Origin of the sequence: Delftia sp. WSY_10 (assembly GCF_043104705.1) — a bacterium.
Classification (GTDB): domain Bacteria; phylum Pseudomonadota; class Gammaproteobacteria; order Burkholderiales; family Burkholderiaceae_C; genus Comamonas; species Comamonas tsuruhatensis.
This window is the reverse complement of sequence record NZ_JBICKY010000032.1, coordinates 283,600-334,672: the sequence shown is the minus strand read 5'-3', so window position 1 is coordinate 334,672 and position 51,073 is coordinate 283,600. Positions and strand designations below refer to the sequence as shown.

At 65.4% G+C, this 51,073-nt stretch carries 51 protein-coding genes (1 of these 51 cut by a window edge); 28 read left to right on the top strand and 23 right to left on the bottom strand.

Annotation, left to right across the window (positions count from 1 at the left end):
• Positions 1–178 precede the first annotated feature (178 nt).
• The 17 genes from ACF8ML_RS15320 to ACF8ML_RS15240 all read right to left on the bottom strand — a co-directional run bounded on the left by ACF8ML_RS15320 (position 179) and on the right by ACF8ML_RS15240 (position 19,958).
• Positions 179–1,111, bottom strand: coding sequence for a TadE/TadG family type IV pilus assembly protein (locus tag ACF8ML_RS15320; protein WP_392407331.1), 933 nt, complete (start codon positions 1,109–1,111; stop codon positions 179–181).
• A gap of 59 nt (positions 1,112–1,170) precedes the next feature.
• Positions 1,171–2,382 carry a hypothetical protein gene (locus tag ACF8ML_RS15315; RefSeq protein ID WP_392407330.1) on the bottom strand — a complete coding sequence of 404 codons (1,212 nt, stop codon included), beginning with the start codon at positions 2,380–2,382 and terminating at the stop codon, positions 1,171–1,173.
• A 109-nt stretch (positions 2,383–2,491) separates the two neighbouring features.
• Positions 2,492–2,872: a DUF192 domain-containing protein gene (locus ACF8ML_RS15310; protein WP_238002002.1), complete on the bottom strand. Its 381-nt coding sequence runs from the start codon at positions 2,870–2,872 to the stop codon at positions 2,492–2,494.
• Positions 2,873–2,877: 5 nt separating this feature from the next.
• Positions 2,878–3,810, bottom strand: a complete 933-nt coding sequence (locus ACF8ML_RS15305) for a type II secretion system F family protein (protein WP_061287407.1) — start codon at positions 3,808–3,810, stop codon at positions 2,878–2,880.
• Between the two features lie 10 nt (positions 3,811–3,820).
• Positions 3,821–4,690 (bottom strand): type II secretion system F family protein, encoded by an 870-nt coding sequence (locus ACF8ML_RS15300; protein ID WP_016451158.1) that lies wholly within the window; start codon positions 4,688–4,690, stop codon positions 3,821–3,823.
• The gene (locus ACF8ML_RS15295) at positions 4,687–6,444 is read right to left on the bottom strand and encodes an ATPase, T2SS/T4P/T4SS family (RefSeq protein ID WP_017407673.1); all 1,758 of its coding nucleotides are present in this window, start codon (positions 6,442–6,444) and stop codon (positions 4,687–4,689) included. Before ACF8ML_RS15295 ends, ACF8ML_RS15300 begins: the two co-directional genes overlap by 4 nt.
• On the bottom strand, positions 6,441–8,669 hold the full coding sequence (locus ACF8ML_RS15290; RefSeq protein ID WP_343739400.1) for a pilus assembly protein N-terminal domain-containing protein: 2,229 nt from the start codon (positions 8,667–8,669) through the stop codon (positions 6,441–6,443). Before ACF8ML_RS15290 ends, ACF8ML_RS15295 begins: the two co-directional genes overlap by 4 nt.
• A 51-nt stretch (positions 8,670–8,720) precedes the next feature.
• On the bottom strand, positions 8,721–9,737 hold the full coding sequence (gene cpaB / locus ACF8ML_RS15285) for a Flp pilus assembly protein CpaB (RefSeq protein WP_061287410.1): 1,017 nt from the start codon (positions 9,735–9,737) through the stop codon (positions 8,721–8,723).
• A gap of 10 nt (positions 9,738–9,747) precedes the next feature.
• Complete coding sequence (locus tag ACF8ML_RS15280) at positions 9,748–9,927, bottom strand: hypothetical protein (protein ID WP_016447814.1); 180 nt, start codon at positions 9,925–9,927, stop codon at positions 9,748–9,750.
• Positions 9,924–10,655, bottom strand: coding sequence for a hypothetical protein (locus ACF8ML_RS15275; protein WP_017406514.1), 732 nt, complete (start codon positions 10,653–10,655; stop codon positions 9,924–9,926). The genes ACF8ML_RS15280 and ACF8ML_RS15275 overlap by 4 nt, the downstream gene beginning before the upstream one ends.
• A gap of 14 nt (positions 10,656–10,669) precedes the next feature.
• Positions 10,670–11,482 (bottom strand): TadE/TadG family type IV pilus assembly protein, encoded by an 813-nt coding sequence (locus ACF8ML_RS15270; protein ID WP_017406513.1) that lies wholly within the window; start codon positions 11,480–11,482, stop codon positions 10,670–10,672.
• The gene (locus ACF8ML_RS15265) at positions 11,479–12,966 is read right to left on the bottom strand and encodes a pilus assembly protein TadG-related protein (protein ID WP_209672513.1); all 1,488 of its coding nucleotides are present in this window, start codon (positions 12,964–12,966) and stop codon (positions 11,479–11,481) included. The genes ACF8ML_RS15270 and ACF8ML_RS15265 overlap by 4 nt, the downstream gene beginning before the upstream one ends.
• Before the next feature lie 12 nt (positions 12,967–12,978).
• Entirely contained in the window at positions 12,979–13,245 is a 267-nt protein-coding gene (locus tag ACF8ML_RS15260) for a Flp family type IVb pilin (RefSeq protein WP_016447810.1), read from the bottom strand.
• A 748-nt stretch (positions 13,246–13,993) separates the two neighbouring features.
• Positions 13,994–14,842 (bottom strand): NADPH-dependent 7-cyano-7-deazaguanine reductase QueF, encoded by an 849-nt coding sequence (gene queF, locus ACF8ML_RS15255; protein WP_392407328.1) that lies wholly within the window; start codon positions 14,840–14,842, stop codon positions 13,994–13,996.
• Between the two features lie 156 nt (positions 14,843–14,998).
• The gene (locus tag ACF8ML_RS15250) at positions 14,999–15,883 is read right to left on the bottom strand and encodes a 2OG-Fe(II) oxygenase (protein WP_016447807.1); all 885 of its coding nucleotides are present in this window, start codon (positions 15,881–15,883) and stop codon (positions 14,999–15,001) included.
• Positions 15,884–15,961: 78 nt separating this feature from the next.
• The gene (yaaA, locus tag ACF8ML_RS15245) at positions 15,962–16,747 is read right to left on the bottom strand and encodes a peroxide stress protein YaaA (RefSeq protein WP_043791426.1); all 786 of its coding nucleotides are present in this window, start codon (positions 16,745–16,747) and stop codon (positions 15,962–15,964) included.
• A 106-nt stretch (positions 16,748–16,853) separates the two neighbouring features.
• Positions 16,854–19,958, bottom strand: a complete 3,105-nt coding sequence (locus ACF8ML_RS15240) for an Rne/Rng family ribonuclease (protein WP_392407327.1) — start codon at positions 19,956–19,958, stop codon at positions 16,854–16,856.
• A gap of 535 nt (positions 19,959–20,493) precedes the next feature.
• Here ACF8ML_RS15240 and ACF8ML_RS15235 point away from each other — a divergent pair.
• Genes ACF8ML_RS15235 through ACF8ML_RS15220 form a run of 4 tightly spaced genes read left to right on the top strand, consistent with a single transcriptional unit; the run spans position 20,494 to position 23,732 of the window.
• Positions 20,494–21,555 (top strand): RluA family pseudouridine synthase, encoded by a 1,062-nt coding sequence (locus ACF8ML_RS15235; protein ID WP_392407334.1) that lies wholly within the window; start codon positions 20,494–20,496, stop codon positions 21,553–21,555.
• Positions 21,556–21,579: 24 nt separating this feature from the next.
• A complete protein-coding gene (locus tag ACF8ML_RS15230; RefSeq protein WP_016451169.1) occupies positions 21,580–22,266 on the top strand; it encodes an HAD family hydrolase in 687 nt (228 codons plus the stop codon).
• A 49-nt stretch (positions 22,267–22,315) separates the two neighbouring features.
• Complete coding sequence (locus ACF8ML_RS15225; protein ID WP_016451170.1) at positions 22,316–22,684, top strand: Rieske 2Fe-2S domain-containing protein; 369 nt, start codon at positions 22,316–22,318, stop codon at positions 22,682–22,684.
• A gap of 1 nt (position 22,685) precedes the next feature.
• A complete protein-coding gene (locus ACF8ML_RS15220) occupies positions 22,686–23,732 on the top strand; it encodes a S49 family peptidase (RefSeq protein WP_392407326.1) in 1,047 nt (348 codons plus the stop codon).
• An 81-nt stretch (positions 23,733–23,813) separates the two neighbouring features.
• Here ACF8ML_RS15220 and ACF8ML_RS15215 read toward each other — a convergent pair whose 3' ends face one another.
• Entirely contained in the window at positions 23,814–24,605 is a 792-nt protein-coding gene (locus ACF8ML_RS15215; RefSeq protein ID WP_034363822.1) for an SAM-dependent methyltransferase, read from the bottom strand.
• Positions 24,602–25,222: a Maf family nucleotide pyrophosphatase gene (locus ACF8ML_RS15210; RefSeq protein WP_016447799.1), complete on the bottom strand. Its 621-nt coding sequence runs from the start codon at positions 25,220–25,222 to the stop codon at positions 24,602–24,604. The genes ACF8ML_RS15215 and ACF8ML_RS15210 overlap by 4 nt, the downstream gene beginning before the upstream one ends.
• A gap of 25 nt (positions 25,223–25,247) precedes the next feature.
• Here ACF8ML_RS15210 and ACF8ML_RS15205 point away from each other — a divergent pair, with 25 nt between their 5' ends.
• The 24 genes from ACF8ML_RS15205 to purT all read left to right on the top strand — a co-directional run bounded on the left by ACF8ML_RS15205 (position 25,248) and on the right by purT (position 47,899).
• Entirely contained in the window at positions 25,248–25,817 is a 570-nt protein-coding gene (locus ACF8ML_RS15205) for a YceD family protein (protein ID WP_392407325.1), read from the top strand.
• A gap of 137 nt (positions 25,818–25,954) precedes the next feature.
• Entirely contained in the window at positions 25,955–26,137 is a 183-nt protein-coding gene (rpmF, locus tag ACF8ML_RS15200) for a 50S ribosomal protein L32 (protein ID WP_012207072.1), read from the top strand.
• Positions 26,138–26,250: 113 nt separating this feature from the next.
• Entirely contained in the window at positions 26,251–27,291 is a 1,041-nt protein-coding gene (gene plsX / locus ACF8ML_RS15195; RefSeq protein ID WP_016451174.1) for a phosphate acyltransferase PlsX, read from the top strand.
• A gap of 5 nt (positions 27,292–27,296) precedes the next feature.
• Positions 27,297–28,274 (top strand): beta-ketoacyl-ACP synthase III, encoded by a 978-nt coding sequence (locus ACF8ML_RS15190; protein WP_016447796.1) that lies wholly within the window; start codon positions 27,297–27,299, stop codon positions 28,272–28,274.
• Positions 28,275–28,331: 57 nt separating this feature from the next.
• Complete coding sequence (fabD, locus tag ACF8ML_RS15185) at positions 28,332–29,276, top strand: ACP S-malonyltransferase (RefSeq protein ID WP_026062373.1); 945 nt, start codon at positions 28,332–28,334, stop codon at positions 29,274–29,276.
• Positions 29,273–30,019 carry a 3-oxoacyl-ACP reductase FabG gene (gene fabG / locus ACF8ML_RS15180; protein ID WP_016447794.1) on the top strand — a complete coding sequence of 249 codons (747 nt, stop codon included), beginning with the start codon at positions 29,273–29,275 and terminating at the stop codon, positions 30,017–30,019. Before fabD ends, fabG begins: the two co-directional genes overlap by 4 nt.
• Before the next feature lie 149 nt (positions 30,020–30,168).
• Positions 30,169–30,408, top strand: coding sequence for an acyl carrier protein (gene acpP, locus ACF8ML_RS15175; RefSeq protein WP_003058049.1), 240 nt, complete (start codon positions 30,169–30,171; stop codon positions 30,406–30,408).
• Between the two features lie 39 nt (positions 30,409–30,447).
• Complete coding sequence (gene fabF / locus ACF8ML_RS15170) at positions 30,448–31,692, top strand: beta-ketoacyl-ACP synthase II (protein ID WP_016447793.1); 1,245 nt, start codon at positions 30,448–30,450, stop codon at positions 31,690–31,692.
• Positions 31,693–32,336: 644 nt separating this feature from the next.
• The gene (gene rpoE, locus ACF8ML_RS15165; RefSeq protein WP_016447792.1) at positions 32,337–32,966 is read left to right on the top strand and encodes an RNA polymerase sigma factor RpoE; all 630 of its coding nucleotides are present in this window, start codon (positions 32,337–32,339) and stop codon (positions 32,964–32,966) included.
• 73 nt (positions 32,967–33,039) lie between these two features.
• Complete coding sequence (locus ACF8ML_RS15160) at positions 33,040–33,753, top strand: sigma-E factor negative regulatory protein (RefSeq protein WP_392407324.1); 714 nt, start codon at positions 33,040–33,042, stop codon at positions 33,751–33,753.
• A 305-nt stretch (positions 33,754–34,058) separates the two neighbouring features.
• Positions 34,059–35,528, top strand: coding sequence for a DegQ family serine endoprotease (locus tag ACF8ML_RS15155; RefSeq protein ID WP_016447790.1), 1,470 nt, complete (start codon positions 34,059–34,061; stop codon positions 35,526–35,528).
• Positions 35,529–35,957: 429 nt separating this feature from the next.
• The gene (gene lepA / locus ACF8ML_RS15150; RefSeq protein WP_016447789.1) at positions 35,958–37,766 is read left to right on the top strand and encodes a translation elongation factor 4; all 1,809 of its coding nucleotides are present in this window, start codon (positions 35,958–35,960) and stop codon (positions 37,764–37,766) included.
• The gene (lepB, locus tag ACF8ML_RS15145; RefSeq protein ID WP_016451178.1) at positions 37,766–38,743 is read left to right on the top strand and encodes a signal peptidase I; all 978 of its coding nucleotides are present in this window, start codon (positions 37,766–37,768) and stop codon (positions 38,741–38,743) included. Before lepA ends, lepB begins: the two co-directional genes overlap by 1 nt.
• Before the next feature lie 70 nt (positions 38,744–38,813).
• Positions 38,814–39,176 (top strand): DUF4845 domain-containing protein, encoded by a 363-nt coding sequence (locus ACF8ML_RS15140; protein ID WP_392407323.1) that lies wholly within the window; start codon positions 38,814–38,816, stop codon positions 39,174–39,176.
• Positions 39,177–39,860: a ribonuclease III gene (gene rnc, locus ACF8ML_RS15135; RefSeq protein WP_012207060.1), complete on the top strand. Its 684-nt coding sequence runs from the start codon at positions 39,177–39,179 to the stop codon at positions 39,858–39,860.
• Positions 39,857–40,891 (top strand): GTPase Era, encoded by a 1,035-nt coding sequence (era, locus tag ACF8ML_RS15130; protein WP_047326616.1) that lies wholly within the window; start codon positions 39,857–39,859, stop codon positions 40,889–40,891. Before rnc ends, era begins: the two co-directional genes overlap by 4 nt.
• A 27-nt stretch (positions 40,892–40,918) precedes the next feature.
• Positions 40,919–41,689: a DNA repair protein RecO gene (gene recO, locus ACF8ML_RS15125; RefSeq protein ID WP_016451180.1), complete on the top strand. Its 771-nt coding sequence runs from the start codon at positions 40,919–40,921 to the stop codon at positions 41,687–41,689.
• Positions 41,686–42,459, top strand: coding sequence for a pyridoxine 5'-phosphate synthase (locus ACF8ML_RS15120; protein ID WP_016447784.1), 774 nt, complete (start codon positions 41,686–41,688; stop codon positions 42,457–42,459). Before recO ends, ACF8ML_RS15120 begins: the two co-directional genes overlap by 4 nt.
• Positions 42,460–42,479: 20 nt before the next feature.
• Positions 42,480–42,875 (top strand): holo-ACP synthase, encoded by a 396-nt coding sequence (acpS, locus tag ACF8ML_RS15115; RefSeq protein WP_016447783.1) that lies wholly within the window; start codon positions 42,480–42,482, stop codon positions 42,873–42,875.
• A gap of 49 nt (positions 42,876–42,924) precedes the next feature.
• On the top strand, positions 42,925–44,016 hold the full coding sequence (gene nagZ / locus ACF8ML_RS15110) for a beta-N-acetylhexosaminidase (RefSeq protein ID WP_016447782.1): 1,092 nt from the start codon (positions 42,925–42,927) through the stop codon (positions 44,014–44,016).
• Between the two features lie 109 nt (positions 44,017–44,125).
• Positions 44,126–45,223 carry a 6-phosphofructokinase gene (locus tag ACF8ML_RS15105; protein ID WP_016447781.1) on the top strand — a complete coding sequence of 366 codons (1,098 nt, stop codon included), beginning with the start codon at positions 44,126–44,128 and terminating at the stop codon, positions 45,221–45,223.
• A gap of 7 nt (positions 45,224–45,230) precedes the next feature.
• Entirely contained in the window at positions 45,231–45,890 is a 660-nt protein-coding gene (locus tag ACF8ML_RS15100; RefSeq protein ID WP_392407322.1) for a DUF1294 domain-containing protein, read from the top strand.
• 18 nt (positions 45,891–45,908) lie between these two features.
• Complete coding sequence (locus ACF8ML_RS15095) at positions 45,909–46,571, top strand: N-methyl-D-aspartate receptor NMDAR2C subunit (protein ID WP_074921055.1); 663 nt, start codon at positions 45,909–45,911, stop codon at positions 46,569–46,571.
• A gap of 110 nt (positions 46,572–46,681) precedes the next feature.
• Positions 46,682–47,899, top strand: a complete 1,218-nt coding sequence (gene purT / locus ACF8ML_RS15090; protein WP_016451185.1) for a formate-dependent phosphoribosylglycinamide formyltransferase — start codon at positions 46,682–46,684, stop codon at positions 47,897–47,899.
• A gap of 67 nt (positions 47,900–47,966) precedes the next feature.
• Here purT and ACF8ML_RS15085 read toward each other — a convergent pair whose 3' ends face one another.
• The 4 genes from ACF8ML_RS15085 to lysS all read right to left on the bottom strand — a co-directional run.
• A complete protein-coding gene (locus tag ACF8ML_RS15085; RefSeq protein ID WP_174538860.1) occupies positions 47,967–48,635 on the bottom strand; it encodes a mechanosensitive ion channel family protein in 669 nt (222 codons plus the stop codon).
• 108 nt (positions 48,636–48,743) lie between these two features.
• Positions 48,744–49,817 (bottom strand): diguanylate cyclase domain-containing protein, encoded by a 1,074-nt coding sequence (locus tag ACF8ML_RS15080; protein ID WP_016447776.1) that lies wholly within the window; start codon positions 49,815–49,817, stop codon positions 48,744–48,746.
• A gap of 119 nt (positions 49,818–49,936) precedes the next feature.
• Positions 49,937–50,953, bottom strand: coding sequence for a hypothetical protein (locus tag ACF8ML_RS15075; protein ID WP_046239858.1), 1,017 nt, complete (start codon positions 50,951–50,953; stop codon positions 49,937–49,939).
• Positions 50,954–51,044: 91 nt separating this feature from the next.
• Positions 51,045–51,073, bottom strand: the final stretch of a protein-coding gene (gene lysS / locus ACF8ML_RS15070; RefSeq protein ID WP_016447774.1) for a lysine--tRNA ligase. The gene runs 1,531 nt beyond the window's last position; the window shows 29 of its 1,560 coding nt (coding positions 1,532–1,560); the start codon falls outside the window, past its right edge; the stop codon is at positions 51,045–51,047.

Here is a 51,073-nt window from a genome sequence, read left to right as displayed (position 1 = left end):
CCGCCGAGGTCGATGCCGCCGCCCGCGCCGGGGGCGCAGCTTTGCACGGTGGGGTCGCATTTGCTGGTGCCGCCGCCCAGGTTGGGGGCGGCGGCTGCGGGGGAGGCCTGGGCCAGCAGTGAGGCGATGCACAGCAGGGCGCTGCCCAGCAGGGGGGTGAGATGGGGTCTATTCAACATCATGCGTCTCCCGTGCAGTTGGGGCAGTCAGCCCCTTTACAGTCGTTGTCGTTTCCATCTCCATTGCCTCCATCTCCATTTCCATCTCCTCCATCTCCGGTGCCATCGCCGCCGTCGTCTTCATCGCCCTCATCGCCCGGCCCCGGCGGCCCGACCGTGGTGCAGCCCACGGTTTCGCAATCGGGCGGTTCACCGGGTTCCGATGTATCGGGCTGGCCTGGGTCCTGCGGATTGCCCTTGTTGCCTGTGTCGGGGATGGATACCGTGGCATCGCTTTCCATAGCGTCGCTTTGCATGTGCAAGGTGGCCTGCGCGACGATGGGCAGTCGACCGTGCTGGATGAGTTCGGTGTGGAAGGGGTCGCTGCCGTCGTCCAGCCAGCGCAGGTAGTGCTGGTAGATGCCGCGCACCAGCGGGATCTTGAGTTCGTAGCCGTGGGTGACGCGGATCTTGAGCAGGTTGGCGTCCTGCACGCTCTGGCCCGACTTGCTGCCAATGTCTTTTTTGTCCCGGTGCGCCAGGCCGGCGTTGGGGATGGCGGGCACGCCATATTTCTCTTTCAGGTGGGGCTCGCTCCAGTCCTCGAAGCTCTCGCGCGTGGGGTTGATGAGGTCTATGCGCAGGTGGCCTTCAAGGTCGAGCTTGGCCTTTGTCTTGGCATCCGCCAGTTCGGTGCTGTTGCTGCCACCGCCATACAGCGGAACCATGGCGCGCAGATAGGCGTCACGGATATCGTCCATGCGCGCATGGGCCATGGTGCCCGCGCGGGCGGCCATGAAGCTGGCGTGATTGATCTGGTTCTTGTTGAAGAAAACCAGGCCGTACTGCAGCAGGGCCAGCCCCAGCAGGGTGATGATGGGGCCGACCACGGTGAACTCGACCATGGCGCTGCCGCGCTGGCGCGGCCTGCGGAATGAGGTGCTCTGGCGCATGAGGATGCCTGCAGGTTTGCGGCCGGCGGACGGGCTTGTATCCACCCGCTGGCCATGCTTCAGGGCCTGTTTGGGTGTGGCAGGGGGATGTGGATGGGCACGTCCGGTCCGGCCTTGTCCTTGCGCATCAGCATCAATTGCATGGTGCCCTGGGGGCCAGCGCCGAGGATGTGGATGATCTCGGCCTGCTTGCCGGTGATTTCGCCTTCGAGGCCATCGAGGGTGTAGTCCTGCCGGGTGAGGGGTGTGTCGGGCCGTGGAGCATCTGCGCGGACGTCGCTCGCAGGGCCTTCCAGCACGACGTTGATGCGTTGGCTGCGCGAGTCAGGGATCAACTGCGAGTTCACAAACGTCAGCTCTGGCACTTCCATCACTGTGCGCCTCTGGCTTTTGGGGTCTGTGTAGTCGATCTTTACGCCGGTGAGCTTGCCCGTGGCCGTATTGAATTCCGCCTCGTAGTTGACGCCGGTGTCCAGTATGTCGGTGGTGTACGGGTCCAGCCGCTGTGCCGTGCCGGCCAGCGTGCTGACACTGCCGATATAGGTCACGGTCGGCTCGCTCGGCGCCTGGCTCTGGTCGGTGAGCAGTCTGATGGCGGAAATCCAGTTGGTGTTTTCGCTGCGCATGTTGGGCATGCGGCCGACCATGCTGAGGTTCTGGCCTTCCGAGAAGGTGGTGCCCCAGATGCCTTCCTCGTGCTGGTCCGGTGGTCCTACGAGGAAGATGACGCCTGCATCGCCGCTGATGTTCTTGTAGTGGCTCTGGCCCGCCTCCGGGTAGTGCGTGACTTGCGGGTACTGCCTGCCCTGCACGATGAAGGTGTTGCGCCCTACCTGGAAGTCGCGCCTTGCCATGCCGTAGGAGCTGTAGATGAAACTGCTTTCGATGGCCTTGCCCGGCTGCTGGCTATAGGTGAGTGTGGTGTTGTGGATCACACCCATGCCGCTGAAATCGATCAACGACGTTTGTGCATCGGGATCGGTGATGAGTTTGATCAGGTCAGACTCCTCAATGGCCGATGAGGTGGGTTGCAGACAGCTGCCCGTGCTGCTGAGTTTGGTGCACAGCGGGCCTGAGGGGGCGATGAAGACGCCGGAACTGGCGGTGCCTCCGGGGCCTGGGTCTCCCGCGCCGCCTTCGTTGCCGGAGCCGCCACCGCAGGCGGTCAGGGCCAGGCCAGCGGCGCAGGCCAGTAGCCAGGATGAAGGGTGTGTCAGCCGCATGTGCGTGGCACCGTGGTCTGTGGGAGAGGTGATGGATGGATGGTGCATGTCCGTCGGTTTTTCAATGCGTAGTGGAGGAAGGCCGGCAGGGCCGGCTGGCAATTCACTTTGGTGTGTTCTGGGCAATGCGTTGTGTGGGCACCTCCGCGGCGTTGCATTAAGAGTTGGACCCGTCAGGGGTGAAGGCGCAGACGTTCAGCGCAGCCCCGGCACCTTCGATGGGCCAGGGCTGCAACTGCATGCCCGGCACCAGGCCCTGGCAGGCGATGGCACCTGCACGCATCTCCAGCACATGGGCGCTGCCGCGTCCGCCCCGGCTGAAGCGCCAGGGGACAACGCCAGGGCGCAGGCCGGTGATGCGGCCCTGCCGGTCGAGGTAGACGATGTCGATGGCCTGCCGCATGAAGCAGGTGTGCACGCTGGTGCAGCGCGCGATGAGCAATGCGCAGCGGGCGGCGGGTTGGGCCTGGCCCATGAGGCCGGCAAGGCGCTGCCAGAAGCCGCAGGCCTGGCGCACCAGGAAGGGGGAGGGCGGCATCTGCATCACAGTCCCGAGTTCAGCAGCTTCATCGCTATGGGGAACAGCAAGACGATGAAGGTGCAGGGAAAGATGAAGGCGATCAGCGGAAAGAGCATCTTCACGGGCGCTTCCATCGCGAGTTTTTCCGCGCGCATGAAGCGTTCGGAGCGGCGCTGATCGGCCTGTGCCCGCAGCACGGGGCCGAGGTTCATGCCCATGCTCTCTGCCTGGATCACGGCGGAGGTGAAGTTGGCGACGCTCGGCTCGTTCAGGCGCTCGGCCATGCCGCGCAGTGCTTCGGCACGCGCCTTGCCGGCGCGTATATCGCGCAGCACGCGCTGGAATTCGTCGCGCACCAGTCCCTGGGGGCCTTTGGCCACGGCCTGGGTCATGGCGCCCTGCATGTTCAGGCCGGCTTCCACGCACAGCGTGATGATGTCCAGGAAGAAGGGCAGCATGCGCAGCAGTTCGCGCCGGCGCACGGCGATGCGATCCCTGAGCCAGATGGCGGGGTAGGCCCAGCCCAGCAGTGCGCCTGCGGCCATGGCCTGCAGATAGATGGGCAGGGCGATGTGGCGCGCACCGCCATCGGCGCCCCGGGACAGGCCGTCGAAGCTGGAGACCAGCCACCAGGCCGCCAGCGCGGCCACCCCGGCGCCGACGATGCGGCTGGCGATGAACTGCGCAGGACTGAGCGCGTAGTCCAGTCCCGCCTGGCGCAGCCGCAGTTGCACGGCTTGCGCGGTTCTGCCCGTTCCGAGCCGGGGCGACAGGTGGTGGCTGATCCACTGGATGGGCCACCAGACCATGCGCAGGGCCAGTGGCGGCGGATCCTTGTAGCTGCGGTCCTCGGCGGGAACGCTGCTCATCGAGTGGCCCAGGAGCCAGGCCACCAGGGCAGCACTGAGTCCGGCTGCCACAGCGATCAGGGCGAGTATCACGGTGTTGGAGTCCATGGCGCGGCCTTCAGACGTCGATGGCGACGATCTTTCGGATGACATAGATGCCCATGGCCTCGAAGCAGGCGATCACGGCCAGCGCCCCCCAGCCCACGCGGGAGTGCCAGAGCATGGACATGGCTTCAGGCTCCATCCGGTCGAGGATGAGCATGAGGACGAGGGGCAGGGCGCCGACGACCCAGGCCTGCAGTTTTCCCTGGGCGGTGAGGGAGCCGATCTTGGCTTCCATTTGCAGCCGGCTGCGCACGGTGGAGGCCGTGCGTTCCATGGTCTCGGCCAGGCCGCCTCCGGTTTCGCTGGCGATGCGCATGGCCGAGGTGATGAGCACGGTGCTCTGGGTGGGCACGCGCAGGCTCAGGTGATTGAGTGCCTGTTCCAGGGATACGCCCAGGCGCTGCTCGCGCAGCATCAGCGAGAACTCCTGGCTCAGCGGCGGGCGGGACTCGGCCACAAGCTGGGCGATGGCGCTGCTCAGGCCAATGCCGGCGCGCAGGCCGCCGCTGAGCATCATCAGCGCATCGGGCAACTGCTCTTCAAACTTGCGCAGCCGGCGCTTGCGCATGTGCCGGTACAGCAGCCGGGGCAGCAGCCCCAGCGCGAAGAAGGCGGGCACAGCCAGCAGATGGCTGCCGCTGACCAGCCACACCAGGACGCCGCCCAGCGACATGACTGCCAGGTTGGCCAGGAAGAGTTTGCGCGGGTCGATGAAGAGGAAGAATTCCGCGGCCTGAAAGCCGGCGCGCTCCGTGAAGCCGGCCCGGTAGCGCCTGAGCGTGGAGCCTCCCAGGTCCAAGGCCAGCCATGTCAGCAGACCGACGCAGAGGGCGACCACGGCCGTGATCAGGGCCAGGACGGTGTCTGGCGAGAGCCCGCTCATGGCCGCTCTCCGGCATGCAGGTCCGCGCTCTCGGAGCCCGGACGGAAGATATCCAGGTCCAGCGCATGGCCGCTGGCGCGCAGTTCGTCGTAGAAGTGGGGAACGACGTCGCAGCCGGTGAACAGGCCCTGCACCTTGGCCAGGCCGTTGGCCTGGGCGGCGTAGCCTTTGTTGGCAAAGCGGAACAGCTCCTGCAGCTGGATCTTTCCGCTTTCCATGCCGCTGACTTCGCAGATGTGGGTGACCAGGCGTGTGCCGCAGGCAAAGCGGGTCTGCTGCACGATGATGTCCACGGCGCTGGCGATCTGCTCGCGTATGGCCGCCAAGGGCAGTTCCATGCCGGCCATCAGCACCATGGTCTCCAGCCGGGCGAGCCCGTCTCGCGGGGTGTTGGCGTGCAGCGTGGTCAGAGATCCCTCATGGCCCGTGTTCATGGCCTGGAGCATGTCCAGCGCCTCGGCGCCGCGGCATTCGCCGACCACGATGCGGTCCGGGCGCATGCGCAGGGTGTTGCGCACCAGTTCTCGGATGGGCACGCCGCCCTTGCCTTCGACATTCGCGGGGCGCGACTCCAGGCTGATCAAATGCTCGTGGGCCAGCTTGAGTTCGGCGGCGTCCTCGACGGTGATCACGCGTTCGCCGGACGGGATGAAGTTGGACAGGATGTTGAGCAGCGTGGTCTTGCCAGACCCCGTGCCGCCCGAGACGATGATGTTCTTGCGGGCCTCCACGCAGATGCGCAGGAAGTCGGCCATGGCCGGGCTGAGCGCGCCGAACTGCACAAGGTCGGCGGCATTGAGCTTGCGCCTGGCGAACTTGCGGATGGTCAGCGTGGAGCCCTTGAGCGCCAGCGGCGCGATGATGGCGTTGACGCGCGAGCCGTCCTTGAGCCGTGCATCGACCATGGGCGAGGATTCGTCGATGCGCCGGCCCAGCGGTGCCACGATGCGCTCGATCACGCCCATGACGGCGCGATCGCTGGTGAAGCTCAGGGCATGCTTTTGCAGGCGCCCCGCGCGCTCGACATAGATTTCGTCGAAGCGGTTGACCATGATTTCGCTGACCGTTTCGTCGGCCAGCAATTCCTCCAGCGGCCCCAGCCCCACGGCCTCGTCCAGAACCTGCCTGCGCAGCGCGTTGCGGTCCAGCTGGGCCGGTATCTCGTCGTCCATGTCCTGCAGCGTTCTGGCGATGAGCCGGTCCGCCTCGGCGCGCAGGTGTTCGTCGGACATGCTGGAGACGTCATGGCGGCGCAGGTCCATGGTGTCGATGAGCTTGGTGTGCAGGCGCTTGCGCCATTCGAATTGCAGCGCCTGAAAGTGGGCTTCCCCGGGCTCGGCTGCCGCAGGCTCGGGCGCGTCGGCAGGCACTGCCAGCGCCGTGTCCTGTGTGCTCTGCATGGGCGCTGTGGTGGCGGCATGCGCTGCGGCCGGTACAGGAAAAGGCGCGGCTTGCGGCTCTTCACCGCTGTTCAGGATGCGCAACTGGAACGGGCCAATGCCGATGAGGTCGCCGTTTTGCAGCGGGCCGTATTGGGCGGTGATGCGCTGACCGTTGACCAGCACGCCGCCGAAGCTGCCTGCGTCGTCGATCAGCACGCCCGAGGGGCTGGTGAAAAGGCGTGCATGCTCCTTGGCAAGGCGCCAGTTGTCCAGGCGGACTTCGCACTGGGAGCCTTTGCCGATGGAGCACATATCGGGCACGCTCAACGGCTGGTGCCGGCCGTCGGGGTGGATGATTTCAAGGTCGATCATGGGGGGCTGCCGGTTGCGGAGGTCAGGGGAGAAAGCCACTGGGTCTCGGCCCAGCCCAGCCGGTCATTGATGCGCACGGCCGAGAACTGGGCCTGCGGGGCCTGGGGCAGCACTTGCACAAGGCTGCCCACGGGCAGGTTCTGGAGGACGGGGGCGTTGATGTCGGGGGACACGCGAAGGGCAAGCCCATCAAGGCCCACGCGGTAGATGCCTGGTGCGGAGTGGCCCGTGGTGGTGCCGGATTCATGGGGCGTGAGAGCCCGGCCTTGCCGCGCCTGGCGCGCATGGGGTCCGTCGGGTGCGGGCTTCATGCCGGGAACGTGCGCGACGGGCTGCAGGCTTTCATCGCGCACCCAGCCCGTCAGGGCTGCGACCGCCACCGCGCGCCAGCCGGAGTGCGGGTTGTGGGCGGCAGATGAACCGGGTGCGGCACGCACGAAACTGCCTTGGCCCAGTTGCAGCAGGGTGTCGCTTTGCGCCCGAGGTTCGGCATGCAAGGCCAGCCCGTCATGCACCACGCGCCAGTGGTTGACCAGCGGCTGGTCCGCTGCTGCCGCGGAGGCCAGCGGGTTGCCGGTGTGCGGCAGGGCGGGCCAGTGTTCGGGCAGGGTCGCGGTGGCCGGTGCGGGCAGGGGCCGCACTGGCGCGGGGAGTTCCTGCACAGGCGCCGCGATGCTGGCGCTTGCGCTGGCCACAGGCAGGGGCGCCAGCCGGGGAGGATGCTCGGGCGCAGGGCCGGGTTCGGTCAGGTAGGGCTGGGGACCGTAGCGCTGGCCCAGGCGCGCACCGGCGTCTTCCACGCGCTGCAGCAGGCCCGGCGATCGGCTGTTGATCACCGTGGGCGTGACGAAGACCACCAATTCGGTCTCTTCGTTCTGGAATCGCTGGGACCGGAACAGGGCACCCAGCACGGGCAGGTCTCCCAGGAAGGGAACCTTGTCGACGTTGTCGCCACCCTTGCGCGACAGCAAGCCGGCCAGCACCATGGTCTCGCCGTCCTGGACGTTGAATTCGGTGAAGGTGCGCCGAGTGCTCAACCCGGGCCCCGAGGGCGTGGAGAACGATGGGTCGATGTTGCTGACCTCGCTGTCGATCTCGGCCCTGATGACGCCGTTGCGGTCCACGCGCGGCGTGATGCGCAGCTTGACGCCGTAGGGCTTGAACATGACCACGGGGCCGTAGATCGTGGCCACGGAGTACGGATATTCGCCACCGGCCAGGAACTCGGCCTTGGAGCCATTGCGCGCCGACAGCTGGGGCTGGGCAAGAATGCTGGCCTTTCCGTCACGGGCCAGCAGGTCCAGCCTGGCTGTCAGGCCCATGTTGACGGCGGTGAGGACGTTCAGGCCTCGGGGCAGCGGGCCTTTGTCACCGCTTTCCGGGGTGATCGGTGGGTTCTGGACGCCGATGACCAGACCGGGCTGATGGCCGCGCCGCGCCGGCGACCAGATGCCTCCCACGCTGGCCCCGCCCTGGGCGGTCCAGCGCAAGCCGAATTCGCGCAGCTCATTGACCGGGAATTCGACCACCTTCACGTCCATGAGCACCATCTGCTCCCAGCCGATCTGGTTGGTGAAGTTGATGATCTGCGGGTAGTGCTTTCTGAGGTCTTCGATCTTCTTGAGATCGACATCGCTGAGATGGTCCCCTTCGACCACCACCTTGTCTCCAATGATGGAGGCCCGCGCGTTGGGGATGGTGCTGAGAAAGGCTGCGATCTCGCGCGCATGGCGGCTTGTGTCGCCGCGCACCACATGGATCTTGACGCGCTGATATCGGCCGTCGGCGTTCCACACGAACAGCGAGGAGGTGCCGATCTCGTTGGCGAAGATGATGACCTCGCGCTCGTCCAGCGCGGCGGCCGTCAGCACCCGGCCATTGCCCACGGCAATGCGCGCCACGCCGGGGCTGGGGAAGACGCGCGATTCGCCCACGAACATCTCGATTTCCGGCACCTGAGCCTGGTCGTCCGGTTTCTGTATGGGGCGGTACGGCTGGCCCGCCGCTGCCTCGCGGCTGGGCACGCCCTGCAGCATGGGCGCGAATCCACCCGGCATGCCTAGGGACTGCGCAGAGCTTGTTGCATCCTCTGGTATCTGGGCTGTTGCCGGGCCGGCCAGGCTCCAGCCCAGGGTCAGCACGAAGCCGCAGCGCAAGGCCTGCAGAAAGGGCGTTGGACTGGAGCGGGCGGACAGGGATGCAGTGTGGGCTGAACGGATGGACATTGGGATCAGGCGCATGGAGCGATGAAAAAGGCAGGAGCGGGTGAGACGCCTTCAGCGAGGCAACGCGCTTGGCTGGATCGGGAAGGACGCAGGGAAAAGAGGAGCCTGGCCTGGTTGCAGTGCGGCTTGCGGGGCTGGCTGCACAGGCGTGGGGGCTGCGGCTGCCTCGGGCGGGCCTTCGCCGGCATCGTGGGCCTTGTCCTGGCGCAGCAGCAGGTCTTCGGGCTTGAAGTCCATGCGGCGTCCGCCATAGAGCACGGGAACGGCTCGGCCCGGTGATTGCGCTGCGCCCGCTGTCTGAATCAGGGACTGCACGTCGCCTGCCAGGCCCAGCAGGGCGGCCATGGCAGCGCTGTCTTCTTCGACAACCTCCGAGTCCTTGGGATTGCGCAGCAAGGCGGTGATCTTTCCCGCCTCTCGCGCGATGATCACGCTGCGGGCCTGCGCCTTGGAGGTGTCCAGCGTGACCGTGGAGTACTGGCGCCGCTCACCGCTTCTGGGGTCATCCACGGACCGCTGGCCGGTGGCCATGACCTGGACGTTCTGCAGCAGTGGAAAGGTGGTCTTGCGGCCTTTCTGATCCAGGGTGAGCATCAGGTCGATGGCATCCCCCGGCTCCAGCAGGCCCGAGATGGAGTTGATCTCGTCCACATGCACGGTGATGGCGCGCCGCCCTACCTCGATGCGGGCCGAGAAGGTCGGCACCTTGTCGCCTTCGAGCAGGTTCCACAGCAGGATGTCGCCGTGCTGCATGCCATGCTCCAGCGCGCGGCCTGCAATGCGGGAAAAATCCTCGGGGCCGATGGCCAGCGAGTGCGCGTAGTCGTGGGGAACGTCGCGCACGGCAATGGTCTCCTTGGATATGGGCTCGCCTTTGCTGAGATTGCGCTTGGCAACGATCAGCGGCCGGGTTTTGCTTTTTCCGCGCGCTTCTATGGCCTCCATCTGGCGATGCAGGTAACTGCGTGCAATGACGGCTGCGCCCAGGCCGATGGCCAGGGCCATGGCAAGAGCGACCCAGGTTTTGTTGGGACGCAGGGCGGTGATTCGGGCGAGTGCGGAGTTCATGGCTGACGGGTCAAATGGGCAGGGAGAGGGCGAAGCTGAACTTCTGGTAGGCAGCCTGCAGGGCGAGCAGCAACTGGTGCAGCACGCTGTTGCTGTCCACCATGCCGACGCCCAGCGCGAAGGCCAGGGCCGCGCAGACCACGGCGTACTCCACCGAGGACTGGCCGCGCAGGCGATGGGCAAGCTTCATGGCGCGGTCCCCACCGCCACGCTGGTGACGAGAACGATGCTGGTGAGGCCCCGCGCATTGCGGGAAATGACGGCCGTCGCCTCTTTGCCCGGGCCGCGCATCAGCACCGTGATGGCGCCGGTCTCAGAGCCGAACGCGTGGGCCTTGGTGTCTGTGGCGGCGTCGAAGCGGCGTTCCAGCGCATAGCCCTGCTCCTGCAGCGCCGCAGTGAGGCGTTGCGCATTGAGCGCCTCGCCGTGCCTGTTCGTGGCAACGAGATGGGTGGACAGCTGGCCACCGGCCTGGGTGTTCAGCAGGCTGGCGATCTCGGTTCCCGCTGGCAGCAGGCGCCGCCATCGGGCTCTTTCCCCCTGGCTGCGGGCCTTGCCGCTCAAGGCTGCGCGCAGGTGGGTGACAGCGACAAGGCCACGCGTGCCGCCGTCGGGGGCGGGTTCCAGTCGGATGGTGAGGTAGTGCTCGCCCTGGGCGCGGCCCAGAATGCGCTGGCCATCGCGCTGGTCGTCCATCAGGGGCTGGCCCAGGGTGCGCACAAACCAGTCGCCGGTCTGCCTGGGTGTGCTGCGGGTGGCGAAGCCGGTCAGCCGCATGGGCAGGCCGTCCAGGTCCATCTGCTGGCCGATGTGGTAGCTCCTGGCATGTTCGGGCAGCGGGATCTCGGGCCAGTTGGCCTGCGCAAAGGCATGGGTGAGCCCTGGCGTCAGCAGGCTCAGGCAGATGGAACGGAGCATGCGAGCCGTTGTCATCATTCGGCCCTGAGCCTGTCTGCCGGAACAATGTCCTGCCACTTGTCCAGGCGTCCGAACTTGGGGGCCGGCACCTCCATCAACTCGAAGACCGGTATGGCCACATCCAGCAGCGTCTCCACCGGGGAGAACAGGCTGTTGAGCGGCGCCAGCCGGCCGAACCGGTCCATGGTCTGCTCCACGGAGCGCGAGGCCCAAGGCTCGATGAGCACGCTGGTGTGGCGTGTGACGCGCAGGTCCAGTTGGTCGAAGGGGGTGTAGCTTTGGATGCCTGCGGGCAGGTTGGCCAGTGGCACGGAGATGTTGGCGCGGTAGATGCCTGGGGCGTTCAACCCGATGCGTCCGTGGTTCGCCAGAGGCACTATGCTGAAGGGTACGCCGTCTGGGCTGGCCGTGAAGGCATCTCTGTGCGCTGTGGACTGGCTTGCTCCAAAGCTGACCGAAATGTCTGAAAAGCGCGGGATCAGCGGATTGCCTGCGGGGTCCGTCCACAGCGGATTGCGGTGTGCGTCGAAGTCGCCTGCCGTATCGTCCGTCTTGATGGGGGCGTCGGGTCGGCTGAAGTAGCGCCTGCGCACTTCGGCTGCCAGTTGGGCAGGCGGCTTGTAGCTGCCCGCCTCGTCGTTGTGTACCGTGGCATCGAAGGCTGCATAGCGGCTGGCCATCTGGGTGGCATGGGCAATGTCCTGGTACTTGCCGATCATGGGCATCAGCAGGAACAGGCCCAGCAGGGGCGCCGCCATGGCCAGGAATTCGACCAGGGCCTGGCCTGCCTGCCGCCTTGGGTAGCGGGCGCGGTTCAGGAGGTTCATGGGATCAGCCCTCGCTGGCGCATCTGCTGGCCAAGTACATCGGGTTGGGAGTGGATCAGGCGCACCTGCCAATACGGGTTGAACAGGCTGGGCAGCTCCAGGGGGAGACCCTGGCTTGCGCCATAGCGGTTCTGACGCTGTGCCAGAGGGCGCTCGAAGAACACTTCGGACGTGGCAACGGCCACCATTTCGCCTTTGGCGACCTGGCTCTGATAGGCGTTGATGCGGCTGTCCGGCGTGCCGCTTATTTCGCTGGCGCCATCGGAGGTGCGCAATTCGCTGCGCGCCCGCGACAGGCGCACGCTGAACCGCAACGTGGGGTCGTCCTTGTCCGGTTGCAGCTGGCTCAGGTCGTAGTAGCTGGGCAGGCCGGTGTAGTGGGTCCAGTGCGCGGAGGAGGCTCTGGCAGAGGCCCTTCTGTTGTTGCGGGAGCCTCCGAGCCAGGCGGACGAGTCATTCTGGTCCAGGTCGTCGGGGTGGGCCTGCTGTTCGCCCCAGGCAATGGGCTCCTCCCTGAGCCGGCAGCGTGGGATGAGTCCACCCCTTCGCTGGGCACGCCAGAAGGACTCGGTGTCTTCGGCGATCCACTCGTCGTAGTTGACCAGTTCGGTGCCGCCGCGTCGGCGCACCTCGCTTTTGCGCTCTCTCGCAATGCAGATCTCGTCTGGGCCGGGCACTTCTGCCTCGGCCGTCCAGACGCGTTCCTTGGTGAATCTGTCGCTATGGGCCGCATACACGGCCAGCTCTGCCATGCGGCCCCGGTCCTTGCCACTGTAGCTTTGGGTAAAGCCACCCAGGTCGTCAGTCAGCGCCACGGCGGTGCCAGGGCCCAGGGGCTGCACCTTCACGCTGCCGTCGCCCGCGTAGTTGGCCTGGGCCACGGCCTGCATAACGCTGCGGCGAATGCTCTGCAGGTAAAGCGGGCGATGCAGCAGGTTATGGGCCTGCTGTATGGCCAGCTTGTTGACCTCCACCGCAGAGACTGTGGCGGAGGCCAGCGGCGGCACGGTCTTGGCTATCCGCTGGATGTACTCGCCTGCATACTGAACGGTGCCGTAGCACATGAGCGCATACACCGGGCCGTATTTGAACGCTGCCCCAATGGCTGCGCCGTATCCATAGGGGTCGTTGCATTCGGGGAACTGCGTGGGCAGGTTCTCCGCATGGGTCTGGGCGTATTGCGCCCACGAGGACAGGCTCACCATCTGCGCCACCAGCACCTCGTTGGCGATCAGGGCGCGATTGCCGTAGGCCGTGAAATTCAGCGCCCGCGCGTGCATCACGCCGGCGCTGTAGGCCACGGCATCGGCCGTGCTGACGAGCTTGGTTTTTTCCTGGGAGAGCTGGCCGGTGTTGAACAGAAAGAACAGCGAGGCCAGTGCGCCGATCAGGACAAAGATGCCGTAGATCAGTGCCTGCCCGCGTTGCCCGTCCCGCCTCCGTATCCGTATCCGACCGCCGCGCAGGGTGGTGATGGTGTGCATGGGCAGGCCCGCTTACTTGTTCTCGTAGGCGTCGAGGCCCTTTTCCTTGCGCTCTCCATCAGCCTTGCCGGCGGCAGCTTCTGCCGCCTGGATGGCCTTCTTGGCTGACTTGCCGGCCACTTCATTGGCAATGCCGGAAGTCTGGGCGCGGATGGTTTCGCCAAAGTACTGGTAGACGGCAATGGCGGCCACGCCAATCAGGGCCACGATGATGATGTACTCGGTCATGCCCTGGCCGCGTTGCTTGCGAGATTGAAGTGAGGTATTGAAGGTGGTCATGCAAAAGCTCCTGTGCTGGTGGAAGAATCTGTAGGGACGTAAGCAGGCGGACGCAGGGCTGCAGCCGTGCATCACGGAAACGGGAAAAAGGGAAAACGCAATTCAGGAATAAGCGGGCACCAGAGCGGTGGCTGGCGGTTCTTCCGAATTGCGCATGTGCAGGGAATCAGCCGTGCCCAGGCACAGGGCCTTGGCGTCAGCGCACTGCGTCAAGGCGCTGAATGAAAGCGATGCATGGATGGTCTCTCCCTCAAGGTTGGCGGTGGACTGCCGCTTTGGCGCTGCGCGCCAGGACAGTTCTGCGTGGGGCATTGGCAGGAAAAAGGCACCTGCCTATGCCTGACTTTCCGGCGGCGATTCATTGCTGCCTGAAGTCATTTCTTGTGCCGCCAAGCCTATGAACTTTTTTCTCGCTTGTCTCTAAGACAACTCCTGACGATGTTTCTGAATGCATCGACGGAGATTTTTGCTGTCATTTCAATAGCAAGCTATTTAGTGAATTCCGTGTTTTCGACGATCCATCCGTGGCAGATAAATCGAGGCGAAATAGGCTCAAATTGGGTGATCTGAAAAGTCAATCTGAATCGATGCAGGACGATTCCTATTTTTCAGAATTCAGGTGCGGGCCGCCGACAGGAGCCTGGGCGCGGGGCTCGATGGGCAGGAGTGCGGGCATGCCGCTGCGGCGTCGGCATGCCGGTGAAAAGCTTGAAATGACGGCCGGCCTGAGGATGGCCGGCCGCCTCTTTTACTGCCGTGCAGAGCGCACGTTGGCCGGCAGCGCGCCAGGATGGCTGGTGCGGAATGGGTTGATGTCCAGGCCGCCACGGCGCGTGTAGCGTGCGTACACCGAGAGCTTGATGGGGCGGCAGCGGGTCCAGATGTCCATGAAGATGCGTTCCACGCATTGCTCATGGAATTCGTTGTGGTTGCGGAAGCTCACCAGGTATTGCAGCAGGCCTTCCTGGTCGATCTGCGCGCCGCTGTAGCGGATCTGCACGCTGCCCCAGTCGGGCTGGCCCGTGACCAGGCAGTTGCTCTTGAGCAGGTGGCTGACGAGGGTCTCGGTGACGGGCGCTTCCTCGTGGTTGGCGTGCAGCAGCTCTGGGGCGGGCTGGTACTGCGTGCATTCCACGTCCAGGCGGTCCAGCAGCAGGCCGTCCAGTTCCTGCACCATTTCCTGGTCGAAGCGGTCCAGGCCGATGATCTTCACGCCGATGCTGCCCTTTTGCTCGCTGTCTCGCCATAGCGCTTCGGCCAGGTCGGTGCGAAGGCGTGCCTGGACTTCGGCAGCGTCGGACAGGCGGGTGTTGTTGAAGCTGTTGAGGTAGAGCTTGAACGACTTGCTTTCGATGAGATTGGGGGTCTCGCAGGGGATCGTGAAATGCACGAGAGCCACCTGCGGCTTGCCGCGCAGGTTGAGCCAGGACAGTTCGAACGCCGTCCACAGGTCGGCGCCGAAGAAGGGCATCTGGCTTCCCTGAATGCCGATTTCCTCGCGCTTGGGCGCGCGGGGCAGGGGGAACAGCAGCGAGGGGGCGTACTGGTCGATGTAGGCAGAGCTTTTGCCCAGCTGGGATTGTTCGGGAGTGTTCATGGAAAAAGGGCCGGCCGTGCCGGCGCTGGTCAGGCCTGGACGGTCCGCGCGGAGCGCGTGGACCCAGGCTTTGAAGCTAACTGAATTTCCATGCCCGCAGGCATGGGCGGCCATATAAGGTCAATAAGGGTGGGTGCGCCCGGGTTCGCTGGCTCTTCAGTGGAATTCGCGCTCGCGCAGCCATTTGGTGGCGATCCATTTTTCGCCGGCCAGCACGGGCGCGCCGCCGTGCAGGGTGCGCGTGGAGGGGTCGGGGCGCTCATAGCTGAAGAAGACGGCGTTGCCCCGGCGCGGAACCACTTGCAGCGGCACTTCGGGAAAGATGGTGGCGCCGCCGCGCTCGGGCTCGTTCAGGTAGATGACCAGCGTGCCCACGCGCTGGCCGCCGCGCTTGAGGATGGTGGGCGTGCCGGGTTCGCCGGGCGCGAAGTAGTCGTGGTGGGGCTTGTACTCGGCGCCCGGGCCGTAGTGCAGCACCTGCAGGCCTTCGCCGTGGTCCAGCGGCCAGCGCAGCAGGCGGGCGATGCGTTCTTCCAGCTGGCGGACGATGCCGGTTTCCCCGCGCTGGAAGAACATGCCGTTGCTGGTGCGGTCGTCATTGATCTCTTCACCGCCGCTTTGCGTGGCCACGGTGAGCGAGCGCGCCATGCGCGGACGCGCGGCGGCGATGATGGCGTCGCACTCCTCATGCGAGAGCAGGTTGCCGAAGACCACGATGCGCGGGTTGCGCATGCTGACCAGTACCTGGACCTTGCGGTCGCCGACATCGATGCTGGTGGGGTCCTGGGAGAGGTCCGGCTCCGGCAGCGAGGAGGCCGAGACGACGACGGCCGGTGGCGCCGCTTCGCCTTGGTGGGGCAGGTCCAACGCCCGCCGGGCCAGTTCTTCGCTCCAGCCCACGTCGCGCATGGAGCGCAGCAGGGCCGCAGGCCCTATGCCAGATGCGCGCTGGTCGCGTACCCATTGCATGAGTTCAGGCGTGAGACCCGCCGGCAGGTCCTGCGCGGTGCTCGGGGAATCTGGTGAGGATTTGAGGCTCATGGCGTGCAGTGCGGCCCTTGCCGCAGTGAATGGACTCCAAAGGCATCGAGGCCGGGGCCGGCCGGTGGCCGGCGAGGCTCAGTCAGCGGTCTTGCGGCGGAACACCAGGCGCGCAGGCGTCGAGGAAGCTGGCGCCAGTGCGTAGCCTTCCAGATCGAAGGCTTCGAGTTCAGCCGCGCTGCGAGCGCGTTGCTGTATGGCAAATCGTGCCATCAGCCCGCGCGCGCGTTTGGCATGGAAGCTGATGATCTTGTAGGCGCCGTTCTTGTAATCCTCGAACGCGCATTCCACCACCGGGGGCTTGAGGTGCTTCAAGTCTACCGATTTGAAGTATTCCTGCGAAGCCAGGTTGACGACGACGTGCTCGCCCGCCGGCTGCCGGGCCGCGCGCTGGTTCAGGTACTCGGCAATGCGGCTGCCCCAGAACTGGTAGAGGTTGCTGCCATGCGCGGTCTCCAGCCGGGTGCCCATTTCCAGGCGGTAGGGCTGCATGCGGTCCAGCGGACGCAGCACGCCGTACAGGCCGCTGAGGATGGCGATGTGCTGCTGCGCCCAGTCCAGGTCTTCGGCGTCCAGGCTGCGCGCCTGCAGGCCTTCATAGACATCACCGTTGAAGGCCAGCAGCGCCTGGCGGGCATTGGTGGCCGTGAAGCGAGGGCTGAAGGCCTCGTAGCGCGCCACGTTGAGCGCAGCCAGCTTGTCGCTGATGCCCATGAGTTCCGACAGTTGCTGCGGCGATTGGCGGCGCAGCACTTCGATCAGCTCCAGCGGCTGTTCGGAGAAGACGGGAAGCGTGTGTGGCAGCTTCGGCGGCAGCGGTGTGTCGTAGTCCAGCGATTTGGCGGGGGAGAGCAGCAACAGCATGGCGGGACGCAAGCTCCAGGATAGAGAGGGAGAAAAGACAGATGGACGGGGGGGCGGCAGAAACAAACAGGGGCCGCGAGGGCCCCTGTGTCGTCACTGTCTGTGGTCAGACATGGGCCACGCCCTGCGGTTGCTGCTCGAATGGCAGCTGCAGGTCGCTCAGGTCCTTGCGTGTTTCCACGAGGATCAGAGGACCGTCATCCAGCACGACCATGGGCGGGCGCTCGCGCACGACGCGCTCGGGCTGCGGTTCGGCCGCGATGGCTGCCTGCGCAGCGGCCACCTTGTCGGCATCGGAGCCCACCCATTGCAGGCCCGAGGCGGCGGCCAGCGCCTGCAGCTCGGACACGGGCAACTGGTAGGCCTGGACCTTGGGCAGGCCGCGTTCTGCGGTTGCCTCAGCGGCCTTGGCTGCAGCGGGCTCGGCTGCGGCAGAAGCGGCAGGTGCAGCAGGTGCTGGCACGTCTGCCGTCACGGCAGGGGCCGCCACAGGGGCCGGTGCGACCGGCGCGAAGGCCGCGCTCTGCTGCTCGGGCACCGCGACGGGTTGCTGCACTTCCACAACTGCCGCAGGCTGTGCGGCCACTGGGGCTTCGGCCACGGCTTCGGGGGCCTGGACTTCGGCAGCAGAGTTGGCGGCGTTGAAGTAGCTGCGACGGGCTGGCTGCTGGTCCTGCTCGGGCACGGAGGCCTCGAAGGACTGCACGGCTTCGCCTTCGGCTTCACGCGGCGCGCGCTCTGCACGGTCACCGCGATCGCCACGCTCGCGGCGGTCACGGCCGTAGCGGTCGCGCGAACGACGCTGGCGCGGCTGCTCTTCGCCGGAGGCGGGAGCAGCGTTGTCCAGGGACTGGTCCTGCTGCTGGGCCTGGTTGTCCAGCTTTTCTTCGGACTCGGGCGCGACTTCGAACTGACGGGGCTGGCGCTCGCTGCGTTCACCGCGTTCGGCGCGATCTCCACGCTCGCCTCGTTCACCGCGCTCGCGGCGGCCTTCGCCGCGTTCCTGGCGGTCGCCACGCGGCGCGCGCTCGGGACGCTGCTCGAGGGTGCTGCCATCTGCCGCCAGGGCTGCGGAGGCGTTCACGGCCTCCAGCGGCTGGCGGTTTTCGCCGTCGCGGCTGCGCTCGCCACGGCCGCGGCGTTCGCCGCGGTCGGTGCGTTCACCGCGCTCGCCACGATCCGGGCGCTCACCACGTTCACCGCGTTCCGTGCGCTCGCCACGCTCGGCATTGCGGCGGTTGCGATCGCCACCGCCAGCCTGGCGCTCGGCGTTGGGGGCGCCGGCGCGCTCACCGCTGCGCTCGGTGCGCTCACCACCACGCTCGCCATTGCGTTCGTTGCGGCGGCCACGGCTGTCGTTGCGGCCGTCACGGCGACCTTCGCGTGCGGGGGCTTCGGCAGCCGGCACGGGCGCTGCGACCGGCGCAGGTGCCGCGCCAAAGCCGAACAGGCTCTTGAGCCAGGCAAAGAAGCCTTGTTCGCGGACCACGACGGGGGCGGCGGCCGGTGCGGGCGCTGCCGCCGTGGCTGCAGGCTTGGCGTCGCGCTGCTGGCCGTTGGCCGGGCGGTTGCGGCTGCCTTCGGGACGGGGCTCGGCAATGGGAGCCGGCATGTCCGGCAGCACACCCTTGATCATGGGTGTCTGCTTGTTGGTGGGCTCCTGCGAGCGGCGTGTCACCGTGGTTTCGGTGTCCAGCTCTTCGGCCAGCTTGTAGCTGGCTTCCATGCTTTCCAGGCGCGCATCGTCATGCTTGAGGCGCTCGAGCTTGTAGTGCGGCGTGTCCATGGACTTGTTGGGGACCATGATCACGTTGACGCGCTGCTTGAGTTCGATTTTGGTGATCTCGCCGCGCTTTTCGTTGAGCAGGAAGCTGGCCACTTCCACGGGCACCTGGCAGTGCACGGCGGCCGTGTTGTCCTTCATGGACTCTTCCTGGATGATGCGCAGGATCTGCAGCGCAGAGCTTTCCGTGTCGCGGATATGGCCGGAGCCGCCGCAGCGCGGGCAGTTGATGTGCGCGCCTTCGGACAGGGCGGGCTTGAGGCGCTGGCGGCTCATTTCCATGAGGCCGAACTTGCTGATGGTGCCGAACTGCACGCGCGCACGGTCCTGGCGCAGCGCGTCGCGCAGGCGATTCTCGACTTCGCGGCGGTTCTTGCTCTCCTCCATGTCGATGAAGTCGATGACGATCAGGCCGCCCAGGTCGCGCAGGCGCATCTGGCGCGCGACTTCGTCGGCGGCTTCCAGATTGGTGCGGGTGGCGGTTTCCTCGATGTCGCCGCCCTTGATGGCGCGGGCCGAGTTCACGTCGATGGAGACCAGGGCCTCGGTGTGATCGATGACGATGGCGCCGCCCGAGGGCAGGGTCACGGTGCGCGCGTAGGCCGATTCGATCTGGTGCTCGATCTGGAAACGGCTGAACAGGGGGGCATCGTCGCGGTAGCGTTTGACGCGGGCGGCATGCTCGGGCATGACGTGCTGCATGAACTGCTGCGCCTGCTCGTAGATGTCGTCGGTGTCGATGAGGATGTCGCCGATGTCGCCGTTGAAGTAGTCGCGGATGGCGCGGATCACCAGGCTCGATTCCTGGTAGATCAGGAAGGCGCCCTTGGCCGACTTGGCTGCGCCGTCGATGGCGTTCCACAGCTTGAGCAGGTAGTTCAGGTCCCACTGCAGCTCGGGCGCGGTGCGGCCGATGCCGGCGGTGCGCGCAATGATGGACATGCCCTTGGGGTACTCGAGCTGGTCCATCGCCTCCTTGAGTTCGGCGCGGTCCTCGCCCTCGATGCGGCGCGAGACGCCACCGCCGCGCGGGTTGTTGGGCATCAGCACCACATAGCGGCCGGCCAGCGAGATGAAGGTGGTCAGGGCCGCGCCCTTGTTGCCGCGCTCTTCCTTCTCGACCTGGACGATCAGTTCCTGGCCTTCACGGATGACTTCGTTGATGCGGGCCTGGCTGGGCGAGACGCCTTCGGCGAAATACTGCTTGGAGATTTCCTTGAAGGGCAGAAAGCCGTGGCGGTCTTCGCCGTAGTCGACGAAGCAGGCCTCAAGGCTGGGCTCCACGCGCGTGACCACGGCCTTGTAGATGTTGCCCTTGCGCTGCTCGCGTCCTTCGATCTCGATCTCGTAGTCGAGGAGCTTTTGTCCATCGACGATGGCAAGGCGCCGCTCTTCCGACTGCGTGGCGTTGATGAGCATCCGTTTCATGATGCGTTTCCTTTATTCGTTTTCTCTGGGGCGCGCCGGGGTGCAGCCTCTGCTGCCAGACCGTCACGCCTTTGACTTGTAATCAAAGACAGGCTCGCGAGGGAGCCGAGATGCCGGACTGACGCATTGAAACGAAAGGAATCGCCGAATGCCTTGCTTCTTGAGACCTGGCTCAAGTCAGCAATGGGGGCAAGGGCAGGGGGACGAGAGCGATGAGAGAGGCACGCCGTCCAGCTTCAAGCGAAGCTGCTGCACGTGCGGGGCAGGCGGGAGGCTTGGGGGCGGCAATGATCCTGGGCGCAGGCGTTTTCCTGCTCCACAGCGTGACCATCCATGCCCAAAAGATCCACATGCTCGCTTTTGATCCGCTGGCAGCGGCGGACGCCGGGTCCGACCCCTTCTGCCAGCTTGAGATTCCGTATCAGTGTTTCAATTCGTCAGCCACAACCGATGCAACGACGAACTTCGCAGGCCATCTTTTCCTGCTGTTTCGCGTGCATGACACCGGATGGCATCGACCTGCCTGTGCGGGGAAATGGTTGTTTGGACTAAACTCCATGAGAATCAACCACTTATAAATAGTTCGGCACAGGTGAAACACATTATAGAGGGCAAACCGGCAGACGACCGTTCCCTGAACGTAGCCACTGCCGCAGTGCGGCTGATCGAAGTCGATGACGATTCGGCCGGACAGCGGTTGGACAACTTTCTCATACGCCATCTCAAGGGCGTTCCCAAAACCCATGTCTATCGCATCATCCGCAGTGGAGAAGTGCGCATCAACAAGGGGCGCGTCAGTGCGGAAACCCGCGTCTCGACCGGCGATGTCGTTCGCGTGCCGCCCGTGCGCATTTCCGAAAAAGCCGCCGAAAAGGCCGAGCGGCCTGCACCCGCCAGGGATTTCCCCAGTCTGCTGGAAGACGAGCATCTGATCGCCATCGACAAGCCTGCCGGTGTGGCCGTGCACGGGGGCTCGGGCGTGAGTTTTGGCGTCATCGAGCAATTGCGCCAGGCGCGGCCGCAAAGCCGCTTTCTGGAGTTGGTGCATCGGCTCGACCGCGAGACATCCGGCATCTTGCTGGTGGCCAAGAAGCGCTCGGCGCTGACGCATCTGCAGGACCAGTTCCGCGAGCGCGAAACCGGCAAGACCTATCTGGCGCTGGTCCAGGGCACCTGGCCTGCCAATCGCAAGGTGATTGATCTGCCGCTGCACAAATACCTGCAGGCCGACGGCGAGCGCCGCGTGCGGGTGACCACGGCCGATGATCCTGACGGCATGCGCTCCGTCACGCTGGTGCGCGTTCGCAGCACGCTGGCGCCCCAGCCCCTGCTGGGTCTGCCGGCCATGAGCCTGCTGGAGGTGACCATCAAGACCGGGCGCACGCACCAGATCCGCGTGCACCTGTCCAGCCAGGGGCACCCGATTGCGGGGGATGACAAGTACGGGGACTTCGACCTGAACCGCCGGTTGCAGAAACAGGGGCTCAAACGCATGTTCCTGCACGCATGGCGGCTACAGTTCACACACCCGTCCAGTGGTGAGCGGGTGGAATTGCGCGCCGAGCTTCCCGAGGAGCTGGCCCGTTTCGCCGGCTGACGCCGGATTTGACTCCTTGCAGACATGACAACTCCTGGTTCTTCCGAGATATACCGTGCGCGCCGCTTCGACCTCATTGCCTTCGACTGGGATGGGACGCTGTCGGATTCCACCGCGGTGATCGTCAAGTGCATTCAGGCGGCCGTGGCCGATGTGGGAGGCACGCCCCCCAGCAATGAGGCGGCCTCCTATGTGATCGGCATGGCGCTGATGCCGGCATTGGCGCGTGCGGCGCCCGATGTATCGCCCGAGAAATACCCGGAGCTGGGCAACCGCTATCGCCACCATTTCATCAAGCATCAGGACGACATCAGCCTGTTCGCCGGCGTGCTGCCCATGCTGGCGGCGCTGCGCGAGCGCGGCCACCTGCTGGCCGTGGCCACGGGCAAGAGCCGGCGCGGTCTGAACGATGCGCTGCAGGACCCGCAACTGCGCGGCATGTTCGACAGCTCGCGCACGGCGGACGAAACCGCCGGCAAGCCCAACCCGCTGATGCTGCAGGAGCTGATGGCCGAATTCGGCGTGGAGCCTGGCCGCGTGCTGATGATCGGCGACACCACGCACGACCTGGAACTGGCCCGCAATGCTGGCTGTGCCAGCGTGGGCGTGGGCTATGGCGCGCATCCCACCGACGGCTTTGGCGTGCTGCAGCCGTTGCATGTGGCGCAGAGTGTTGCGGATTTGCATCAGTGGCTGCTGGCCCATGGTTGAGTCGTCATGGCCGCGTCAGCGCGGGAATCCATGCTTGTGAGGTGTGCTGGTGACCGTTGATCGCATTGTTTTGTGTGCCAGCGAGGCCTTGCAGGAAGGTGCGAATGCCGTGCCTTTCGACGTGGTCTACGCGGGGCATGCCTGCCGCGCATTCGCCATCCGCTTCGAGGGACAGGCGCATGCCTATCTGAACCGCTGCACGCACGTGGCCATGGAGATGGACTACCAGCCAGACCGCTTTTTCGATGATTCCGGGCGTTGGTTGCTGTGCGCAACCCATGGTGCGGTCTATGCGCCGGACAGCGGCGCCTGCGCTGGCGGCCCCTGCCGTGGCGGCCTGGTGAAAATCTCCCTGAGCGAAAGCGCGGGGGTGGTGCACTGGCATACTGCCGATAACCTGAAACCCGTTGAGTTCTGACATGACTTCCCCCATACCCCCGGAAAATCCTGGCTCCGCATCGCACCCTTCCCCGGGTGCGGACCTGTGGGCCCGGGCCACGCCCGCCGCGGCGGCTGCCGATGCGCGAATGGCGGCATCGAGCGGCTGGGAGCGGGACGTGCTGGAAAAGCTGGTCTTCGCCACCATCAACGAGCAGCGCGCCTCGCGCCGCTGGCGCCTCTTCGGCCGCCTGCTGTGGACGGCACTCATCCTGGTGGTCCTGTGGGTGCTGTTTGCCAAGGACACGGCGACCACGACCAGCTCCTCTCCGCATACCGCAGTGGTCGAGGTCAAGGGCGAGATCGCTGCAGGCGCCGACGCCAGCGCGGAATTCGTGGTGGCCGCCATGCGCAGCGCCTTCGAGGACTCGGGCTCGCGTGCCGTCGTGCTGCTGATCAACTCGCCAGGCGGCAGCCCGGTGCAGGCCGGCATCATCAATGACGAAATCGTGCGGCTCAAGGGCAAGTACGACAAGCCCCTGTATGCCGTGGTGGAGGAAACCTGCGCTTCGGCTGCTTATTACATTGCTGCCGCAGCCGACGAGATCTTTGTCGACAAGGCCAGCATCGTGGGCAGCATCGGCGTGCTCATGGATGGCTTCGGCTTCACGGGCGCCATGGAAAAGCTGGGCGTGGAGCGCCGCCTGCTGACGGCTGGCGAGAACAAGGGCTTCCTGGACCCGTTCAGTCCCATGTCCGAAGCACAGCGCGCCCATGCCCATCAGATGCTGGGCCAGATCCACTCGCAGTTCATCAATGTGGTCAAGGCCGGCCGTGGCGATCGCCTGCACGAGACGCCCGAGACGTTCAGCGGCCTGTTCTGGACGGGTCAGCAGGCCGTGGAGATGGGCCTGGCCGACAAGCTGGGCAGTCTTGACTACGTGGCCCGTGAGGTGGTCAAGGCGGAAGAGGTGGTGGATTACACGCGCCGCGACAACGTGGCCGAGCGCCTGGCCAAGCGTTTTGGCGCGGCCTTCGGTGGAGGTGCCGTTCAGGCGCTGCGCTCCAGCCTTCCGTCTCTGCGCTGATTTCCCTGGCGTCTGCCAAGATGCAAAAAGCCCGCCTTCTTGTGGAAGGCGGGCTTTTTTTGCTCATCGAGGAAGACAGTCTCAGCGACCGATGGAAAATACCACCGGTGTGCGGTTGTCCGGCACTTCCTTGTGCTGGCGCCATTCGCGCACCAGACGGCTTTCGATGCGGGCGCTCTCCAGTGTCAGGCCGCAGGCCAACGCCAAACGGGTATGGGGTTGCAGCGTCTGCAGCAGGGCCTGCCACAGCGCGGCGTTGCGGTAGGGCGTCTCTATGAACTGCTGGGTCTGGCCTTGGCGCAATGCCAGGGTTTCAAGCTCCTTGATGCGCTGAACCCGCCCGCCAGCGTCCTGCGGCAGGTACCCCACAAAGGCATAGTTCTGTCCGTTGAGTCCGCTGGCGGCCAGAGCCAGCAGCAACGACACCGGACCGATCAGGGGCACGACCCGTATGCCCAGATCATGCGCGGCGCGCACGATGGAGCTGCCGGGGTCGGCCACGGCGGGCATTCCGGCCTCGCTGACCAGTCCCATGTCGTGGCCCAGCAGCAAGGGGGCGAGCAGTGGCTTGGCATCGAAGACCGCCGCGCCCTTGTCGCCGTGGTCGCCCTTCTTGTGGGCCTCGCGCGGCAGTTCTGTGATCTGCTGGGCTTGCAAGGGCTGGGCCAGGGCGTGCAGTGCGTCAATGCGCTTCAGGTAGGCGCGCGTGCTTTTGGCGTTTTCGCAGATCCAGTGGGTCAGGCGTGCAGCGGTGCGCAGTGTTCCATCGGGCAGGACCTGCGTCAGCGGCGTTTGCTCGTCGCAGCCGAAGTCCAGCGGCGCGGGCACCAGATAGAGCGTTCCTCTGGTGGGTTGGGTTGCAGCATCGTTCATGGCAGCACGGCTCCTGCGGCGCGCAGCAGCTGGCATGTGCGGATCAGCGGCAGGCCGATCAGCGCCGTGGGGTCGTCGCTGACGATGGCGTCGAGCAGGGCGATGCCCAGTCCTTCGCTCTTGGCGCTGCCTGCGCAGTCATAGGGCTGCTCGGCGCGCAGGTAGCGTTCGATCTCCGCGTCGTTGAGATCACGAAACCGGACCTGGACGGTGACCACATCGGTCTCGGCAAAGCCGCTTTCCCGGCAGACCACGCTCACGGCGGTGTGGAAATTCATCTGGCGCCCGCTCATCTGGCGCAGTTGTTCGGTGGCGCGCTCGTGGGTGCCGGGCTTGGACAGCGGCATGCCATCCAGCTCGGGTACCTGGTCGGAGCCGATGACGACGGCGCCCGGGTGCAGCGCCGCCACGGCCTGTGCCTTGGCCAGGGCCAGTCGCAACGAAAGTGCATGCGGTGTTTCGCCGGTCAGCGGTGTCTCATCGACTTCCGGGGACACAGTCTGGAATGGTAGTTGCAGCCGCTCCAGAAGTTCGCGGCGGTAGCGTGAGGTGGAGCCAAGGATCAGGGGGCGTGCCAGGCCGGGAGCCTGGGCTAAGGCGAGGTGGGAAGCTTGCATGCCCGGATTCTCTTACACTGCCCGCATGAGCAAGGAATTTTCTGCGGTCCGTCTCGATGTTCGCGCTTTTGCGCAATCGGCGGGCCATCTCCAGGGTCAGTCGGCGCTTTCGGCCTTTCCTCGTCTGGCCGAGGATGCGCAGCCGGATGCGCAGCCGGATGCCGCTGATGGGCACGGCGAGGTGCACTGGCAGGCTGACGGCGAACTGGTCGAGCAAACCGGCGGTTCGGGCCAGGTCTGGCTGCATCTGCAGGCCGATGCTGTCGTTCCGATGGTGTGCCAACGCTGCCTCACTGTGGCACCCATCTCCCTCCAGGTCGATAGGTCTTTCCGCTTTGTTGCGGACGAGACCACGGCCGAGTCCGAGGATGACGAGAGCGACGAGGACCTGCTGGTGCTCAGCCGCGAATTCAACCTGCTTGAACTCATAGAGGATGAGCTGCTCATGGAGTTGCCCGTGGTGCCACGCCACGACAGCTGCCCCGAGCCGGTGAGCATGCAGTCCAGCGACGCAGACTTCGAGCAGGCCAGCGAGGACAAGCCCAATCCATTTGCCGTGCTGCGCGGGCTGGATGTGGGCAAGTCAGCCGACTGATTGCGATGTCCGGAAAAAAGGCCGAGGCCGGGAAAAGCGATTGCGCTATAATCAAGGGCTTCGCGCGAAACCCCCTCGTGTCTTTAATGGGCTGATCGCGTTTTTTACCAACCCTTTTCAGATACACAGGAGCCATCATGGCTGTTCAGCAGAACAAGAAGTCCCCCTCCAAGCGCGGTATGCACCGTTCGCACAACGCACTGAATGTGCCTGGCATTGCCGTGGAACCCACCACCGGTGAAACCCATCTGCGTCACCACATCAGCCCCAACGGCGTGTACCGCGGCCGTCAAGTGCTGAAGAACAAGTCCGAAGCCTGATCTTCGACCGTTCCCGCAGGGCCCGCGGCTACAGTTTTCGTAGCGCGGGCTTTTGTTTTTTCTGATGGTTGCTCCTATCTTTCCAGGCCTTGTAACAGGCTTGCCAGTCGCACATGATCACTTTGGCCGTTGACTGCATGGGGGGTGATCACGGCCCCCGCGTCACGCTTGCGGCGTGCCGCCAGTTCCTCGATTCCCACCCCGATGCCCGGCTGCTGCTGGTCGGCCAGCCCGATGCGCTGGCTGGCTTTGCGCATGAGCGCGCCAGTGTGGTGCCGGCCTCGGAAGTGGTCGGCATGGATGATCCGATCGAGATGGCGCTGCGCAGGAAGAAGGATTCCTCCATGCGCATCGCCATCCAGCAAGTCAAGGATGGCGCGGCTGCCGCTGCTGTGTCGGCTGGAAACACGGGTGCGCTGATGGCCATCTCGCGCTACCTGCTCAAGACACTCGATGGCATTGATCGCCCTGCCATCGCGCCCCAGTTGCCCAATGCCAAGGGCGAGGCCACCACGGTGCTGGACCTGGGTGCCAATGTGGACTGCTCGGCCGAGCATCTGCTGCAGTTCGCCGTCATGGGCTCGGCCCTGGTGTCTGCCCTGAACAACGAAGAGGCGCCCTCGGTGGGTCTGCTCAACATTGGCGAGGAGCAGATCAAGGGCAGCGAGGTCATCAAGCGCGCTGGCGAACTGCTGCGCGCGGCCGGCAAGGCCGGTCATCTGAATTTCTACGGCAACGTCGAAGGCAACGACATCTTCAAGGGCACGACCCAGGTCGTGGTCTGTGATGGCTTTGTGGGCAACGTGGCTCTCAAGTCTTCCGAGGGCGTGGCGTCCATGATCTCCAATGCCCTCAAGCAGGAGTTCAAGCGCAACATCTTCACCAAAATGGCGGCTATCGTTGCCTATCCGGTGCTAACTGCTTTGATGAGGCGCGTGGATCATCGCCGCTACAACGGCGCGGCGCTGCTGGGCCTTCGCGGGCTGGTCTTCAAAAGCCATGGATCGGCCGATGCCTTGGCTTTCGAGCACGCGCTGAAGCGCGCGTATGATGCGGCCCGCAACAACCTGCTCGACCGTGTCCGTACCCGTATCTCCGCAGCCCTGCCTCTGTTGCTGGCTGCGCAGTCGGAATCGGGACCGTCGGCGCCCTAATACAGATGAGACGCTACGCACGCATCACCGGCACGGGCAGTTACCTGCCACCCCGCCGACTCACCAATCACGATCTGGCAGCCGAACTGGCCCAGCGCGGCATCGAGACCTCGGACGAGTGGATCGTCGAGCGCACCGGCATCCATGCCCGACACTTTGCCGCGCCAGAAGTGGCCAGCAGCGATCTGGCCTTGGAGGCATCGAAGAAGGCGCTGGAAGCCGCCGGCTGCCAGCCGCAGGATATCGATTTGATCATCGTCGCCACATCGACGCCGGACATGGTCTTCCCGTCCACGGCATGCATCCTGCAAAACAAGCTCGGCGCCAATGGCTGTGCGGCCTTTGATGTGCAAGCCGTATGCAGCGGCTTTGTCTACGCCCTCACCGTGGCCGACGCCATGATCCAGTCCGGCGCTGCGAGCCGCGCGCTGGTGGTGGGCTCCGAAGTATTCAGCCGCATCCTGGACTTCAACGACCGGACGACCTGCGTGCTGTTCGGTGACGGTGCTGGAGCCGTGGTGCTGGAGGCGTCCGAGCAGCCAGGCATCCTGGCTTCCGACCTGCATGCCGACGGCAAGCATGTCGGCATCCTGTGCGTGCCAGGCAATGTCTCCGGTGGCCAGATCCTCGGTGATCCGCTGCTGAAGATGGATGGGCAAGCCGTGTTCAAGCTGGCGGTCGGCGTGCTGGAGAAGGCTGCTCGCGCCACGCTGGACAAGGCAGGGCTCACCGATGCCGACATCGACTGGCTGATCCCCCATCAGGCCAACATCCGCATCATGCAAAGCACGGCGCGCAAGCTCAAGCTGTCCATGGACAAGGTGGTGGTGACGGTGGACCAGCATGGCAACACGTCGGCTGCCTCGATCCCCCTGGCGCTGGACCACGGCGTGCGCAGTGGCCAGGTCAAGCCCGGTCAGACCGTGCTGCTGGAAGGTGTTGGCGGCGGCTTCACCTGGGGCGCGGTACTTCTCAAGATGTGATGCGGGATGCCTGCCTGAGGGCAGGCGCCCATGGCGCGGCCTTTATTTTTGAAAATCATGAAGAAGTTTGCATTCGTCTTTCCTGGTCAGGGTTCGCAATCGGTAGGCATGCTCGACGGATGGGGTGACCATCCCGTCGTGGCCCAGACCTTGGTCGAAGCCTCCGATGCCCTCGGCGAAAACATCGGCCAGCTGATCCAGCAGGGGCCGAAGGAAGCTCTGGCGCTCACCACCAATACCCAGCCCGTGATGCTGGTGGCCGGTGTGGCTGCCTGGCGCGTCTGGCAGGCCGAAGGCGGCGCGCTGCCCGACGTTGTGGCGGGCCACTCGCTGGGTGAGTACTCGGCCCTGGTCGCGTCAGGTGTGCTGACCCTGGCCCAGGCTGCGCCGCTGGTGCGGCTGCGCGCGGCTGCCATGCAGGAGGCCGTTCCCGTGGGAACCGGTGCCATGGCTGCCATCCTGGGGCTGGATGCCGACAAGGTGCGCGCAGGCTGCGCAGAAGTCACGGCGGCATTGGGTGGTGCGGAAGTCGTAGAGGCCGTGAATTTCAACGACCCCTCGCAGACCGTGATTGCCGGCAGCAAGGCGGCTGTCGAGAAGGCCTGCGAGGCCCTCAAGGCCGCAGGCGCCAAGCGCGCGCTGCCGCTGCCGGTGTCGGCGCCTTTCCATTCCAGCCTGATGAAGCCTGCGGCCGAAAAGCTCAAGGCGGCGCTGGCTGCCACCGTGCTGGCTGCACCGCGCATCCCAGTACTCAACAACATCGATGTGACTGTGCAGCAGGATGCCGACGCCATTCGCGATGCGCTGTATCGCCAGGCCTTCGGCCCGGTGCGCTGGGTGGAATGCGTTCAGGCCATGAAGGCCCGCGGCGTCGTCCACCTCGTCGAGTGCGGTCCCGGCAAGGTGCTGATGGGCCTGACCAAGCGGATTGACGCGGACCTGACGGCCGCTGCCCTCTATGACCCGGCCACGCTGGCTGACGTGAAAGAATCCCTCGCATGACTGACAACCAGAACAAGCCCCAGGTTGCCCTGGTGACGGGTGCCTCGCGCGGCATCGGTGCCGCCATTGCCCAGGAGCTGGCAGCACGCGGCTACCGCGTGATCGGCACGGCCACCACCGATGGTGGTGCCGAGAAGATCAGCCAGGCCCTGTCGGCCCATGAAGGCTGCCGTGGCGTGAACCTCAATGTCACGGACGTGACCGCCGTCGATGCCCTGATCGACAGCATCGTCAAGAATGACGGTGGCCTGCATGTGCTGGTCAACAATGCCGGCATCACGCGCGACACCCTGGCCATGCGCATGAAGGACGATGACTGGGATGCGGTGATCGACACCAATCTCAAGGCGGTTTTCCGAGTCAGCCGTACGGCCATTCGGCCCATGATGAAGCAGCGCTTCGGACGCATCATCAACATCACCAGCGTCGTTGGTGCCTCCGGAAACCCCGGTCAAGCCAACTATGCAGCTGCCAAGGCCGGCGTTGCCGGCATGACGCGTGCGCTGGCCCGTGAACTGGGCAGCCGCGGCATCACGGTCAATTGCGTGGCTCCGGGCTTCATCGCCACCGACATGACGGCGGAGCTGCCTGAAGAGCAGAAAAATGCCCTGAAATCGCAGATCGCCATGGGTGATCTGGGCCAGCCCAGCGACATCGCCCATGCCGTGGCCTATCTCGCATCGGCGGGCGCAGGCTACGTCACCGGCCAGGAATTGCACGTCAACGGCGGCATGTACATGTAAGCGCTGCGGCGGCTGCGGGCAGATCCCTGCCAGAAGCCGCCGTTGCTTGCAACCGAAGAGGCCGTTTCCTCGCGACGGCCGGCTGAAGAGGGCGTAAGGTCCGAAACGGCTAGAATCGCGGGTTCATTCACAACCCCCAGAGGGAAACCATGAGCGATATCGAAGCACGTGTCAAAAAAATCATTGCCGAACAACTCGGCGTTGAAGAGTCTCAAGTCACCAACGAAAAGGCCTTCGTGGCTGATCTGGGTGCTGACTCCCTGGACACGGTGGAGCTGGTGATGGCCCTGGAAGATGAATTCGGCATCGAGATCCCCGACGAAGACGCGGAAAAGATCACGACGGTGCAAAACGCCATCGACTACGCCAACACCCACCAGAAGGCCTGACAGGGCCCTGACCCGAGCGATCAGCAGAAGGTTTTACGCATGAGCCGTCGTCGCGTTGTCGTGACCGGCCTGGGTTGCATCTCCCCCGTGGGTAACACGGTGGGCGACGCCTGGGCCAATCTTTTGGCCGGCCAGTCCGGCATTGACCTCATCACCAAGTTCGATGCCTCGAACTTTGCCTGCAAGATTGCGGGCGAGGTCAAGGGATTCGATGTGGAGTCGTACATGAGCGCCAAGGATGCGCGCTCCATGGACACCTTCATCCATTACGGCATCGCTGCTGCGGCGCAAGCCGTGCAGGACTCAGGTCTGCCCACGGGCGAGGCCTTGTCGGATGATCTGGCTACGCGCATCGGCTGTGTGATCGGTTCGGGCATCGGCGGCTTGCCGCTGATCGAGAACACCCACGCAGAACTGGCTGCGCGCGGACCGCGCCGCATCACGCCGTTCTTCGTGCCTGCCTCCATCATCAACATGGTGGCTGGCCATGTGTCCATGCGGTTTGGCTTCAAGGGGCCGAATCTCGCCGTGGTGACTGCCTGCACGACCGGGCTGCACTGCATAGGCGAAGCAGGACGCATGATCGAATACGGCGATGCCGATGTGGTGGTGGCTGGTGGCACGGAAGCCACGGTCTCCCCGCTGGGCGTCGGCGGCTTTGCCGCCATGCGCGCACTGTCCACGCGCAATGATGATCCCAAGGCCGCCTCGCGTCCCTGGGACAAGGACCGCGACGGCTTTGTGCTGGGTGAAGGTGCAGGCGTGCTGGTGCTGGAAGAGTACGAGCATGCCAAGGCCCGCGGTGCCAAGATCTATGCTGAACTGTGCGGCTACGGCATGAGTGCCGATGCCGGCCACATGACGGCGCCCAACATGGACGGCCCGCGCCGCGCCATGCTGTCAGCTCTGCGCAACGCCGGCATCAACGCCGACCAGATCGACTATCTGAATGCGCACGGCACATCCACGCCGCTGGGCGACCTCAACGAGACCAATGCCATCAAGGCGGCTCTGGGCGATCACGCCAAGAAAATCGTTGTCAGCTCGACCAAGTCCATGACCGGTCACCTGCTGGGTGGCGCTGGCGGCATCGAGAGCGTCTTCACCGTGCTGGCACTGCACGAGCAGAAGATTCCCCCGACCATCAATCTGGACAACCAGGATCCCGAGTGCGATCTCGACTACTGCGCCAACACGGCACGGGATGCGAAGATCGAAGTAGCAGTGAAAAACAACTTCGGGTTCGGTGGCACCAACGGAACGCTGGTGTTCAAGCGAATCTGAGGCCTGCACACCTCACCATGAAAAGCCCGCCCCGCAAGGGAGCGGGCTTTTTTATTTCTCCCATGGGTCAGGGCGCGTCCGGCAGGGGTGGAACGCATGTCAGACATGCTGCGGTTTTGCGACACTGCAGGCATGACGTCACGCCATGCCCCGCCCGCAGTCCGCCATCCGCTGAATCCACCGCGTGGGTCGGTCGCATGCCTGTGCGCGCTTTGGCTGCTGGCGGCCATGCTTTTGCTGGCGTGGGCGCTTGATCTACAGTCCGGATGGGGGCCTGCCGTCGTGGCTGTCACGGGTTCTCTGGTTGCAGCTGCAGGCATGTGGCATGGATGGTGCGCCCTGGGCAGAGGCTTTGTTGCATGGGATGGCGCGCAGTGGTGGCTTGGTGAGGTAGCCGCTGCCCACGATGCGCAGCCGGTGCTGCTGCAGGTGCGCGCTGACGGTGGTCAATGGCTATGGGCGCAGGCCAGACCCGTTACGACGGGGTCTTTGCGCTGGCGAAGCTCCCGCTGGCTGCTGCTGTCTTACAGGCAGAGTCCTGAAACCTGGGGTGATTTGCGGCGTGCTGTATATTTCCCGCCCAGACCTACAGAACGCGCGCAGTGACTGCGCCAGGGCCGCCACGGCCCGTCTTCACCGATTTCATGACGCCTCCCGAATTCCCGCCTTCTTCTGCCGACAGCGACCTGGCTCTGGTCGAGCGCACCAACGCAGGAGACATGCGGGCCTTCGAGCTGCTGGTCATCAAGTACCAGCGCCGCATCGAGCGCCTCATTGGCCGCATGGTGCGCGACGTGGACCTGGTGCCTGACATTGCGCAGGAAACCTTCATCCGGGCCTATCGGGCGCTGCACCAGTTCCGGGGTGATGCCCAGTTCTACACCTGGCTGTATCGCATCGCCGTGAATACCGCCAAGAAGGCGCTGCTGGACATGAAGCGCTCGCCGCTGATCACCGAAAGCGCGTTACACAACGGGGATGACGATGATGAAACTTCCCGGCTCAGCCAGGAACTAACCACCGAAGAAACACCCGAAACGATCCTGGCGGCCCAGGAGATTGCCCAGGCAGTCAACGCCGCCATGGAGGCCTTGCCCGAAGATCTCCGTCAAGCCGTCACGTTGCGGGAAATCGAAGGCCTGAGCTACGAGGAAATCTCGAACGCCATGGGTTGTCCCATAGGCACCGTGCGTTCACGCATCTTCCGTGCACGCGAAGCGATTTCAGCGAGAGTCAAGCCTTTGCTGGAGCGCCAGTCTGGCAAGCGGTGGTAGCAACGGGTGATGGCCATCGGGTGGCGCATTTTTTGGGTACAGGGTCTCAGAGCAGACAGGCAGGTGATTGATCATGAATGACGATCTGACGAAGCGCGAACAATTGTCGGCATTGGCTGATGGCGAACTCTCTGCCGCGGAGCTGCAGGCCGCGCTGGCCTATGCGCAAAGCGATGCAGGCCAGCAGGAATGGCGCATGTACCACCTGGTGGGCGATGTGCTGCGCTCTCCTGAGCTGGCGCACCACAGCCGGCACGATCTGCTTTCCGGAATCCGCTCCCAGTTGGCCAACGAGCCGCGCCGCCCCCTGGTTCCCGTCGCCGCAGACGAGCTGGAGCAGGTCGCGCGCCCGGCGCACGGCAGGGCCGTCGTCAATGGCGCGCCGCTGCACGATGCAGCCAATGCGTCGGTATTCCGCTGGAAGATGGCTGCGGGTTTTGCTTCCGTGGCGGCCGTGGCTGCCATTGGCTGGAGCGTGATGCTCAGCGCGCCTGCAGGCCCCGGTGCGGCGCCGGGCCGGGCATTGGCCGCCCTAGAAACGGGGGCGCCTGCAGCGGCTGCTGTCGCTGGAAATGCCCAGGACTTCCCCCTCGGAGATACGGCCCAATCCTCTTCGGTGGTGGCTGTTGCAGGCCCTTACGGCCAAAGCGTCATGCTGCGTGATCCGCGCCTGGATGCGCTGCTGGCCTCCCATCCGCAATACAGTGGTCCGGCCACGTTGCAGATGCCGGCCAGCTTCCTGCGCAATGCCAACTTCGCCTCGGCACCGCGCGCGAACCAGCGCTGAATCCCGCAGGAGAGCATGACTCTCCTGCCTTCTTTTGCACCCGCGTCCAGCCGTTCGGCATTGAAATGGACTCGGGTGCAGTCATTTGTGGCCCATGCACGGCGGTTCGCGCCGCATGCATGCTGCCGATTCGGGAACTAACAGCGTCTTTCAGGCTTCTGAGCCATCGTCTGGCCGGTGCATGCCGGGACTGCGCCAGAATGTGGCGTTCGTCCGAGATGCAAGTCGGCACCGCGTATCTGAACAGGCCGCCCGGGCGCAATGGGAACGGGGGCAACACAATGATTGAGAAGGAAAGGATCACCATGACCACAGTTCGATGGAAGACGCTGCAGTCCTGCACACTGGCAGGCGTTCTGGCGCTGGCTGCTGGCAGCGCCTCAATGCTGGTGCCGGTGAGTGCCGCTCATGCGCAAAGCGGTGCCGTGGTGCGGGGTCTGCCGGACTTCACCGACCTGGTCGAGCAGGTAGGGCCTTCCGTGGTCAACATCCGCACGTTGGAGAAGGCGTCGGCCAACTCTGCCGAGGCGCTGGGCATGGATGAGGACATGCTCGAGTTCTTCCGCCGCTTCGGCCTGCCCGTGCCCAATGTGCCGCGCCAACGCCCCCAGCCGCGTTCACAGCCTGACGAGGAACAGCCGCGTGGCGTGGGGTCGGGCTTCATCCTGACGGCGGACGGCTTTGTGATGACCAATGCCCACGTGGTCGAAGGTGCTGACGAGGTCATCGTCACGCTGACCGACAAGCGTGAGTTCAAGGCCAAGATCGTGGGCAGCGACAAGCGCACCGACGTGGCTGTGGTCAAGATCGATGCCACCGGACTGCCCGCCGTGAAGATCGGCGACGTGAACCGTCTCAAGGTCGGTGAGTGGGTGATGGCCATCGGATCGCCCTTCGGCCTTGACAACTCGGTCACCGCAGGCATCGTCAGCGCCAAGCAGCGCGACACGGGAGACTATCTGCCCTTCATCCAGACCGATGTGGCCATCAATCCCGGCAACTCGGGCGGCCCGTTGCTGAACATGCGCGGCGAGGTCGTGGGCATCAACAGCCAGATCTATTCGCGTTCCGGCGGTTTCATGGGGATCAGCTTCGCGATTCCGATCGACGAGGCCGTGCGCGTCAGCGACCAGCTGCGCGCCACCGGCAAGGTCACGCGAGGGCGCATCGGCGTGCAAATCGGGCAGGTCACCAAGGACATTGCCGAATCCATCGGCCTGGGCAAGGCTCAGGGTGCGCTGGTCTCTGCCGTGGAACCCGATTCCCCAGCCGCCAAGGCCGGCGTCGAGGCGGGTGACGTGATCATCAAGTTCGATGGGAAGGCCATTGAGAAGGTCGCCGACCTGCCGCGTCTGGTGGGCAACACCAAGCCCGGAACGCGCAGCACCATCACCGTATTCCGCCGCGGAGCCGCCAAGGATCTGACCATGGTGATCGCCGAAGTCGAGCCCGATGGCGCTCCCCAGGCAAAGGCTGCAGGCAAGGGCAGCACCCTGGTCTCCCAGTCGCTGGGCCTGACGCTGGCCGAACTCACGGATGCCCAGAAAAGGGAATTGGGCATCAAGGGTGGTGTCCGCGTGACGGCCGCTGTCGAGGCAGCAGCACGCGCAGGCCTGCGCGAAGGTGATGTGATCCTGCAACTGGCCAATGTCGAGGTCACGGGGCTCAAGAGCTTCGAGGCCACGCTGGCCAAGGTGGACAAGAGCAAGCCGGTGAACCTTCTGGTGCGCCGCGGCGAATGGGCTCAGTACGTGCTTATCCGTCCTGCCCGCTGAGGGGTTGGGGCAGGCCGGTTTTTCGGGGTACTGGGGAATACCCTCGGAATCCGGATCAAGGCCTGCCCATGCCCCTTGGGGCATTGGGTAAAATGCCCCACCAAAGCGTGACGGCTCAAGGCGTCAGAAACCTGTTTTCAAAGAGGATTGTTGCGGTGCAAAAGCACCGCACTATCCGGTGATCGACGGGCTAGAAATGGCTTGTCGGGTCTGTTGATAAACTGTTGATAAATAATTGTGACAGATCAAGACCGGAGCTTTGCAGGCCTTGTCAGGGCTTGGTTTCCAGCCCTTTTTGCCTACAATAAAGTCCCAACTATCGCAGTTGCCAGAGATTGTTGGTTCGGGGCGCGTCGTTCATGGACGCGCCCTTTTTTCTTGCGCGCCGACCCTGTCGTTTTCCACTTTCACTAGCAGTCCTTCTCGTTGATGAACCACATCAGAAATTTTTCCATCATTGCGCACATCGACCATGGCAAGTCGACGCTGGCCGACCGCCTGATCCAGCGTTGCGGAGGCCTGGCTGACCGTGACATGGAAGCCCAGGTGCTGGACTCGATGGATATCGAGAAAGAGCGCGGCATCACCATCAAGGCGCAGACGGCTGCCCTGCAGTACAAGGCCAAGGATGGTCAGGTCTACAACCTCAACCTCATCGACACGCCCGGCCACGTGGACTTCTCGTACGAAGTCTCGCGTTCCCTGTCGGCCTGCGAGGGAGCGCTGCTGGTGGTGGACGCCTCTCAGGGCGTAGAGGCACAGACCGTGGCCAACTGCTATACCGCGCTGGATCTCGGCGTGGAAGTGACGGCCGTTCTCAACAAGATGGATCTGCCGCAGGCTGACCCCGACAACGCCAAGGCAGAGATCGAGGACGTCATCGGCATCGATGCCAGCGATGCCATTCCCTGCTCGGCCAAGACCGGCATGGGCATCGACGAGATCCTGGAGGCCGTGGTTGCCAAGGTGCCGCCGCCCAAGGGCAATCCCAATGGCCAACTGCGCGCCATGATCATCGACAGCTGGTTCGACACTTACGTGGGCGTCGTGATGCTGGTGCGCGTGGTCGATGGTGAACTCAAGCGTGGCGAGCGCTTCAAGATGATGGCTTCGGGCGCTGCCTACGAAGCCAACAACCTGGGCGTGTTCACTCCGGCCGACGTGCCGCGCGACGCGCTGCGCGCCGGCGAGGTGGGTTACATCATCGCCGGCATCAAGGAGCTCAAGGCAGCCAAGGTGGGCGACACCATCACGCTGGAAAAGAAGCTTCCCAACAATCTGGGCCCTGCCACCGAGGCCCTGCCCGGCTTCAAGGAAATCAAGCCCCAGGTGTTCGCGGGTCTGTACCCCACCGAAGCCAGCGAATATGACCAGCTGCGCGATGCGCTGGAAAAGCTGCAGCTCAACGATTCGTCCCTGCAGTTCGAGCCTGAAGTCTCTCAGGCGCTGGGCTTCGGCTTTCGCTGCGGCTTCCTGGGCCTGCTGCACATGGAAATCGTGCAGGAGCGCCTGGAGCGCGAATTCGACCAGGACCTGATCACCACCGCGCCCAGCGTGGTCTACGAAGTGGTCAAGGGCGATGGCGAGGTCATCCAGGTCGAGAACCCGTCCAAGATGCCCGATGCCGGCCGTATCGAGGAGGTGCGCGAGCCCATCGTGACCGTGCACCTGTACATGCCCCAGGACTATGTGGGCCCGGTGATGACGCTGGCCAACCAGAAGCGTGGCGTGCAGATCAACATGCAGTACCACGGCCGCCAGGTGATGCTCACCTATGAGATGCCGCTGGGCGAGATCGTGCTGGACTTCTTCGACAAGCTCAAGTCGGTCTCGCGCGGCTATGCCTCCATGGACTACGAGTTCAAGGAGTACCGCGCCTCCGACGTGGTCAAGGTGGACATCCTGCTCAACGGCGAGAAGGTCGATGCGCTGTCCATCATCGTGCACCGCTCCCAGGCCACGTACCGCGGCCGGGCCGTGGTGGCGAAGATGCGCGAGATCATCAGCCGCCAGATGTTCGACGTGGCCATCCAGGCCGCCATCGGGGCCAACATCATTGCTCGGGAAACCGTCAAGGCCATGCGCAAGAACGTGCTGGCCAAGTGCTATGGCGGCGACATCACCCGCAAGCGCAAGCTGCTGGAGAAGCAAAAGGCCGGCAAGAAGCGCATGAAGCAGATCGGTTCGGTGGAAGTGCCTCAGGAGGCCTTCCTGGCCATCTTGCAAGTGGAGGATTGATGCAAGCCATGCAATGGATTACGGCCGTCGTGCTGGCGGCTTTCGTGGGCTATATCGGCGCCTGGTACACGGGCTTCATCGAGGGCAACTTCGCGTTGCTGCTGTTCCTGGCCACCGTGGTCACGGGCCTGTACTGGGTGGCCGAACGGCTGTATTTCCTGCCCCGCCGCCGCCGCGCCGCCGTGGCCATCGAGGAGGCTGCCGTGGCGCGCCGCGCAGAACTCGACCGCATGGGCATCGCCAAGACCGACATCGAGGTGTCGGAAGAGGCCAAGGGCCGCATCCTCATGCAGCCCTGGTGGCTGGACTGGACCGCGGGCCTGTTCCCCGTGATCGCCATCGTCTTTGTCCTGCGCTCGTTCCTGTTCGAGCCGTTCAAGATTCCCTCGGGCTCCATGATCCCCACGCTGCTCGTGGGCGACCTGATCCTGGTGAACAAGTTCACCTACGGCGTGCGCCTGCCGGTGATCAACACCAAGATCACCCAGGGCCAGCCGCTGCAGCGCGGCGATGTGGTGGTGTTCCGCTATCCTCCGCAACCCAGCCTGGACTACATCAAGCGCGTGGTGGGCCTGCCGGGTGACGAGATCTCCTATCTGAACAAGCGGCTGACGGTCAATGGCAAGGAAGTCCCGGTCAGCGAACTGCCTGACTTCTTCGACAAGGACGCGATGCGCTACTTCAAGCAGTACGAGGAGTCGCTGGGCGACAAGCCGCACCGCATGATCGTGAACCAGGACGTGCCCGCATTCATCCAGGGTGCCAGCGGCTTCGAGTTCCGCGAGAACTGCCGCTACAGCGTCGAAGGCATCACCTGCAAGGTGCCCGAGGGCCAGTACTTCATGATGGGCGACAACCGCGACAATTCGCTGGATTCCCGATACTGGGGCTTTGTGCCCGACAAGAACATCGTTGGCCGGGCCTTCTTCGTCTGGATGAACTTCGGGGATTTCAAGCGCATCGGCGGCTTCCATTGATCACATGCATGCCTGAGGGCCAGATGCCCCCAGGCATGCGCGAGGGATTCACATCGGAGGAGGAAAAAGCATGTTGACATCGAACAACCGGCGTTCGCGCCAGCGCGGTCTGTCCTTTCTGGGACTGGTGTTTGTGATTGCCCTGGGCGTGGGTGTGGTGGCCGTGGGCGCACAATCAGTGCCGGTCTTCCTGGAGTATCAGGCCATCGTCAAGGCCGCCAACAAGGCGGCCCGCGAAGGCAATTCCGTGGTCGAGGTCAAGGCCAGCTTCGAGCGTTCCGCCGCCATTGATGACTTCACATCCGTGAAGGGCGCAGACCTCGAGGTGACCAAAATCAATGACCGTGTGGTGGTGGGGTTCGAATATTCGCGCGAGATCCATCTCGTGGGCCCCGCCTACCTGACTTACCGTTTTAAGAAGCAGACCCAATAGGTGCCTCCCTTACTGAATGCGCTGCAGCTGAGGCTGCAGCATCAATTTGCCGAGCCTGCATTGCTGCAGCGTGCCGTCACGCACCGCAGTTTCTCGGCAGACAACAACGAGCGCCTGGAATTCCTCGGCGACTCGGTGCTGAATCTTGCCATTTCCAGCCTGCTCTACCAGCGGCTCAGTTCCATGCCCGAGGGCGATCTGTCCCGCGTGCGCGCCAACCTGGTCAAGGAAGGCACGCTGCACCAGATCGCGCTGAGGCTGCAGTTGCCCGATCTGCTGCGCCTGGGCGAAGGCGAATCCAAGTCGGGCGGCAAGCAACGCCCCTCCATCCTGGCCGATGCGGTCGAGGCCCTGATCGGCGCAGTGTATCTGGACGCCGGCTACGCTGCGGGCGAGAAGGTGGTACACCATCTCTTCGAGGGCGTGGACATCAACCCCCACATGCGCGCAGCCGAAAAGGATGCGAAGACGGCCCTGCAGGAATGGCTGCAGGGGCGGCGCATGAAGCTGCCGCAGTACGAAGTGGTTGCCACCACGGGCGCCGCCCATCGCCAGACCTTCGAGGTGGCCTGCGCGATTGCCGAGTTGCAACTGCAGGCCCGGGGAACGGGTGCCTCGCGCAGGGCCGCCGAGCAGACGGCTGCCACAGCCATGCTGGAACTATTGAAAGCAAGACACGCATGAACCAAGACAAACCCCCGGCGCCGACACAGACCGCCGCCGAACTCGACGCCCTGCTGGCTGCGGCCAAGCCCGGCGCTGGCGCAGCTCGCACGGCATCCGCTGCTGATGACACCCCGGCACCCGAGGTGCCGACCGGCCCGCAGCGCTGCGGCCTGATCGCCATCGTCGGCAAGCCCAATGTGGGCAAGTCCACGCTGATGAATGCGCTGGTGGGCCAGAAGATCAGCATCACCTCGCGCAAGGCGCAGACCACGCGCCACCGCATCACGGGCATTCGCACGCGCGCCGCGACGCAGTTCATCTTTGTCGATACGCCGGGTTTCCAGACCAAGCACAGCACGGCACTGAACAAGTCGCTCAACAAGACCGTGATGGGCGCCATCGGCGACGTGGACCTGATCCTGTTCGTCGTGGAAGCCGGCCAGTTCACGCTGGCCGATGCCAAGGTGCTGTCGCTGTTCAAGCCTGGCATCCCCACGCTGCTGATTGCCAACAAGCTGGACACCGTGGGCCGCCGTGCCGAGATCGCACCCTGGCTCAAGGGCATGCAGGAGCGCCATCCGTTTGCCGAATTCGTGCCCATGTCGGCCAAGAACAAGGGAGACATCGAACGCCTGTTCGGCATCTGCGAGAAGTACCTGCCCGAGCAGGACTGGATGTACGCCGCCGACGAGCTGACCGACCGCAGCGAGAAGTTCCTCGCCTCGGAGACCGTGCGCGAGAAGCTGTTCCGATTCACGGGCGACGAGCTGCCCTACACCTCCACGGTGGTCATCGACAAGTTCGAGGAAGAGGCCAGCAAGCAGCACAAGCGTTTCATCCGCGTGGCGGCCACCATCGTGGTCGAGCGCGACGGCCACAAGGCCATGATCATCGGAGAGAAGGGCGAGCGCCTCAAGCGCATCAGCACCGAGGCGCGCCAGGAGCTGGAAAAGCTCATGGATGCCAAGGTCTTCCTCGAAGTCTGGGTCAAGGTCCGCTCCGGCTGGGCCGACGACGAAGCCCGCGTGCGTTCGTTCGGCTACGAGTGAGTACCCTTACCGCAAGGCCCTGCGTCCATGGCTAGCGCCAAGCGTGTCTCGGACGAGCCGGCCTTCGTCCTGCACAGCTACGACTGGAGCGAGTCCAGCCTGATCCTTGAGGTCTTCACGCGTCACCGGGGCCGCGTGGCGCTGGCGGCCAAGGGCGTCAAGCGGCCGACCTCGAACTTTCGCCCCGTGCTGCTGCCGCTGCAGCCGCTGAGCCTGAGCTACAGCCTGGGCGGCGAGGGCAATGGCGAGATCCATACCCTCAAGGGTGCAGAGTGGGTGGGCGGGCATGTCATGCCCCAGGGTGACGCCCTGCTGTCGGGCCTGTACCTCAACGAGCTGCTGATGCGCCTGCTGGCGCGCGACGATCCCTACGCGGCGCTGTTCGACATCTATGCCGGCGTGGTGCGCGTGCTGGCAGGCCAGCATGGCGATGCCATCGAGCCCGTGCTGCGCACCTTCGAGCTGCTGCTGCTGCGCGAATTGGGCCATCTGCCTGCCTTGAATGAGGAAAGCGCCACGCTGGCGCCGCTGGCCGAGGGGCGTCGCTATGCGCTGGTGGCCGAAGGCGGCCTGCGCCCGGCGCTGCAGGGCGAGCGCGCCGTGCTGGGCGCTGCGCAATGGCAGGCCATTGAAAGCGCGCTGCAGGCACGGCAGGCCTTCAACGCCACACTGCATGTGGTGGCCCAGCCCGAGGCGGCGCTGGCCCTCAAGCCCCAACTGAGGGCCTTGCTGCAATACCATTGCGGCAGTCCCATGCTGCGCACCCGCCAGCTGATGATGGATCTGCAATCGCTATGAATCTTTCCCACGCTTCGCAGCGCACGGCGCTGTCGGTCAATGTCAACAAGGTTGCGCTGCTGCGCAACACGCGCCATCTGGGCATTCCCAGCGTGACGCGCGCCGCGCGCATCTGCCTGGAGGCCGGTGCCCAGGGCATCACCATCCATCCGCGTCCCGACCAGCGCCATATCCGCAGCGAAGATGTCTATGAACTGCATGCGCTGATGAAGCATTGGCCGCAGGCGGAGTTCAACATCGAGGGCAACCCGACGCAGAACCTGATGGACTTCATCCGGGCCACGCGCCCGCACCAGGCCACCTTCGTGCCCGACAGCGAGGACCAGTTCACCAGCGACCACGGCTGGAACTTCCCGCAGGATGCCGAGCGCCTGAAGCCGCTGATCGCCGAATGCCGCCAACTCGGCGTGCGCGTCAGCCTGTTCATGGACCCGGTTCCCGCACAGATGGCCGCTGCGCGCGCCGCGGGCGCCGACCGGGTAGAGCTGTACACCGAGCCCTATGCGGCCGCCTGGGGCACGGCAGACCAGGAAGTTCAACTGCAGGCCTACGCGGCGGCGGCCCAGGCTGCGCTGGACGCCGGGCTGGGCATCAATGCCGGCCATGACCTCAGCCGCGACAACCTGGCCGCCTTCGTGGCGCGCGTGCCGGGCCTGCTCGAAGTCTCCATCGGCCATGCGCTGATCGCCGACGCGCTGGAGCTGGGCTACGCCCAAACCGTGCGCGCCTACCAGCAGTGCATAGACCAGGGCATGGCGGCGCGCGCCTGAAGCTTTCGCGGAGCGAATCCATGATCTACGGCATCGGTACCGACATCTGCGACGTGCGCCGCATCCGCGCCAGCCTGGAGCGCCATGGCGACCGTTTCGCCGAGAAGGTGCTGGCCGAAGGCGAACTGTCCACCTGGCGAGCCCGCCGCGCGCGCTGGCCCGAGCGCGGCATCCGCTTCGTCGCCACGCGCTTTTCCGCCAAGGAGGCCTTTTCCAAGGCCATAGGCATGGGCATGGTCATGCCCATGACCTGGCGCAGCTGCGAGGTCGTCAAGCTGCCCAGTGGCCAGCCAGCCATCGTGCTGCACGGCGCGCTCAAGGAATGGTTCGAGGCACGGAACCTGCAGGTGCACCTGTCCGTGACCGACGAGAGCGACTACGCGGCCAGCTTCTGCGTGGTCGAGCGCCGCGCCTGACACCCGGCCGGCGCAGCGCTGGCTTTTTTGACTCCACAGGATTCATAGCATGACCGAGCACGCACCCCTGATCATCGACATCGCCGGCAAGGCGCTCACCGACGCGGACCGCCGGCGCCTGGCGCATCCGCTGGTCGGCGGCATCATCCTCTTCGCCCGCAACTGGGAAAGCCGCGAGCAACTGGTGCAGCTGTGCGCCGATATCAAGGGCGTCAAAGCCGACCTGCTGATCTGCGTGGACCACGAGGGCGGGCGCGTGCAGCGTTTTCGTGCCGACGGATTCACGCATCTGCCGCCCATGCGCGCCTTCGGCCAGATGTGGATGGACGACGGCAAGGGCAGCAAGCAGCGCGAAGGCAGTGGCGCCCTGGCCGCCATGAACGCCGCCACGGCGGCCGGCTACGTGCTGGGCACCGAGCTGCGTGCCTGCGGCGTGGATTTCAGCTTCACCCCGGTGCTGGACCTTGACTACGGTGCCAGCAGCGTCATCGGCGACCGCAGCTTCCACCGCGACCCGCGCGTGGTGGCGGCGCTGGCCCGCAGCCTCATGCACGGCCTGCTGCAGGCCGGCATGGGCAACTGCGGCAAACACTTTCCCGGCCACGGCTTCGTCAAGGCCGACTCGCATGTGGACATTCCGGTCGATGGCCGCAGCCTCACCGCCATCCTGGGCGAGGACGCCGCGCCCTATCCCTGGCTGTCCAGCGTGCTCACGGCCGTGATGCCGGCCCATGTGATCTACCCCAAGGTCGACAGGCGCCCGGCCGGTTTTTCCGCCAAGTGGCTCAAGGACATCCTGCGCAGCCGCCTGCGCTACGACGGCGCCATCTTCAGCGATGACCTGAGCATGGAGGGCGCGCGCCGCATCGACGGGCAACTCATCGGCTACACCGACGCAGCCCTGGCCGCGCTGGAGGCCGGCTGCGACATGGTGCTGCTGTGCAACCAGAGCCTGGGCCTGGGCGAGCATGTGGACGAGCTGCTGGCCGGCATGGAGGCCGCGCAGCGCAGTGGCCGCTGGCAGCCCGATGCCGACAGCGAATCGCGCCGCCTGGCCCTGCTGCCGGAGACCGTGCCCCAGCCCTGGGACGATCTCATGCGCCAGCCGGCCTACCTCCAGGCGCTGGACCTGCTGCCTTGATGGATTGACGAGCGCAGCGGCTGGCCGGCTGAGGGCTGGCGGGCCTTGCAAAGGCTGTGCGGGCCATGGAGGACGCGCACGCCAAGTGTTTTCACAGGAGAGTTTTCCCATGCGCGTTGGCGTGCTGACCGGAGGTGGCGACTGCCCCGGCCTGAATGCGGTGATCCGTGCGGTCACCAAGTCCCTGATCAACCACGGCCAGTGCGAGGTGCTGGGCATTGCCGATGGCTTCGAGGGCCTGATGCTCGACCCGCCCGGCGTCAAGCCCCTGGGCTGGGACGAGGTCTCGGGCATCCTGCATGTGGGGGGCACCATCCTGGGCACCAGCAACAGCGCCAATCCCCTGCGCGACGAAGCCACGCTGGAGCACGTGGGCCGCAATGTCCGGGCGCTGGGACTGGACGTGGTGGTGGCCATCGGCGGCGACGGCACCATGAGCCTGGCGCATGGCCTGGCCGAACAGGTGGGCCTGACCTGCGTGGGCGTGCCCAAGACCATCGACAACGACATTGCCAACTGCGAGCGCAGCTTTGGTTTCGACACCGCCGTGGCCACGGCCACCGAGGCGCTGCGCCGCATCGAGAGCACAGCCAACAGCCACCACCGCGTGATGATCGTCGAGACCATGGGGCGCCATGCCGGATGGCTGGCGCTGGAGGCCGGCATTGCCGGTGCGGCCGACGTCATCCTGCTGCCCGAGATCGACTACGACCTGCAGGCCATCGTGGATTTCTGCCGCATGCGCGAGCAGCGCCAGCGCTACACCATCATCTGCATCGGCGAGGGCGCCAAGGAAAGCGGTGCCAGCCTCACGGTGCGTGAGCGCATAGAGCAAAGCCCGGACCCCGTACGCCTGGGTGGCGTCGGCCATGTGCTGCGCGAGCGCCTGCAGCCCCATCTCAGGAGCGAGGTGCGCACCACGGTGCTGGGCCATGTGCAACGCGGGGGCGACCCCACTCCCTTTGACCGCGTGCTGGCCACGCAGTACGGCCACCATGCGGCGCAGCTGGTGCTGTCCGGCGGCTTTGGGCGCATGGTCACGCTGCAGGGCGGGCAGATCGGCAGCGTGGAAATCTCACGCGTGGCCAACACCCAGCGCACCGTGCCGCTGGACCACGGCCTGCTCACCATGGCGCGCGACATAGGCATTTGCCTGGGCGAGCCCCGCAAGCCTGCTGCGTCGCCGGCCGCCGCTGGCCGCCACTGAGCCCGCCATGCGGCAACAGGGGCGCATCACCGGCTGGAAGGACGAGCAGGGCTTCGGCTTCATCGAGCCCGATGGCGGCGGGGCGCCGGTCTTTGTCCACATCAAGTCCTTCACCGATCGCCGCCGCAGGCCCGAGGGCGGCGAGCGCGTCAGCTACGTACCCGGCCGCAACGCCCAGGGGAAATGGCGCGCCCAGGATGTCGCCTTCATTGGCGAGTCCAGTAGCGGCCATCCGCAGCCTGCGCGGCGACGCCGTGCCGGCATGTCCTCGCGGCCTCAGTCAACTGTGCGAGGCCAGGTGGCAGTGGGGCTGGCCGCTGCCTTCTTCTGCGTGCTGATGGCCGTTGCCTGGATTGGCCGCATGCCCTGGGCACTGGTCGGCCTGTATGCGGCGGCAAGCCTGGTGACCTTCATGGTCTACGGATTCGACAAGTCCGCCGCCGTGCACGACCGCTGGCGTACCAGCGAAGGCCGCCTGCACCTGCTGGCGCTGCTGGGCGGCTGGCCTGGCGCGCTGCTCGCGCAAGGGCTGCTGCGGCACAAGTCCAGCAAGGCCTCGTTCCAGTTGGTGTTCTGGATCACCGTGGGGATCAACTGCGGCCTGCTGGCCTGGCTGCTGTCACCGGCGGGTGCGCCGTTGCGGGCTCTGGCACCCGGCATCTTCTGAAGACCCAAGGAGCAGGCGATGACCCAGGCTGGACCAGGGGCCGAAATGCCCAGCGCAAACGATGCATCGCTGCAGACCTGGCAGGCATCTTGGCAGCATGCCTGGTCCGCACTGGGCGCCAGCGCGCCGCAGCCTGTGCTGGCCGAGCTGCTGCAAAGCTACAGCGAGCCCCAGCGCCACTACCACACGCTGCAGCATCTGGGCGAGGCCATGGGCCTGCTGCAGCCGGCGCTGGGCCTGGCCGCGCACCCCGGCGAGGTGGCGCTGGCGCTGTGGTTCCATGATGCCGTCTACGAAACCCAGGCCAAGGACAACGAGGCGCGCAGCGCCGACTGGGCCGTGGCCGTGGTGCGCGGGCAGGGCCTGCCGGCGGAGGTGGCCGGGCGCGTGCACGGCCTGATCATGGCGACCTGTCACGCTGCACAGCCGTCCGGGATCGACGCCCAACTGCTGGTGGATGCCGACCTGGGCATTCTCGCGGCCGACCCTCTGCGGTTTGCCGAGTACGAGGTACAGGTGCGGGCCGAGTACGAATGGGTGCCCTTGCCGCTGTACCGCGCCAGGCGCCGCGAGGTGTTGCTGGGCTTCATGCAGCGCGAGGCCATCTACTGCACCGACTGGTTCCGGCAACGGCTGGAGGCACGGGCGCGGTGCAACCTCGCGCAGGCGCTGGGTTTGTAGGCGGCGCCTGTGTCGGCATCCTATGATCGGGGGCTGCTGCGGGCCGTGCAGGCCTGCCTCCCTCTCTTTTTTATCTTGCCCAGGCTCTGCCTGGCTCACCGGACGCGCAGATGACCACCCTTGGAACCCCTTACTCCCCCCATGCCACCAAAGTCATGCTGCTGGGCAGCGGCGAACTCGGCAAGGAAGTGCTGATCGCGCTGCAGCGCCTGGGCGTGGAGACGATCGCCGTGGATCGCTACGAGAATGCACCCGGCCAGCAGGTGGCCCACCACGCGCGCACCATCACCATGAGCGATCCGGCCCAGCTCAAGGCCTTGATCGAGGCCGAGAAACCCGACCTGGTCGTGCCCGAGATCGAGGCCATTGCCACGCCCATGCTCGAAGAGCTGGAAGCGGCAGGCGTGGTCACCGTGATCCCCACGGCCCGCGCCGCGCGCCTGACCATGGACCGCGAAGGCATTCGCCGCCTGGCCGCCGAGACGCTGGGCCTGGCCACCAGCCCTTACCGCTTCTGTGATTCGCAGCAGGAACTGCAGGCTGCCATCGACGGCACGGATGGCCAGCCCGCCATCGGCTTTCCCTGCGTGGTCAAGCCCGTGATGAGCAGCTCGGGCAAGGGCCAGAGCAAGCTGGACGGCCCGGACGACGTGGCCAAGGCCTGGGACTACGCCATGGCCGGCGGCCGCGTGAGCCATGGCCGTGTGATCGTCGAAGGCTTCATCGACTTCGACTACGAAATCACCCAGCTCACGGTGCGCGCCAAGGGTGCGGACGGCCAGGTGCAGACGCATTTCTGCGATCCCATCGGCCACATCCAGCAGTCCGGCGACTATGTGGAAAGCTGGCAGCCCCATCCCATGCACCCGGCGGCGCTGCAGAAGTCGCGCGACATCGCCAAGGCGGTGACCGACGACCTGGGCGGCCTGGGCCTGTTTGGCGTGGAGCTGTTCGTCAAGGGCGAGCAGGTCTGGTTCAGCGAAGTCTCGCCACGCCCGCACGACACGGGGCTGGTCACGCTGGCCACGCAGTGGCAAAGCGAGTTCGAGCTGCATGCGCGCGCCATCCTGGGCCTGCCCGTGGATGCCTCGCTGCGCAATCCCGGCGCCAGCGCCGTGATCTATGGCGGGCAGGATGCCGAAGGCCTGGTGTTCGACGGCGTGGACGAGGCCCTGGCCGTGCCGGGCACGGACCTGCGCCTGTTCGGCAAGCCAGAGAGCTTCGTCAAGCGCCGCATGGGCGTGGCCCTGGCGCGCGCCCAGGATGTGGAGCAGGCGCGAACCAACGCCAAGCTGGCCGCCAGCAAGGTCCGGCCGCGCAAGCCCTGAGGCGCTGCCCAATGACAAAGCCGCCGTCCCTTTGCCGGGCGGCGGCTTTTTTCATGGGGTGCCGGCCTTAGTTGGTCGTGTGCATGGGAGGCTGCGAGGGCTGGGCATCATGCGGCGTGGTCAGCCGGATGGCGCGCTCCTCCTCGCCATGGCTGGCATGCTCGCCATCCGCGCCCAGGCCCCCCTTCCAGCGCCGGACCACGCGCTGGAAGATCAGCGAGTTGGGAATCTGCAGCAGATTGGGTGAGCCATCGGGCGCATGGGCATCCTGCAAGGTGGTGTAGAGCATGTTGATGTCGATCACGCGGCCCTTGGCACCGGGCTTTTCGGCCGTGTCCAGCACCTCGATGTAGTCGCCCAGGCGAAAGGGCCCGACGATGACGATGAGCAGGGCGCAGAACAGGTTGGACAGCACGCTCCAGGCCGCAAAGAAGGCCACGGCGCCCACGGTGGCAAAGCCGGTGAAGGCCGTCCACAGCACGGTGGCCGAGACGCCCAGGCGCTCCAGTACCAGCGGCACGGTGGCGGCGATGAGAATCCAGCGGAACACGCCGCGCAGCGGCACCAGCAGCTCCGGCGGCAGGCCGTAGTGCCTGCCCGCGCGTGCGATCAGCCGGCGAACCAGGCGATTGAGCAGCCAGGCCGCACCGATGATCAGCAGGATCTGGGCACCGGGGATGATGAACTCCAGCCAATCCTGCATCCAGGCGGGCAGGTGCGCTTGAAAACGACGCATAACTTCAAACATTCAGGAAACAGCAATCCGCATTCAGGACCCGGATGCGCGGCTTGCGCGCGCCCGGCATTGAGCTGCGATCGTAAGCGCAGGCGCAAGGCCCGGCAGTCAGGTGCGGCGCTGCTCCACCGTGTCCATCTGCATCTCGAAGCTGAAGAAGCGGTCGCGCCCCTGCGCCTTGGCCGCGTACAGGGCCTGGTCGGCGCGCATGAGCATGGCTTCGGCGCTGGTGTATTCGTCGGGGACGCAGGTGGTGATGCCGCCCGACAGCGTGAGGCCCGATTCATGGGGTGAGTCGGGGTGGCGTATGCGCAGCACGCGCAGCATCTGGCCCACGGCACGCGCGAACGTCATGGCCCCCGAGCGTGGCGTGCGCGGCAGGATGAGCGCGAATTCCTCGCCGCCATAGCGCGCCGCCACGTCACGCGGGCGCACGCAGACCTCGCGCAGCAGGCGGCCTATCTGTTTCAGGCATTCATCGCCATGCACATGGCCATAGGTGTCGTTGTAGCGCTTGAAATGGTCCAGGTCGCAGAGCATCAGCGTCAGCGGCTGGCCCTCGCGGCGGGCCGAGGCGATCTCGGCATGCAGGATGCGGTCGAAGCCTCGGCGGTTGACCAGGCCCGTGAGCTGGTCGAGCTCGACCATTTCGTTGAGTTTCTGGTTGGCCTCATGCAGCTCGGCCGACAGCGATACCAGGCGCCGGCGCATGTCCAGCAGGCGGCGCATGGCGCGCAGCTTGGCCACGAGCACGATGGGCTTGACGGGCTTGACCAGGTAGTCGTCGCCTCCGGCCTCGATGCCGCGCCACACGTCCAGGTCATTGTCCAGTCCGGACAGGAAGATGACGGGCGTCCACTCGCCGGGCTCGGCCTCGCGCAGCTGGCGGGCCACCCAGTAGCCGTCCTCGCCCGGCAGACGGATGTCGAGCAGCACGAGGTCGGGGCGCTGCTCGCGGAACAGTGCCAGGGCGCTGGGGCCATCGGCAGCCTCCAGCACGCGGGTCACGCCCGCATGCAGCAGCTCGCTGACCAGACTGGTGCGTACCGAGGCCTGGTCTTCCACGACCAGCACGCAAAACGGCGATGCCTCGTCCGTCGGCTTGGCGAAGCGCGCTCCGGTGGGCTCGATGGCGGGAGAGTCGGTGCTGTCGGTGGGCGAAGGTGGTGGGGCAGCGGGCATGGCCTTCAGGGTTGTGAGACCAGAAATGGGTCAGGGGGCTGCGCAGTACGCGGCATGGGGGTGGCGCCAGTGTAAGTCGGTCGTTGTATTCGTGTGCGATTGTGGATGCCCGGCTTTCTTCAGGCCAGGGGCAGGTCCGTGCGGGCCCGGCTGGCTTCGTCGTGCCATTGCACGAAGGCGTCGGCGGCCGCACACAGGCGTGGGTTGCCCAGTTGCTGCAGCAGCCTGCAAGCTGCAAAGCCCTGGGCTTTTTCGTCATAGGCAAGCGCCCACTGGCGGCGCTCTTGCCGCGTCTGCTCGGGCTGGGGCCAGCGGCGCAGCGAGGTGGACAGTCCGGTCAGGCCCATGCGCCAGGGCTTGCCCGATACGCGGGCGCGAAAGCACTGCTGGCGCTCGCACAGCAGGGCATAGAGCGGGTCCACCTGCAAGGCGTCGAACAACTGCGCGACGGCAGGGTCGTCGGGTGCGAAATCGGTATGCGTGACGATGACACGCAGGCCCTTGGGCGTTTCATAGACGCGCAGCCCCCAGTCGGCATGGCTTTGGTGGAAGGCCTGTACGCGCTCCATGGCGCGTGCGGACGGCGAGTCCGTGGCCGCGCGCCGGCGCGCCTGCCGCGCCTCCCACCAGCGCTGCACGCGCCGCATGGCCAGGAACAGCAGCAGCACGACCAGCGCCGTGGCCACCATCCTCGAATTGTTCTTGTGCGGTGCCAGCCGGGCCAGCCAGGTGGCGGCCGAAGCCAGCAAAAGCAGGGTCACGACGGGAAAGCGCACAGCGCTGGGCGGCTCGGGCAGGTCGATATCGGCGATGGCCACGCGCTCGGTGTTCAGGCAGTGGGCGCCGTAGCTGTTGCGCGTCATCACCGTGCCGTCGCGGCGCTGCAGGACTTCTTCGCGTATGGGGGTGCTGAAGCCGTCGAGCGCGTACTCGTTCTTCCATTCCATGCGCGGCTCGCCCGGGGGCAGCGCCGCATTGCGGGCGTCTTGCAGGGCCTTGGCGGCACGCTCCTGGGCGTGGGCCTGGGCAGCCTCCTGGCTGGTGTCGGACCATCCCCAGCGCTGGACGGTGATGCCGTGGGTGGGGCGGCTTTCATGCCGCAGGCGCGCCTGCGCCCAGTAGGTGGGGATGTGCATGGCGAGCCAGTATAGGGAAAAGCCGCCTGGCTCCCAAGGGAACGCAGGCGGCTTCAGTTGGCCATGCGCGCAGGCGCTGGATGCCGGGGGTTTACTGTTCGCGGCGCAGGGCGGGGAACA

Excerpts from the sequence above, each read along its gene's own strand:
- ACF8ML_RS15320 (WP_392407331.1), bottom strand. The coding sequence starts at position 1,111 with ATGCGCCAGAGCACCTCATTCCGCAGGCCGCGCCAGCGCGGCAGCGCC.
- ACF8ML_RS15315 (WP_392407330.1), bottom strand. The coding sequence starts at position 2,382 with ATGCACCATCCATCCATCACCTCTCCCACAGACCACGGTGCCACGCAC.
- ACF8ML_RS15310 (WP_238002002.1), bottom strand. The coding sequence starts at position 2,872 with ATGCCGCCCTCCCCCTTCCTGGTGCGCCAGGCCTGCGGCTTCTGGCAG.
- ACF8ML_RS15305 (WP_061287407.1), bottom strand. The coding sequence starts at position 3,810 with ATGGACTCCAACACCGTGATACTCGCCCTGATCGCTGTGGCAGCCGGA.
- ACF8ML_RS15300 (WP_016451158.1), bottom strand. The coding sequence starts at position 4,690 with ATGAGCGGGCTCTCGCCAGACACCGTCCTGGCCCTGATCACGGCCGTG.
- ACF8ML_RS15295 (WP_017407673.1), bottom strand. The coding sequence starts at position 6,444 with ATGATCGACCTTGAAATCATCCACCCCGACGGCCGGCACCAGCCGTTG.
- ACF8ML_RS15290 (WP_343739400.1), bottom strand. The coding sequence starts at position 8,669 with ATGTCCATCCGTTCAGCCCACACTGCATCCCTGTCCGCCCGCTCCAGT.
- cpaB (WP_061287410.1), bottom strand. The coding sequence starts at position 9,737 with ATGAACTCCGCACTCGCCCGAATCACCGCCCTGCGTCCCAACAAAACC.
- ACF8ML_RS15280 (WP_016447814.1), bottom strand. The coding sequence starts at position 9,927 with ATGAAGCTTGCCCATCGCCTGCGCGGCCAGTCCTCGGTGGAGTACGCC.
- ACF8ML_RS15275 (WP_017406514.1), bottom strand. The coding sequence starts at position 10,655 with ATGCTCCGTTCCATCTGCCTGAGCCTGCTGACGCCAGGGCTCACCCAT.
- ACF8ML_RS15270 (WP_017406513.1), bottom strand. The coding sequence starts at position 11,482 with ATGAACCTCCTGAACCGCGCCCGCTACCCAAGGCGGCAGGCAGGCCAG.
- ACF8ML_RS15265 (WP_209672513.1), bottom strand. The coding sequence starts at position 12,966 with ATGCACACCATCACCACCCTGCGCGGCGGTCGGATACGGATACGGAGG.
- ACF8ML_RS15260 (WP_016447810.1), bottom strand. The coding sequence starts at position 13,245 with ATGACCACCTTCAATACCTCACTTCAATCTCGCAAGCAACGCGGCCAG.
- queF (WP_392407328.1), bottom strand. The coding sequence starts at position 14,842 with ATGAACACTCCCGAACAATCCCAGCTGGGCAAAAGCTCTGCCTACATC.
- ACF8ML_RS15250 (WP_016447807.1), bottom strand. The coding sequence starts at position 15,883 with ATGAGCCTCAAATCCTCACCAGATTCCCCGAGCACCGCGCAGGACCTG.
- yaaA (WP_043791426.1), bottom strand. The coding sequence starts at position 16,747 with ATGCTGTTGCTGCTCTCCCCCGCCAAATCGCTGGACTACGACACACCG.
- ACF8ML_RS15240 (WP_392407327.1), bottom strand. The coding sequence starts at position 19,958 with ATGAAACGGATGCTCATCAACGCCACGCAGTCGGAAGAGCGGCGCCTT.
- ACF8ML_RS15235 (WP_392407334.1), top strand. The coding sequence starts at position 20,494 with ATGGTTGTTTGGACTAAACTCCATGAGAATCAACCACTTATAAATAGT.
- ACF8ML_RS15230 (WP_016451169.1), top strand. The coding sequence starts at position 21,580 with ATGACAACTCCTGGTTCTTCCGAGATATACCGTGCGCGCCGCTTCGAC.
- ACF8ML_RS15220 (WP_392407326.1), top strand. The coding sequence starts at position 22,686 with ATGACTTCCCCCATACCCCCGGAAAATCCTGGCTCCGCATCGCACCCT.
- ACF8ML_RS15215 (WP_034363822.1), bottom strand. The coding sequence starts at position 24,605 with ATGAACGATGCTGCAACCCAACCCACCAGAGGAACGCTCTATCTGGTG.
- ACF8ML_RS15210 (WP_016447799.1), bottom strand. The coding sequence starts at position 25,222 with ATGCAAGCTTCCCACCTCGCCTTAGCCCAGGCTCCCGGCCTGGCACGC.
- ACF8ML_RS15205 (WP_392407325.1), top strand. The coding sequence starts at position 25,248 with ATGAGCAAGGAATTTTCTGCGGTCCGTCTCGATGTTCGCGCTTTTGCG.
- rpmF (WP_012207072.1), top strand. The coding sequence starts at position 25,955 with ATGGCTGTTCAGCAGAACAAGAAGTCCCCCTCCAAGCGCGGTATGCAC.
- plsX (WP_016451174.1), top strand. The coding sequence starts at position 26,251 with ATGATCACTTTGGCCGTTGACTGCATGGGGGGTGATCACGGCCCCCGC.
- ACF8ML_RS15190 (WP_016447796.1), top strand. The coding sequence starts at position 27,297 with ATGAGACGCTACGCACGCATCACCGGCACGGGCAGTTACCTGCCACCC.
- fabD (WP_026062373.1), top strand. The coding sequence starts at position 28,332 with ATGAAGAAGTTTGCATTCGTCTTTCCTGGTCAGGGTTCGCAATCGGTA.
- fabG (WP_016447794.1), top strand. The coding sequence starts at position 29,273 with ATGACTGACAACCAGAACAAGCCCCAGGTTGCCCTGGTGACGGGTGCC.
- acpP (WP_003058049.1), top strand. The coding sequence starts at position 30,169 with ATGAGCGATATCGAAGCACGTGTCAAAAAAATCATTGCCGAACAACTC.
- fabF (WP_016447793.1), top strand. The coding sequence starts at position 30,448 with ATGAGCCGTCGTCGCGTTGTCGTGACCGGCCTGGGTTGCATCTCCCCC.
- rpoE (WP_016447792.1), top strand. The coding sequence starts at position 32,337 with ATGACGCCTCCCGAATTCCCGCCTTCTTCTGCCGACAGCGACCTGGCT.
- ACF8ML_RS15160 (WP_392407324.1), top strand. The coding sequence starts at position 33,040 with ATGAATGACGATCTGACGAAGCGCGAACAATTGTCGGCATTGGCTGAT.
- ACF8ML_RS15155 (WP_016447790.1), top strand. The coding sequence starts at position 34,059 with ATGACCACAGTTCGATGGAAGACGCTGCAGTCCTGCACACTGGCAGGC.
- lepA (WP_016447789.1), top strand. The coding sequence starts at position 35,958 with ATGAACCACATCAGAAATTTTTCCATCATTGCGCACATCGACCATGGC.
- lepB (WP_016451178.1), top strand. The coding sequence starts at position 37,766 with ATGCAAGCCATGCAATGGATTACGGCCGTCGTGCTGGCGGCTTTCGTG.
- ACF8ML_RS15140 (WP_392407323.1), top strand. The coding sequence starts at position 38,814 with ATGTTGACATCGAACAACCGGCGTTCGCGCCAGCGCGGTCTGTCCTTT.
- era (WP_047326616.1), top strand. The coding sequence starts at position 39,857 with ATGAACCAAGACAAACCCCCGGCGCCGACACAGACCGCCGCCGAACTC.
- recO (WP_016451180.1), top strand. The coding sequence starts at position 40,919 with ATGGCTAGCGCCAAGCGTGTCTCGGACGAGCCGGCCTTCGTCCTGCAC.
- ACF8ML_RS15120 (WP_016447784.1), top strand. The coding sequence starts at position 41,686 with ATGAATCTTTCCCACGCTTCGCAGCGCACGGCGCTGTCGGTCAATGTC.
- acpS (WP_016447783.1), top strand. The coding sequence starts at position 42,480 with ATGATCTACGGCATCGGTACCGACATCTGCGACGTGCGCCGCATCCGC.
- nagZ (WP_016447782.1), top strand. The coding sequence starts at position 42,925 with ATGACCGAGCACGCACCCCTGATCATCGACATCGCCGGCAAGGCGCTC.
- ACF8ML_RS15105 (WP_016447781.1), top strand. The coding sequence starts at position 44,126 with ATGCGCGTTGGCGTGCTGACCGGAGGTGGCGACTGCCCCGGCCTGAAT.
- ACF8ML_RS15100 (WP_392407322.1), top strand. The coding sequence starts at position 45,231 with ATGCGGCAACAGGGGCGCATCACCGGCTGGAAGGACGAGCAGGGCTTC.
- ACF8ML_RS15095 (WP_074921055.1), top strand. The coding sequence starts at position 45,909 with ATGACCCAGGCTGGACCAGGGGCCGAAATGCCCAGCGCAAACGATGCA.
- purT (WP_016451185.1), top strand. The coding sequence starts at position 46,682 with ATGACCACCCTTGGAACCCCTTACTCCCCCCATGCCACCAAAGTCATG.
- ACF8ML_RS15085 (WP_174538860.1), bottom strand. The coding sequence starts at position 48,635 with ATGCGTCGTTTTCAAGCGCACCTGCCCGCCTGGATGCAGGATTGGCTG.
- ACF8ML_RS15080 (WP_016447776.1), bottom strand. The coding sequence starts at position 49,817 with ATGCCCGCTGCCCCACCACCTTCGCCCACCGACAGCACCGACTCTCCC.
- ACF8ML_RS15075 (WP_046239858.1), bottom strand. The coding sequence starts at position 50,953 with ATGCACATCCCCACCTACTGGGCGCAGGCGCGCCTGCGGCATGAAAGC.